This is a genomic window from Legionella sp. PC1000 (assembly GCF_014109805.1).
Lineage (GTDB): Bacteria > Pseudomonadota > Gammaproteobacteria > Legionellales > Legionellaceae > Legionella > Legionella resiliens.
Genome location: NZ_CP059400.1, coordinates 1606444 through 1664114 on the forward strand (window position 1 = coordinate 1606444; position 57671 = coordinate 1664114).

Consider the following 57671-nt stretch of genomic DNA (forward strand, 5'->3'; position numbering starts at 1 on the left):
TGGCAATTATCCCTTATGTTTCTGTTAACCATTCCCTTTGTTGGTCTTATTGTGAACTACACCAATAAACGTGTGCGACGAATCAGTCATAAAGTACAAAAAACAATGGTCGAGGTGACTGAGATTGCGAGTGAAGCAATAGAAAGTTATAAAGTAGTGCGCATTTTTGGAGGTGCTTCTTATGAATCTGAAAAATTTACTAAAGCCATAGAGTATTCACGTCAGAACGACATGAAAGTTGCAGCAAGTAAGGCACTTAATGTCTCTGGAGTGCAAATTGTTATCGGTATAGGGATTGCAGCAATCATTGCGGCAGCCATTAAATTGTCTACGGTAGTGATTATTTCTGCAGGATCTTTTTTAGCAATTATCGCGGCAATGATTCAGTTAATTAAACCGATGAAAACCCTCACTACTTTAAATGCGGTAATTCAAAAAGGGTTGGCTGGAGCAGAAAGTGTCTTTCATCTGTTGGATCTCCCTGTAGAACAAGACCAAGGAATTGTTCTATCGCAAAGATCAAAGGGCTCTCTAGAGTTTAAGCATGTATCTTATGCTTACAGACAAGGGGAAAAGGTATTACATGATGTAAATTTTACTGTTGAATCGGGTAAAACAGTTGCATTGGTAGGACATTCTGGAAGCGGTAAAACGACTATAGCCAGTTTATTACCTCGTTTTTATGAAGTAACTCAAGGTATGATTACTCTGGATAATATACCCATCAATCAAATAAGTTTAGCCAGTTTACGTGAGCAAATGGCTTTGGTAAGCCAAAATGTGACGCTTTTTAATGATACTTTGGCTAATAATATAGCGTATGGTCGCCCAGATGTAAGCCGACAACAAATTATACGCGCCGCTAAAATGGCGTTTGCCGATGAATTTATTAGTCGTTTACCCGAAGGGTATGATACACGTGTTGGCGAAAATGGGGTGTTGCTTTCTGGCGGTCAGCGGCAAAGAATAGCAATTGCGCGTGCCATTTTGAAGAATGCACCCATTTTAATTCTCGATGAAGCAACATCTGCCTTGGATAGTGAATCAGAACGATTCATACAAATTGCTTTAGAAGAAGTAATGAAAAATCGAACGACTATAGTCATTGCACACCGTTTATCAACGATTAAGCATGCAGATAAAATTATTGTGATGCAGAACGGATGCATTGTAGAGCAAGGCACCCACCAAGAATTACTTGATGCACAAGGATATTACGCCCAGCTTCAAGGCATACAAAACTCAGATACAATTCATGAGGATGCACTAGCCTGATGTCTTCGTTCCTGGAACAGCTATGGTATGGCCATCATCACCCTCTACAATGGATATTGCGTCCATTATCTTGGGGTTATTCCGTGATTGTTTCGGCTAGACGCTATTTTTTGCAACGTTTTAGTCAAATAAGTTGCCCAGTTCCTCTCATTGTTGTTGGTAATATAACAGTTGGGGGGGTGGGTAAAACCCCTTTGGTTATTGAATTGGCCAAGAGAATACAACAAAAAGGATTAAGGGTTGGCATTGTGAGTCGTGGTTATGGAGCAACAATAAAGCAATTCCCCTATGAGGTTCAAGTCAATGATTCCGCTCTAAAAGTTGGAGATGAGCCCTTGCTGTTAGCACAAAAAACCAAATGTCCGGTAGTAATTTCTCCCAAACGAACCCAGGCTGTACGCTATCTTTTAGAAAAACATCAAAGCCAAATCATTATCAGCGATGATGGATTACAGCATTACCGTATGGGAAGAGCTATTGAAATTGCTGTTATTGATGGGACTCGGGGATTAGGGAATGGTTTGTGTTTACCGGCAGGCCCCCTAAGAGAATCTGCTCTGCGCCTGGAACAAGTTGATTTTATTGTGGTAAATGAAGGTCAATGGAACAATGCATATCCCATGAAATTAAAACCCGGAAAAATTAAAAAATTAAGTACGGATGAGGACATTGATGTACATACATATGGAAAATGGGAAGCGATTGCTGCAATTGGTAATCCTCAACGTTTTTATTCCACTTTATTGCAATTAGGGATAGAATTCGACAGTTGTTCTTATCCTGATCATTATCAGTTTAAGCCAGATGATTTGAATTATTCCAAATCACCTATTATTATGACGGAAAAAGATGCAGTGAAATGCCGAGCATTCAGTTCGGACACCATGCATTATTTACCTGTGGACGCTGTATTGGATGATGCATTTTGGGACGCATTGTGGTTACATCAACAGTTAAAGGGTTATTGCTGATTATGTTTGCTTGGATTCGCTGTTTTTTATTTTTAATAATATTCCACATATGTACAGGGGTGTTTGCATCTGAAGTGGAGCCCATGCCGCAACCGGTACAATCCGTCGAACCAACCATTGGAAGTTGGACTTTTTCGGGTATGGTGAAAAATGAGAGCGGGGATAAATACGGCTATTTTTTTGAAATGCAGCGTCAAGGCTCAGATTTCCATACTAAAGCTGCGTTAATTGATGGACAAACAAACCAATTGGTATTTTTTTACGAAGGCAAAGAAAAAAAAGAACAATCGACAACGCTTGATTGGCATGTCGGTAATTCGTTTATTCGTTTCAATCCAATTAATGACAGCTGGATTTTTGGTGTTAAAGCAGCAGACAAAAAAGGTTTTAATTTCAAGGTGGACATGTTAAAGCAAGAAAATAAGAACAATGAAACCTTAGTCTTGCGTCCTGGTGTACAATTTTCCGTATTACAGACAAGCCAGCTTAATGGACATTTACGGATTGATGATAAAGAACAATTTGTTACCGGGAACAAAGCCTGGTTTGGTAAATTAGTGTTAAACAACGATCAAAAAGATGCTCATGAGATTAATACCACTTTTTGTCGTTTAAATGATGAGAATGGATTTTATTTTGCAAATCTTAAAGAAAAGGATGCAACCAGCGCAGCTGTTGCAGGTTGGCTTGATCCTTTGGGTAATAAAGTAAAAATGTCTCAATTTGTTTCATTAAAGCCTTTAAAAGATGATCAGTGCATGCTGAGTATTGGATTGCCCAAACTGCATTTAACATTGGTGAATACTCTGAAGGCAAATGATCCCACAACACATACTGTTGCAGGCTTTTCTAAAGACAGTCGAGAGGGTTTTTGTTTTGTGACGCAACAATCATTTTTAAAAAATACTGAACTCGATATGAAGAATGTCAAGTTAACGGCTTGATTTTTATTCGTTTCGCAGCCTGGGTGCAGCGCACTGAGGGATCGAAGAGCCTCCAATAATTTTTTCGCCTACGTACCGCGCTTTATGCGCGGTACGTAGAGAAATTTTAAATAAAAACTGACGATACCTCAGGTGCCGCAGCCTGGGATTAAGACTAGGTACTCAGGCATGAGAATATCTTAGGTAAGTATCATGGTTGAATCTTCTCTTTCAACAGTTGTACCTTCCGGTTGCACTATTTCTTCTTGCTTCTTGTCCTTGCGGCTTGTAGCTTGAGTGCTGCTCATTGCATTTAATTTTTTCACTACTTCAGGAGGCAAAGCAAGCTCTGGAGGAACTGTTTTTTTAGTAGATTCCCCCCCTACATTTAATGCCTTCGTCATCTTTTTATGCGAAGTAGACTGTGGTTGTTCCAGATGAGGGTCTAATTTTGCTTCTAATTGTAGTGCTAATTTAGGATTTAAAATCCACATGGCATCGGCTAGAGCTGGGATACACATATTAGGCTCATCATTTACCCACCAACCTAAATCCGCCATCGCATCACGTACCAAGTTTGCCTGTTTGTTATGTTTATCGAGTGCATAGCGCAATATGGTGACAAGTGCTTTCTGTGGTTCATCATAGTCAATAGGAAGTTCTTTATTCCAACTCAAAAATTTAAACCAAGTGTTTTCCAATTTTTCATCATATTTTTTTTGAAATATATCGCATAAATGTTCTGTGCTTTGCTCTTTTGGCGCTGATATCTTGTATTGACCCAGGACTTCTTTACTTTTGTAAAATTCAGACATTAACAAGGCATGCATGGTGGCGGTTGGATGAACATCATCCCAAAACATATGCCTCATACCAGGAGATGTTCCATCAGGATTTATCTTATAATCTGATGAGTCTTTGTACGCTTCTTTTAGTTTTTTGACGTCAAAGTATTGAGCGTATTTTGATTGTTTACCGTGTATACGAACATCATCATAAATCTTACTAAAGACAGTGTTGATATCGAATAGATCAATAGAGCAATCAGAATAATCTTTTTTTAGTTTTTCATATTCAGCTTTTAATTTCTCATTATAATATTTTGCTATTTTTGCAGCGTTATCTCGTTCTGATTTAGGCTTATTCTGAAAACGCGGCGTTAATGATAAATCGGGCAAATTACATAGAACAATATTTTTATAACCTTTATCCATTAATTTCTTAATATTCTCAAGGTTACTTTTTATAGCCAGATCAGCTGCTTCTTTTGTTGGTTCTGAATTAGCTGTAATTAAATCATTGGCTCCAGAAAATACAGTAATCAAAGTCTTTTCTTTTTCGTCGGAAATTTCTTGTTTCTCAACGTCTTCTAAGAATTGATTCACTTGCTTAGTCAAGTTGGATACTATTAAGCGAGTGAAAAAAAGCTTTATCGAGGTAAATGGAGAAAGAATGGAAAGAAAAAGACCACTCCAGCTGTAGTTATAGGATGTTGCACCGCCTTGGGCGTAGTTTGCAAAGAAATTTTGTCCGTTATATTGAGCAGTACGGCCATTATCGAGTGAATAATATTCTTCAATATCTTTTCTATAACGCGGATCTGTTATTACCTGATCCGATATATCATCAGAAGATTCTCGCAGAGCAGGAGCTTTTAAAAGTCCCCTTTTTCTCTGAATAAACTCACGTTGAACATTCGTTTTATGTCGATGTGCGATTGCAACATCAGCTATATCCGTGTTATCTATTATATGCCTAGGATTTATTGGACCTTCTGGCGCAAATAGATGTGCTTCTTCTCTGGCTTCTATTCGCTTTTTGCGTCGTACCTCTCTTATTTCTGATCGTATTTCATCTTCAGTATAATTTTTTTCGGGTGAATAGAGAACATCATCACCTATATCTGTATTATCCAGGTTATATTTTCCAAAACGACGTGCAGAATCTTTTTTTATTTTATCGTCATTAAGGAATTTACTGATGAGAGTGGCTCGAAGCACATCTGCCCAAGTATAACCATTGGTGAAGCGTTCTTTAGGAGACTTATCTAATCCTAATGTTTTTTTCCATAATCCGTTGATCCAGGAGCCTAGGAAAGAAAACTTTTCACCCATATTTTTACCGTCGGAAAGGCTATCACCCAATACGACATAGTGGGTAATTTCTTTTTTAGGTTTGGAGGGTTTGGGCTCTCTTTTGGCTTCTGCCATATAAAATAACTACATGCTGATCAATAATTGTATATTTTATAGGTTAATTATTAAGGTTTTATTAATCAAATTAAGCATGGCGAGAAAGAAACGTAAAAAAGGAGAAAAGATAAATAGTTAGCGTAACTATATCTCTTTCTCCGGGAGAAATTGGGATAAAACGCTGGCAATTACTAATGCAGCTGGAATGATTAAAAGAGTAAGTTGATAATCCCCTAAGGTATAGCTATTAGTATTGCTTTTGGCGTAGTCAAGTAAATAACCTACAAGCGGCTGTAGGAGTGGGGCAGTGGCCATGGCTAACGTATTGGTGAATCCAGTACAAGCAGAGAGTGATTCGGGCGGTGCCAGTTCATTGGCAATGGTAAACGCAAGCATATAGGCCCCACAACACAGTCCAATTGCAAACAACATAATTCCAACAAGCAGCAGGTTATGTATCGGTAAATAAAGAACAAGGATGAATAAAATGGCAGTTGATAAACAGGAAATATGGATTAACGGTTTGCGCCGAGACAGTTGTATGGAGAGCCAACCATAAATGGGACAGCTCAACCCCGCCCCCAACAAGATCATTGAGGTAAGAATACTGGCGCATTCTAGAGAGCACTTCAATTTTAACTGGAGAAAAGGAACTGCCCACATTGCAGCAAAAACAGTAATAACCGAAAACTCTAATCCAACAAATAATCCATTAAACCATACCAATTTATTTTTTAACATGAGCACCAAATGCTTTTTATACTGCTGATAATTATTGATTACAGGTTTGTTACTGGGAATAAACGCCGCACATAAAACAGCAATTAAAAGACCAACTACTCCGGCTCCTGCAAGAAAATAATGCCAGCTAATGTGATTTATCTGCGATCCCATTCCAATCATGCTCAATACAGTAATTGTAAATCCTAGTGTTTCGGTAAGCCCAATCATAAAAGCATAATGTTTTAGAGGATAATGTTGGCGTAGTATTCGCGTCATACCCACAAATGCAAAAGCGGAGCCGCCTCCGATAATCAGTCGGCCAAGGAATAACACAAATAAGTTATTTCCTATAGAAAATAATAAACAGCCCAAAGCACACAAGAGTGCGTTTAAGGACATTAAGGTTCGTGTATTAAATCGATCAAAAAGAAGCCCTACAGGAATTTGCATTGTGGTATAGACATAATAAAAGGCACTGCTTAGTAGGCCGGCAGTGAATGCAGTGAGTTGTTTCTCATGCATTATGGCGCCAATAACAATTCCAGAAGATAATTGTAAGAAAAATTGAAATAATAGAAAAAATACGCCGACTAACCATATGGTGGTTCTTTTGGATTTGCATGAATGTGTTGAGGCTAATAAATTCATTAATTCTGTTTCGACAAAAAGGCGAAATATATAGCATCCTGGAGAAAGTGTAAATTTATTTTAAAAAATGTGAGCACTTATTGTAGCTTGTCTGCTGGGTGCGGCGCATTGACCTGGGGTTAGGGGTATGAAGGAATTCTTTGATCTCGGGTTTCGCTGCACCCAGGCTACAAAGCTATAGTGCTTCCAAGTACTATAAATATAACCAAGTATTTATCGTATCTAAGGAAAATGAGTGGTAGGCACACCAGCGCTTAATAATACTATTATCTAATGTTGCTGATATCCCATGTACCCCCGGCGTCAGTTTTTCTTTCAGGAACGTTAATGCGGCAAGGTTATGGATATAAAATTCCGGATCGATATATTTCATTGGTGTGGGATCATTGAGTATAAAATTAACTGGCATTTTATGATTTAAGACTTCTTCATCACTAAAATGAGGGCCAAACTCATCATAGACACCTAAATTTGCCAGAATTTTTCCACTAAACCAGGAGTGAGGATAATCACTCATAATTGCTTTTTTTCCGGTTGCGGTAACAACCACATTCGCCTCGATTAATGCACGTTCCAGCGCGCTGAAATCCTGGGGATCGATCGCTTTGATACCCAAGTTTTGTGCTAAACTTCTTTGCTTTTCATTAGGGTCAACTACAAGGACAGGTACTTTATTTTGGCTGCAAAAATAGGCGAGCCCGCGCCCAATCTTCCCAAATCCAAATATAATCCATGATGTTTCTGCTGGATTGATTCGTGTTAATTGAGCCAGAGCCATATGACTGCTTTCAGCACATCCAAAAACTGTTTCGAGTTGTTTGGTCAATGTGCGATCCACACTAATTACAGGAAAGTTAAGCGCTTGTTGTCGATAAAATTGATCCCCTGAACCTGTTAGTTCGATTGCGCCAATTTTTGGCTTTCCCAAAAATTGATAAAGCTGAGCACCACAATCAAAATAAAGATCAAAAATTTCCCCGACAAGTGAATGAGGATCTTCTACATACCGAATCTTTGCTTCCTTTAAAGAGGATACCGCATGGGGATGGGCACGACAAAAGTCTGTAGGATTAGTGACTGTAACCTCAGCACCAGCTTCAATTAAGCATGCTATTTTTAATAAAGTATTCGTTACTACAGGAACATGATGGATTATACGTAATCCGGTCAAAGGGCGTGTGATGCTCCATTCAGCGATTTGTTCATACATAAAAGGAGCTTCTGTCTGCGGGTATTTTTGGAAAAATGTTTTTAGTGCGTCCTGCATCATGTCGTACAAACAGTAAAGAATGCCTCATCCTAGCATAATTTATTCATGCAGAATATTTTCTAAAAAAATAAAATTAGCCTGAGTACAGTACAACCTGAGGTAACGTTCAGTTTTTGATGAGAAACCTCCACAAATTTTTTCGCCTACGTACTGCGCTTTATGCGCGGTATCCAGGGGATCTTGCTATAGAAATGATCAGCAGCATCTTAAAATATCGTTCTGGAGATCGCGCATAAAGCGCGATACGTAGTAAAATTTAAGCAGTACGTAGAGAAATTTAAAATAAAAAACTGACGATCCCTCAGTACAGTACAACCCAGGCTACAATAATTTCTCTATTTATATTATGGTCTTAAAGACAATCTGTTCTCCTCAGTAGAAGAACTGCTAAAACCAAGCCAGTTTGCAATCCACTGCCAAAAACCAGGGTCTGGATCATGCTTTTTAACTTGAAAAAATGAATAATGCCTCAAATTCTCTTTTGGATTATTTATTTGTTTTAAATAGGTTAATTCATCACGGAACAGGGTACGAGTAGCTGTAGTATCATCGTCATTAATTTTTTGATTGATTGACTCAATCAATTCATCGAGATGAAGTAACTCTTCCTCAGTATAAGAATTTAGAATTGCTCTTTTGAGACGTTTTTTAGCCGTATCTTCATCGTTAAATTTCAGTTGGGACACTAAATCTTTTTTTAATTGAGTTCCATCATCATTAACCAGGATCGCATATTCTAGAAGATAGACTTCTTGTTCTGTCTGTGCCGATTTAATTAAATTTTTGTAGTGTTGAGCACGAGTTTGACCCCGATAATAATCAAAAAAATAAGAAAACCAGCTTAAAGTTTGATCCCGATGTTGCAGATAATAATCCAATGCTTGCATGCATCTTTTTTGCAAGGCAGCTAGATTAGGTTGGGGCGTAACTGATTTAGAAGGTAATCGTTCTTCATTTTTTTGTCGTGTTGGCGAACTCACGGAAGGAGGCGGTGGGAAATAGCTCTGAATCTCAGGTAAAACAAAACGCGCAGGTAAGTTTGTTTGTTCTAAGGTTTCACGAAGTAATGTTATTGTGGTATTAAATTCTTTTTGAGTTTCTTCATTTTGTCCTGAAAGCGGTTTGTTAAATTGCCTGAGTAAACAATAAAGCTTAAATTCCAATTGACACACTTGTTTAAAGCGAGGGTTTTCTATCAACCTTTCCAAAAGCGCAACATGTTCTTCATTCAGGTAATCCGGAGAAATATTTTGCCCTGCCATAACTCTTTTTATTTGCGCCAGATGATTTACTATCTCTGAATTTTCGATGGCCTTATCGAGATCAATGTTCTGCTCTCTAATAATCTTCTGGCATTCCTCGAATATTTTACCAAGCTCCTCAAGTGCTTGTTTTAATGGCAAACTGTTAAAGGTGTAGCGATAAATTTGATTGTTTAAATCAAGTTGTTTTTCTAGCATATTAAACTCAATACGTTCCAGAGTTTTTTGAATTACTTCTCGATATGGAACTGCGAGTTGAGTAAGGATATATGAGTTTGTGTTAGTTAGAAGTCGAAACAGCCGCGGGCGGACGTCAATTTTATCAAAGTGTGCTTCAAGATTTTCCAAGTATGCTTTAATGATGTCTCCATCATGCTCTTGAACCCATTGTTGCGAATCTGCATCCAAATCAGCCAATTCTTTATTCTCAATAAGATTGGCTAATGTTGCCCATTTTTTTTGCTTAAAAGCTGCATCTAATAATTTTTTTACACCGTATTTTTTTTCGAATAAAGGGATAACTTTTGCAAAAAGAACCGGATCTTTTAAAAAGTTTAAAATATTTTCATCGGGTTCACCTGGTAGATCACTTTGTTCAAACAAGGTATTAAATATCTTCTCATTCTTTTCTTTAATTGCACGTTTTAAAGGATTTAAATAGAGTGCAGTATTTTGGAATAAAGGATCGTGTTCTGGATTCTTAATCGAATTGAGTAATGAGGTTCTGGGGTTTTGTACATTAGCTTTTAATACTAATTGATAAAGTCTGCCATAACCTTGAGCATAGACTGTATCAAACAGAGTAGAAGTGGATTGATCGCCAAATAATTGATGAATAGCACTTTGCTGTTCAGTGGGACTCAGAGTAAATTCTTTGGTAAGCAGCAGGTTGGCTATTTTTGTTTGCTTTTGGGAACAGCTAAAAAGAAACAATTCTTTGAAATCTAATCCGAAATTAAGAGTAGATTCAATAAATGGTTCTAAAGCAGAATCATTACCTTTTTCTATTGCTTGTTTAAGTGATTCTACAAGAGGCTGTTTTAATTTAGTTTCTGGAGCTATGCTTCCCTGAGTCAAAAACTGAACAACTAATCTTTTATAGTTGCTGGCTAAAGCAGAAATAAAGATTTGTTCGGTTAATTCTTGTTCGAGTATTACTCTCTCTTTAGTCAGTAAAAAATCTATAGGTTTTAATAAATTATTGTGTTCTAGCAGAGATACAAGTTTTGGTTTTTGTTTTAAAGCTGGGAAGCTTTGTAGCAGCAATATGATCCCATTTTCATTTTTGTCTTGGATTAACTCATTAAGGAGTTCATCGAGTTCTTCCTCTTCCCAGGCTACTTTGCTGCATAATATTTTTCCTAGCCCCAGAAGCTTTCTTTTAAAGCAATCTTTGACCACCTTTTTTTGAGTGGACTCATCATGTTTCAATGAAAGTGTATCGGGCGGAAGCATGTTAACTACTCGATTGAGTTTAGTCAGTTTCCCAGGATCTGTAGTTGCATCATTGAGGTATTCATTAAAAAGCTGTGGTTCCTTTTGTACACAGAGCGTTATTGCCGGGGCAATATTCCAGTTTAAACTGTATTCTAAAAAGAGTTGCTTTATCTTAGGACTTGCTTTTGCAAAACACCTTTCGATGATTGAATAGTCATCATAGTCAAAACATAACATGAATAGTGCGCGTACGTCTTGGATATTGTGCAAGACATTAAAATTTAATTGGGCGAGTGTGGACAAAATCGATAAGTCTTCTTCTGCTAATCCTTTTTTATAGAGAAACTCCAAGGTTTCTTGTTCAAGATGACTTTTTTTAGATTCCAGTTTGCCCTGGAGAAATATGCTCATTTCTTTATTGCCGTTCAATATGGCAATAGTAAGCGCACCTTTGATTACTTCTTCAGGAAGATTATTTTGCCAGGCATTTTTGACATGCTCATTACGTCGCAGGAAAATCAATATATTGAGCAAGTTAGTTGAACCTATGGAAGTGTTTAAATCAATTAACTGATACTGATGTTCATCAATATTTTTCCAAACTGTAGACTGTTTTGTTTGTTCCGCCCAGGCGCGTGCATAAGTTTCGAAAATAGTTTTATCATTGCGTTCCATACACTGGGTGAGCAAATCTGGGGCTTGAATATCGATAGTAAACCCATTTTCGAGAAGTCTTTTCAGAGTAATCGCATTAATTTCTTCGATGACTTCTTTATTGAAAATGGAAGGGAATGACGTGGGATCAATTTTGGAAGTCGTTAATTGATTGATTAACAGATTTAAAACATGATGTTGGTTAGCAATGGCAGCACATTGAATTTGTTTGATTATTTGTTCTGGGGATAACTTACTTAAAAACTGATTTATTGTTACAGTATCTACTTCTTTTTTAACAAAAGTTAAAAGTTGCAAATGGTAATAAGTTGTTTGATTTTTAGGTTCTTGAGAGAGGCTTAATTGTTCAAATAACTTTAATATTTTACTGTAATCTGCCTCTCTTTTCATTAATAACAAGCGTGCTTTTACTGGTTCATTAAGAAACTTCTGCAGTTCATTTTTTAATTCATCGTGTTCTCTTGTAGGGTATGTTTGGAGATAATGGGCAATTAGCTTTTCTGCTTCTTTAAGGTTTCCAAATAGGGTGAGTAAAATTCCTCGCAAGATGGCATTTTTTAAAATCGGTGATTTAGGTTGTTGCAATAAAAGATCATTAAACTCGGGACGAAAATATTCCTTCCCTAAGTTATCATAGTTGATTTTCTTTTGTTGAAATAAGTATTTGAGAGTTTCGATATCACGTGCCATGGCCGCAAAGAAACTCGAATTCGCATCCGCCTGACTCACAAAGGCAATTTGATGTAATTCATCATGAGAAGGGTAGTGTTCAGGAGTTGCATTGGGATGTGCAAATGCACGAATTACTAGACCGAAAGAATCATCGTTATATTCAAAGCAGTCTTTAATTTCCTTGATTAATTCATCAACTGTTTCAAATTCTTTTGTTTTTCTATTGTAATTCGGATCGTAAACAGTATAAGTATATTTTCCATTTGCGACAGATAAAGCGATTGCATGGTTTTTACTGAAAATTAAATAGGATCGATTATTGCGGGCAATTTTTTTGAAGATTTCTCTCCAGTGTTCTTCATCTGTTATGAATCCTAAATTAAATTCATTTCTTAACGGTTTATTCCCAATATACAAGAGTTTTTCAATATCACTTTGCAGGATTTCATAATGACTGAACTCCTCAGTTCGGAATGCTTTTTCAACTTGGATTATGAACTGATCAATGGCATTATTGGTACCAAAACTATATGTACTGGGCAGGGTGGCTAACTTATCAAGCAAATAAAAAAATTGTGAGGTTTTATTTTCTAAAGCATATTTGATATATAAAGCAGCCAGTCCAGCACAAATTCCTTTTTTATTCAATTCAAAATCGATGTTGTTTTTTTGCTTTAGACAAAGATTTACTGCGCTAATAATTTTGCCTTGATTGGGCATAGTTCATCTCATTTATTTTAATTGTTGCGATTATAAGTGACATGTTAATTTAACTCAATTCATAATGATTTAAAATTATTCAATTTGAAACAAGCTAAGATTTCAGATTAGGAAAAATATAAAAATTTATAATTACGCTGTTAGAATAATTTCATGCGCAGGTGATCTTAAATTGTAATAAGAACTCATACAGTGTCCATAGGCTCCAGTATTCGCAATTAGAATGATGTCTCCTTCATGTGTGGCAGGCAATAAACGGTCGTATCCCAGTGTATCTCCTGATTCGCAAATTGGACCTACTACATGCGAGAAACCAGATTTTTCCGAGTATAACCGACTTAAATTGACAATTTCGTGATAAGCACCATATAAAGAGGGTCTGATTAATGAATTCATCCCCGTTTCGATTCCGATAAATTTTACTTCGCCTTTTTCTTTGCATTGAGTGACCTTGGCTAGGATGACACCACTTTCGGCAACAAAAAAACGGCCGGGCTCCATCCAGAATTTTAAATGAGGGTAATGCGATTTTACTGCCAATAAGCGTGCATCGAGTTTCTTGAGATCCAGGGGTTTTTGTCCTGGTTTTTCAACAATCCCTAAGCCGCCGCCTAAGTTAATGAATTGCACATTGGTAAATTGCTGAATAAGCGACGTGAGTATTAAAGCAGTTTGTTCCCAAAGTTCTGGGGTAAGAATTCCACTTCCTGAGTGCGAGTGTAAACCAATGATACGGATATTATTTTCCTGAGTCAGCGTTTTAAGTTGTCTTATATCCTTTTGATTAATGCCAAACTTTGATTCATTCCCCCCTGTCACGACGTGTTTGTGATGACCTGCGCCCGCACCTGGGTCAATACGCAGGATGATGTCGCGGTTTTGAAACAGCTCAGTCCAATATTCTAAAGGGTACAAATTATCTATTGTCACATAACAACCTAAGTTCATTGCAAATTCATATTCCGTTTTTGGTGCAAAATTGGGAGTAAATAAAATTCTTTTTTTGTCTATCTCTGGAAATAGGGCTGATATTCTCTTTAACTCCTGAATCGAAACGCATTCGAAACCAATACCTTCTTTTTCCAATATTTTTAAAATCGAAGGATGTGAGTTGGCTTTAATTGCATAAAATAAAGTGTCGATTGATTTTAGGTTCAGTAATTGTTTCGCCTGGGCTATTTGTGTTGCGCAGTGATAGACATAACAAGGTGAACGCGTTTCTGCAATTGCAAGCAAGGATTCTCGTTCAATTTGCCACCATGGGGTAGGGCGAGTTATTTTTTTTTCCGGTTTTTGGGGATGAAAAACTTTTCCCAATTGAATGATAAAATTATCCAAAATTGGATTATCTCCAAGTAGATAATCATCCGGTATCCTGCATAATTGTTCAAATGCTTCAAAAAATTGCTCCGTTTTATTCTCTAAAGCATAGTGTTCATATAAATCGGTCAGTCCAGTATAAGCCGCTGATTTATTTAATTTAAAATCCTTATTGGACTTTTGCCTGAGGCATAAGGTGAGCGCATCAATAATTCGGCTTTTTTGAGACATTATGGGCTCATAAGTTGACTCCGTCATATGAAATTATAATTTACAAAGAGAGCAAATTCAATTCACATTGTATTTGGTTTAATATTGCTCATGATGATGTATTAAATTTATGCTTGCAATTTTATTGATGCTCACATAGTCTGATTATTCAAACTAATGATCATAAGGAATTGATATGGCTCAAGATAAAATCAATATTGATGATGCAGGTAAAACAGGTGCATTACTGGCGCTTGGGAATACAATTTTAGCTCCTCTGTATTGGGTTGATGCTAAATTAGGTTTGACTACAGCAATTGTTGCGACCAGTGCATTTTTATATGGTGCCCATGAGATAGGTAAAAAAAGAAGAGCTGTTGGAAACGGAATAAATGGCATGAATTCCTTTTTTGGAGGAATCACTGGTGATAAAAGTACAGAAGTGCAAAATACTGTGAATAATATCGTAGTTGGAGGTGCGGCGATATTTGACGAAATTATGCCAAGTGAAACCAAGCGTCCATAATACGTATTTTTTTAATAAATTATCAAGGAAGAAGTAGTATGCCTAGAGATCAAATAAATCCTGATAAAGCATTAAAGACTGGTGCATTAATCAGTTTTGGAAATTTATTTATGTCGCCTTTTTATGGAAGATTAGGTCCATTTGCCTCACTGACTCTTACTGCTGCAGCATTATTTGGATTGCATGAAGTAGGCAGAAGCAAACAATCAGGAAATGGTTTTTGGGGCTTTTTTTCAAATAAGACTAATCCTGGTATCTCCGATGTAAATACTACAACGAACCATGTTGTCGAAGGGGGAGCCACTGTATTTGATCGGATTTTCCCCCCTGGGAAATGAAAATTGATAGAAGAGTACACAGCGGAACTAGCGATTCCATGAAAACCTGGCCCGTTGCGATACCCTGAATCTTATAAGTATCTCTGAAAAATCATTCCAACTCTACCTACATCCCGCGGCTTGTCCGCGGGATCCAGAAGATCTACCCTAAAACAATGGCCCCCGGGGACAAGCCGCGGGGCATAGGCAGAGATGTGATCAAGAGATAGCTGGTACACCCAGATAAAAATATTTATCCCAATTTATGAATTTTAACGAGCATACCAATCTGAGCATTATCGAGATAATAAACGATATCATCTTTTAGGCGTTGTTTTTGTGACACAGTGAATGAGGATTGTGGATTGTTGGGCGGTGATATCTGTAATTCTGCATCAAAAGAATAATAATTACTTTGCTTCACATTTAATGTGCCCTGTATTTGCCACCCATTATGGTCCACTACAGGGAGAGCGACACTGCTTTGATTATTGGCCGGTTGTCTCCATGAGTAATGACCCAAAACTTGATAATGCGATTTTCGACTTAGCAGGTAATATTCATCGCGCAGGCTGGATGAGGATGAAGATAACAAACGATAAGGTTTTCCTGATTTTTCTGTATCCACTTTCAAGGGGATAGCATTTGCACCCATTGGAATAAGAGGTGCATCAACGGCCATTTGCGGGTTTTGATTTGGATGGGCAAATATAATTAAATCAACTTGATAGGAAGACTTGGCTATAGTCAGGCAGGAGTATAGGATACTTAGTGTTATTATTATTAATCGTTCCATGGCTCAATTTATTTATTGTTATTATTTTAATGGACTTTACCCTGAATCTTATTGTAGCGGAATAAGGGATGGCCTTACTCGATTATACCTGCCTCCAAAGAGTTCACTCAACAACAATTTTGGGGAATTTGTCTGCATAATTAATTGGTTTTTTGGACAACTCAATAGCGCTCTTCATCGCTGTTTCAAGCAATGTATTTGTTAACTTATCGCGCGCTTGAGTCGCTGTAGGAGAACCCTCATCACAGTTTTGTCGTATGCGTCCATCTAAGGGAAGTTGTCCGAGTAATGTGGTTTGGTGTGCAGCACAAAGCGCTTCTGCTCCACCTGCACCAAAAATTGCTTCTTGATGTCCACATTGACTGCAAATATGAGTGGCCATATTTTCTATAATACCCAGCACATCAACTCCTGTTTTAGAAAACATGGTTAACGCTTTTTGTGCATCAAGAGTTGCCACGTTTTGTGGGGTAGTCACTACTATAGCGGCGGTGAGGGGAATTTTTTGTACTAAAGTCAATTGAATATCACCGGTACCAGGTGGTAAATCGATAAATAAATAATCCAGATCATGCCAAAGGGTAATATCCAACATTTGGATTAGTGATTTAGCAAGCATAGGACCTCGCCAGATTAGTGCTTGTTCACCATGTGTTAGATAGCCAATAGACATCGTTTGTACTCCATGCGCTTTTGCAGGAAGGTAATGTTCACCACTGATTTGCACGGGTTCCGTTTTGCCAAGCATTAAAGGCATACTTGGGCCGTAAATGTCAGCATCTAGAATACCTACTTGTGCACCTAAGCGAGCTAGTGCAGTCGCTAAGTTGACGGTTACAGTAGATTTTCCCACGCCTCCTTTTCCTGAAGCTACAGCAATAGTGTTTTTAACTCCACGCAAGCCTTTGCCAACGAGTTGCGTTCTGTGTGGTTTGATCCGTTGATTGATGTGAATTACTATGTGCTGATTTGGGAATGCTGATTGTAAGGCAGAAAGTAATAAGGGTTTATAATTTTCTTCAAGTAAGTGACAGGGAAATCCAGCAGTTAGGTTGATGAGCAGTTGATTATTTGTCATTTCAAGACTGCACTGTAAATTCATTTCTTTGCCTGTAAGAGCAAGAAACGGATCTTTTAGAGTACTCATCAAGTGGATTACAGTATTTTCAGTGGTCATGGATTGTCCCTTAAACACAAAAGAGGAATGATAACGCAGAGCAGTGTTATTTCATAGAATTTGTTTGCACAGATCAAACCGTAAGTTCTGAACGTTCATATTGCCAACTAACCCAATGATTGCTGGGAAGATAATAAATACCACAATAGACAGGAAGGGAGGTATGCTCTGATAGATAAGAACCGTATTCATCTAATTGTTGTCGGTGTTTCACCAATAAATCTCCATCTTCTTTTCCAGTTTTGAAATCAATAATCCAGCGTTTGCCTTGATCCTCAAAAGTACGATCAATAATGCGAGTAATGGGTCTATTTTGCTGTTCCACCAATAATTCGTATTCGTTTTGTTCTTGGTCATGTTTGCTAATAATCCAAAAGCCTATTTGATCCTTAAACATTCGGGAAATATGTTCCCGCATGCTAAATAGTGCCTCATGTAGGGTTTTGTCATCAAAACCTAACTTTATCAATTCGTAACGAGCGAGGTTCCAGGGAATTTCCGTTATAGCTCTTGGATGATTATCACAGATCCATTGCAATAATCGGTGAGTTACTATACCAATTAGCCTAGGAATACTTGTTGATAAAGGAGAAGACGTTGTTTTTATATTAAAATAAAGATTAGAAATTTCAGATTCTTTATTTTGGTAATAATCAAGGGGCAAGCCTAAGAGTTTAGGAAGAGACAAGTTTCTTTCTTCAACAAGGAGCGTGGGTTCATTTTCGGTAAATTCTAGATGCTTAAGAAGTGTTTTAAATGAAGCCTTAGAGGATCTGTCTGAATGATCCATTAAATACAAACGCGACTTGGCTCGAGTCACGGCAACATACAGTAATCGTTGTGTTTCATAATGGCTTTTTACTTCATCTAGTTGGCTTAAGTAATCATATAAAGCACAATGTTCCTGATGTGCAGCTTGTATAGGCGACATCAGTAATAAATTGCCCTGTTTTTGAGTCGGCAAATTCAGCCAGCGTAACATGGGATTATCGCCACGATTAGGTTGTGCGCCTATACCGGGTAAAAATACAGTATCAAATTCAAGTCCCTTGGACTTATGAATGGTCATCACGTGCAAACGAGAAGGATTTGCTTGCTGTGAATAGAGTTTATTGAATTCTGAGAGAAATTCTTTCATATCCGGTAAACGACCGTCTTGTTCATAGCGGTCAAGTAAGGTCCAGAATTGTTCGAGATCATTGAGTTGGTTGGTGTTTAGAATATTGTTAATGTGTAATTCTTTTAAAGTTTGAATTACCCAGACTGAGAGCCTGCTTTCATATCTTTGGGTCAGTGCTTTGTGCATGACGTGTATAAAGAAATTAGCGCGAACTCTTCCTTCCTCGCTTAGTCCATGGATTTCGTTTAAATGCAATAAGGCAAAGTAAATCGATTTTTTTTTGTTAAAGTGAGCTATGGCATGGATATCATTTAAAGCCAAACCACAATAAGGACTATGAAGTACAGCGAGCCAAGAGAGACGATTTGCTGGAGCGAGTAAAGCCTGGGTTAATGACCAAACATCACGCAGATGGCGTAGATTGGCTAATAAAGTGATATCAGTACCCCGATAGGGAATTTGATGTTGGCGCAAGAGGCGAATGATTTCACCAAGTTGGGTTCTTGAGCGGACCAGAATAGCCATAGTTTGCTCAGGATTGGTTTGCAATTCATCTTGAATGATTTCTATGAGTTTTTTTGCTTCCTGTTCTCGATTTTTAAATTGAATGGCGTGAATGGCGCTGTATTTTTCATCCTGAATAACATGTTTACTGGGATGAAATGAAACTGCGCCAGACTCTATATCAACTTGTTTGGGGAAGATATCGGAGAATTGATTGTTTACCCAGTTTACAATCGTTTGTGTTGAACGGAAATTGCAGCACAACTGCAGTGATTGGAGTTTGACGGAACCTATGCCTTGTTCTTTAGCGCGAAAGAATAATCCTACTTCTGCTTGCCTAAAACGGTAAATGGATTGCATGGGATCACCGACGATAAAAAGAGTTTTCCCATCTCCTTCCTCCCATCCACTGACAAGCCTGGTTAACAATTCAAACTGGGTAATCGAAGTATCCTGAAATTCATCAACAAGAATGTGATGAAGCGCATGATCTAAATATAAAGCCAGGTCGGTAGGATTTTCTACATCACCTAATGCACTTAATGCTTGCTGAGATATTGCAGTGAAATCAACTTCATTTTGTTCGCTAAATAAAACGTGTAAATGACCTACAAGAAGTGGAAGTAACAAAAAGAGTGCTTGCAGAACCTCCCATTGCTCAGGATCATATTCTGGCTCAGGTAAATTGCTGACTTGAATTAATGCTGCAAGGAAATCAGGATATTCATTGAGTTCGTTGAGCAATTCTTTGCTGGCATTTTTGAGTTTTTTATATTCATCCGGAGCACAGGAGGTACTGAGCAAACCCACGTGATGATCAAAACTTTTGCGAAAATGCGCATCTCCTGTAAGCAAGAGTTTACTTAAAGCGGCCGCAATCTCTTGATTGGTTTGTTGAAAATCATACCAATCTTTTAGCTGATAGCGCGGTGACTGGGGATTGTTTTCTATGATTGCCAATTCGCGAGCACATTGAGTCAACTCAAGAGCCAAATGTGAGGGCAAACTTTGTGTGAACCGTTTTAATTCATGCTGCTCTATAAGTCGCAGTGCGCGTTCAAAAGTTGATTTTTCTTGAGCGCGTGCTTGAAAGAGGGGAACTAACCATTGATCCCTTTGGGAAAGCAGTACGGTAAATAATTCAAGTAATCGATCCTGACGATTATCGACATGCAACAAGAGTGTTTTTATCGCTTTTTGATATTCAGGTGTTGTTAGAGCAAACTGAATACAGCGTCGACCAGCGTTTAAATAATGAGTGTTCGCTTTTTCGGTAATTTGTGAGTAAGCAATTTGTTTCTCCAAGAGAGGAATTGCCTGATTGATACTTTGGCATAAAGCGTCAATTGTAATGATTTTTAATCGATTCGGCTGATGTAATAAATTCCATTGAAAGTGGCTATCATGCTGAAGGGCTGCATGAGCAAAATCGAGTGTCATTTGTTGATGGGGTGTATTGGCTTTTATATTATTTGCTGCGTGTTGCAATGCAAGCACAATACGTTCGCGCATTTCACTTGCGGCTTTGCGGGTGAATGTTAATGCGACAATTTGTTCTGGGGCGGTTACAGTACTTAGCAATCGCAAATAACGCTGCGTAAGAATTTCAGTTTTACCTGAACCTGCTGGTGCTTGTACGATAAATGATATGGAAGGATTTGTGGCTTGGCTTCGTTGATCACTGTCGTCTAGCATTATTCTTTTTATCCGTGTATGTGTTTTTATTAAATGTTTTTGCCTGCATCCCGCGGGGAAGCCTCAGTGTGCAGGCAAAACTAGGTTCCTTAACCTGAATGGCGGCCTTTTCTTCTCCACGAAGAAGGAAACGCTAGTCTATAATGATTTCTTGGGCGGGTGGACGTAAATTGTAATGGGAACTCATACAACGACCATAGGCTCCTGCATTGGCAATTAATAACACATCACCTTCTTCGGTCACAGGTAATAATCGGTCATAACCTAAGGTGTCTCCTGATTCACAAATTGGACCTACTATATGAGAAAAACCAGCTTTTTCCTCATGCAATCGACTCAAATTGACAATTTCATGGTAGGCACCATATAAGGAAGGTCGGATTAGTGAGTTCATACCTGTTTCAATGCCCACAAATTTTACCTTTCCTTTTTCTTTACATTGAGTGACTTTGGCAAGAATAACACCGCTTTCTGCTACAAAAAAACGACCAGGCTCAAGCCAGATTTCAATATGTGGATAACGCGATTTTACTGCCATTAATAAAGCATCCATATTTGCAAAATCTAATGGTTGTTGCCCGGGTTTTTCTACGATACCCAAGCCGCCACCCAAATTAATGGATTGGGCATGTGGGAATTGTTCTGTTAGAGAGGCAAGCATTAATGCGGTTTGCTGCCATAACTCTGGAGTAAGAATGCCGCTACCTGAATGTGCATGTAAACCAACAACCTGGATTTTATGCTTCTTGGTTAGTGCCACAACCTGGTCAAGGTCATTTTGCGTAATGCCAAATTTTGACTCATTTCCCCCGGTTGAAACATGTTTGTGGTGGCCAGCACCAGTCCCTGGATCAATACGAATAATGACTTCGCGATTTTTAAATAAGTTAGGCCAATGTTCCAGAGGGTATAAGCTATCTATGGTAACATAACAACCAAGATTTAACGCATATTCGTACTCTGTTTTGGGTGCAAAATTAGGGGTAAACAAAATTCGTTTTCGGTCTATGCTGGGAAAGAGTTCCAATACTCTGTCTAATTCTTGAATGGAAACACATTCAAAACCGATGCCTTCATGTTCCATGGTTTTTAAAATCGATGGATGAGGATTGGCTTTAATCGCATAAAACAAAGTATCAATCGATTTTAAAGCCAACAATTGTCTTGCTCGAGCAGCTTGAGTTGGACTATGGTAGACATAACAAGGCGAATTAAGCGAGGCAATAGTTAATAAACGATCGCGCTCTTTTTCCCACCAAGGAATATCTCGAACAGCAGGCTTGCCAAATTCTTCATGCCAGCTTTTTGAATAATAGAAAATTTGGGGATTATTTTCTATGAGTAAATGATGCAGCTTCTGGCATAATTGATTCGCCTGCGATTCATCAACGACAAAAGTTAGGTTTAAGTCATTGGATGCGAGTGACATTAAATAGACTTGTTTTGCTTCAAACACTTCTAAGGCTGGGCCGAGTTGAGGCAATACAGTTCTGATGTGATGACCTACGAGGCTTACAGCGCTACAAGGCTCAATAAGCTTGGCGCGACCAAATTGATTCAATTCAGCGAGTAAGGCATTAATTGCTGGGCGGTCATGTATTTTACTATTGATATCCAGAGACAGTGTTACGTTAAACTCAGAGGAAGAGAGTAAGTCTACTGAAAAACCATGATGTTTGAAGGCAGTAAATACATCAGATAAAAATCCAACTTGTTGCCACATGTGCAAGGTATCTATAGAAATCAGTAAAATACTGTTTTTGATTTGAATGGATTTTATTAATGGTGCTGTTTCATCAATATCCTTAGTGATGAGTGTTCCCGAATGTTCTGGCATTTGTGTAAATTTGACTGACATTGGAATATTGGCACGCCGAACAGGAGGAATACAATTGGGATGCAATACTTTCGCTCCCATTGTCGCAATTTCCTGAGCTTCATCATAATTTAATTTTTTCAATAAGCGTGCCTGTGGCAATTGATGAGGGTTTGCAGTATAGATTCCTGGGACATCAGTCCAGATTTCACAAGATGAAGCTTGGAGTTTTCCAGCAAGCAAAGCTGCGGAAGTATCCGAGCCTCCACGCCCTAACAAAACAGTCTCGCCTTGAGGATTTGCAGCAAAAAAACCTTGGGTAATAATGGCTTGGGCACCGCTCGAGATAAATTGTTCAACTAATTCAGGATCATGTTCACTCTCACAACGAGCAGACAGATAATTTGCGGCCACCCCATCAGGGAATGGTGTACTGGTTAAAAGTTCACGTGCATCATACCACTTACAACAAATTTCTTGTTTTTCGAGAAATGCATGACCTAGGCGAGTCATCATCAGTTCACCCATGCTTAAAATTTCTGCATGCGTTTTTGCAGGGGCTTGTTTTAGTAAGGCAATGCCAGTGAGCCACTGCTCTAATTGCAACAAATCCTTGGAAATTAATTCAGAATCTACTTCCAGCTGTTCAGCAAGATGAATATGTCCATGACGAATATCAGCAAGAATGCTCTGATGTTCATTGATTAAAGCAGCCTCAATGGCTTTTTCAAGTTTGTTAGAAATTTGCGTTAGTGCGGAGCATACGATAACGGGCTGTACCCCAGAACTCATATGTTTTTTAGTTATGGAAGCAATATTATTCCAAGTGTTACGAGTTGAAACGCTAGTGCCGCCGAATTTAGTTACTATTTGTCGCATGATTCATTTCCGCACAAAATTAAAACACATTAGCATGGACGGGAGTAGGTGTACAAGTAGTCTAAATGTTTTGAATTAGAGATTTACCGATTATTTTCTTATTAATTAACCATGATGAACTTAATTAAATCACTATGGACCAATATTCATTACTTATTGAATACAAATAAGAAAAAAGTGTTTTTAGGGTGTTTTTAATGATTTGAAAACAGGGTACACTCGCTATTTAGTGGACGTATTTTATCAATTTTTTGAAGTATGATACTTGAGGAGTAAGGAGTGAAAAATATGCACAAACCTTTAAGGACACTAGTTAGCGCGGCTGTTATTAGTGTTCTGGCTGCAGGTGGAGTTCATGCAGCAGGATTCTCTTTATACGGAGAGGGCGCTGGGTATGCAGTCGGTAACTATGCTGCTGGTTCTGCAGCTGAAGCAGCTGACGCATCAACAGGTTGGTATAACCCTGCTGGCTTAGCCTTAATTCGTGAGCAGCAAGTAGTGTTTAGTGGTGTTGGCATATTTCCTACTATGAAATTGGATGGCACGAGTACGTTTACTACTCGTACTGGTCCTGCTTCTGTTCAATACATACAAGATTTCAACGGGGTAGATGGAAGCTACAATGGATTTGTTCCTTCATTCCATTATGCTCGTCCTTTAGGCGAACGTACTACCTTTGCTCTAAGTGTCACTTCTCCATTTGGGTTATCTACTGATTGGGCTCCTGATTCTCCTGTACGCTATTCAGCGACCTATACCGAAATTTTAACCATGAATGTTTCGCCAGAATTAGGTACTCGACTCACGGAACATTTTGCATTGGGAGCGGGCCTCGATATTCAATGGTCCCGTGCTAAATTTAATCAAATAATTGGCGCACCCACTTTGTTCCAAATTCTTGGAGATGATCCTGCGCTTGTTGACACTTTAAGTTACAACAAAGCAAAATCTTATGGGGTTGGTTTCCATGTCGGGGTGATGGGAATATTTAATGATAATCACACCCGCATAGGTATTAATTATCAATCCAGAATAAGACATGTTTTCTACGGGCATAGCCGCTTGACTGGAATATTGGCTAATAATGATTTTAATCTGATTTTCCCGGTATTACCCCCTTCAACAACCCGTATAAACAATGAATTATTTAGTGATCCACAAGAATTCCCAGATGTACTTACATTAAGTGCTTATCAGGATATCAATGAAAAGTTAGCTTTATTAGGATCTGTTGTTTATACCGGTTGGGGTGTTTTTAAACAAATTCAATTAAATAATGTTGCGGTACCCAATATTGGCCCTCCATTACTTTTTAATGTGACCCAAGCAAATATTAACAGCCTTGTACCACAAAACTACCATGATTCTTGGCGTGTTGCTCTTGGTGCAAATTATCATGTGAATCCAAAACTTATGCTGCGCGTAGGTGGTGGTTATGATCAGACTCCAACAAATGATATAGATAGAAATATTCGTTTGCCTGATATTGATCGTTGGGCAATTGCTGTTGGTGCCCATTATCAATGGCGACCCACTATTGGTGTCGATCTAGGATATACTCACCTGTTTGCTGGAGGTAAGCCAGATGTGAATTCTGTTCAGGCTCTTTCACAAACCTCTACATACAATGTGAGTGTTAATGACGGTCACTTCGCTGCGGATCTTGTGGGTGCTCAATTGACATGGGTTATGGATAAAGTTCCCGAAGTGCCTACTAAATAATTATTTTATAAATGATCACGATGAATAAAAAGCCACTTCAAGTGGCTTTTTTATTTACTCCTCTGGTAAATAATTAAGTATCCCGTGCTCAACGTGGTACAACCAACCCTTCGAACGCAGCTTCCTAAGCTCAGCACACCAGCCGTAAACTGTTACTTCTATTTTATTAATATTTAGCTTAGAAGTTAGCCTGTGAAGCCTGGTTGTTTGCAGCCAGGATCTAATAGAGTACTTTCTGTGAAAGTTGTGGTTGCAAGCAACTAGGCTACTCTGCTGATCTTATGGGTACTCAAATAGATGGAGGCGAAATTCGCCTCCTTACTGATATACATGAAGATAATTAATTTTTGATAATGGTTGCCTCACCTAGGCCATTCACAAAAAGGGTGTATCCGTTCTTTGATAAATATTTTGGATTGATATCACCGGTATCTAGATCCATACGAACTTCTCCAACTTCTATGGGATTAGCTGTATTAGTAGCCATTTTAATTATTGCAGAACACTGTTTACCCGTTGTATGTCCGTAGCAGGCCAATTTTACGAGATTCCAATAAACTTTTTGTGTTGAATTGGGGGCAGTAGGGTAGGGAGAAGGGACGCCCGCAATGTATGCATTTGATTCTACAGGAGTATTGTTATGGGTGATTAAATAAACGGGACTTGCGAAAGCTGTTACAGCGCTTAAACCTAAAACTACTGCTGAAAAACCTTTAAATATTAAATTCATTATATCTTTTTCTCCATTTAATTATAAGTGATTCGTTAGAAGTTAATATGTTCGCTAAGGTAGTGAAAAAATAACTGTTCTTAACCAATCGGATTTTTTACATCTTTAAAACGCATCAAAGAGTATATCGCAAAATAACTTAGTGTCTATTACCATTAGTTGTAAGCACTATTGGAATGGCAAAGTGTTAAGCTAGGGCGATTATGCTTATGATTTATTCTCACTCAATAAACGTGCGATATCTTTGGCAAAGTAAGAAATAATAAAATCTGCTCCAGCACGCTTTATCGCAACCAAACTCTCTATTATGGCTTGCTTTTCATTGATGAGCTTGTTTTGAGCCGCGATTTTAATCATCGAATATTCACCGCTTACTTGATAGGCACAAAGAGGTACCTCAGGGAAATGTTGTTTTAGCCTCGCTATAATATCCAGGTAAAATCCAGCAGGTTTTACCATGATCATATCGGCGCCTTCCTCAATGTCCAAAGCTGTTTCTCTTAAAGCTTCAGAACTATTCGCAGGATCCATTTGATAGGCCTTACGATCCCCAAATTTTGGTGCGCCCTGAGCTGCCTCTCTAAAAGGTCCATATAAGCAGGAACAGTATTTGGCACTGTAACTTAAGATAGGGATATGCTGATATCCTTGTGCATCCAAAGCCTCACGAATGACGCGAACCATCCCATCAGTCATTCCACTCGGTGCAACCCAATCTGCGCCAGCTTGTGCATGACTTACAGCTTGTTTTGCAAGAAAAGCCAAGGTCTTGTGGTTATCAATGCATTCTCCTGTGAGTACACCACAATGACCATGATCCGTGTATTCACAAAAACAAAGATCAGTAATAATTAGGATGTCCTTATTTACAGCACGAATTGCTTTTATCGCTTTTTGAATAATTCCTTCATGATTAAACGATTCACTACCATAAGCATCCTTATATTTGGGTATGCCAAATAAAAGCACTGCGGGAATACCTAAGGAGGTAAGTAATTCAATTTCATTTGGAATACAATCGAGGCTTAATTGAAATTGACCAGGCATTGCATTTATTTCTTGTGGCTCATTCAGTAGTTCACTGATAAATAAAGGAGCTATGAATTGTTGCGGATGTAAGCGTGTTTCTTTAACTAAAGCACGAGACATTGCACTATTTCTTAAACGAGTTAACCTTAACGGTATATTATAATCGGTCATGAAATTAATCCTGTTATGTAGTTCACTTCGATACGGCCACGAGAATAAAGATGTATTTTAACACAACTCCCGTAGTCTGGGTGAAGCATCTGTCTCTTGATCCCATCTCTGTCTACTCCCCGCAGTGTGCCTGCGGGCTCCAGTGTTTTAGTGCAGAACATCTAGAGCTCGAGGACACGCTGTGGTAGGTCGGAGTGGTGCTGGACTGGTTTCTCAACGATGTGTAGACGATGCAGCTGAGGATACCCGAACCCAGGTTGTGGCTTGCGCCTTCACCCAGACTACAAAGTATTCCAAATTAGCTGGAGGGTTTTCCTTTTTTAATTTTATTAGTTTTTTTATTTGAGGTATACAAAAAATCAATAGCACTACTCGTATCGCTATTACTTACTTGAATACTAAAAAACTTGTTGAGTAAGTACCTTAGGGTCAACATGTTTGTATCTGTTTGAGATAATCCAATGCTATAGCTTAAATAAAGACGCTTTGAAAGTGATTTTCCAACCATAAAAGAAGTAGTATCACTCGTAGTATTGGTTAATTGGTTGTAGTTCGTATTCGTTTGCACATTAAAATCAATACCTGCAGTTTGTTTGAGTTGCTCTAAAAGTTGGAGACTCTTTGTGTCGCTTCCTAGATTCATAGAAGATATAGCCGCGAGAAGCAACTGCCCCCCTGCCTTGTCTGCTTGGTTTGCCGGACGCCCTAGGACAAGCAGGGAAAGGATATCTGCTTGAGAAAGAGATGCAGGCTCGGAAAATAATTGAATTTTAGGGCGAGACAATCGACCTGTAGCTTCTACGCCTAAAATCATCGTTTCTCCGTAATTAATATTTTGATTTGTACTATTAAAGTCCAAAAGTTGGCTTGAGGTGGCAAAAGTTGTTGGCGTAGTTCTAATTTTTTTTGCTGCACGGAGATTAATTCCTGGATTATTCATAGGCCCGCCAAAGGTTAATTGGCCCTGTTGAATTGCTAAATTCTGTCCATAGGCTTTATAAGTACCATCTCTAACTGATAATTCGCCATAAGCATTGATTGAACTTTGTTGTTGTTTGATATTCAATGTTCCATCTAAATGCCCTCTTAATCCTTTTGCATTGACTAAAACTTCTTTCCCCATTTCGAGCTCAATATCCATATTGTTAATCAAGGTAAATGAAGGAGATGTTTTTTCCTTATGCTTATAGACCACATCATCGGGTAAAGAAACGCTGTTGTTAAATGAGCGGGGTTTAATTTCAGCATAAGGAACCAAAATAGTACCAGAAAGGGATTGTAGACTTGGGGTTAAATGTAGCTTGAGTTTGGGTGAAATATTGATTTTGTATTCACTGGTTTGAACCAATGGAAAATCATTGCCTTCAAGAGTGAAATTCCCTGTAAATTGAGATCTTAAACTTCCTTTTCCGGCAATTAATAAATAATGACCGGCTGATGCTGCTGAACCTGTTGCTTCCCAAGAACGTTCATTGCCGCGTACATTCATTTCGAGGGTATCGATATTAAGACCCAGTTTAGGTAAGGAAAGACGTGTTTTACTAAGGATTAAATGACTTTCTATTTTTCTTTTACTCAAAGTACCATTAACTTTTAATGAAGCAATCAATTGCCCTTTGAGTTCGTCAATTTCAGGGCTAATTTTTTCCAAAAAATTAAGAGAATTTAATTCCAATGATAATTCGCTATTTATAGCTTGGTCGTCCTGTAAGCCAGCATCAAGGGTAAACTTAGGCAGATTAAATTGCAGTTTTAAATTTTTATTTTCATCAATTGCCAAAATACCGGATCCTTTAAGCTGTTCTGGTGAAAGGATGATCTTTAAAGACCCGCCCTTAAATTGAACAACAGGAAGGGCATCATTATTGGGGTCATGATAAAAACCAGGATGTATTGTTAGCAATAAATTACCTTGATTTTTGGCGGTGATTTCGCCATGAGTCGATAAATTAGTATACAAACGAGCGTGTTGAGCAGAACTACTTTGAGGTTGGGTTAGGTTGGCATTAAAAGTCCACTGCCAGGGCAAGGTTCCGCGAATCGTTGCATCCATTAGCCACTGATCTTTGGGTACAGTAGTTATTTGTGAGTGCATATTGATTCGCATATTTGGTAAAACACCGGTTGCAGTGATTGTTCCTTTTTCACTGTCTATGATTTTATCTTTTGCTCTATTCCAGTGCAGACCTTTCCATCGAGCGGTCACTAATTGACTTTCTCGCAAAGAATGCGGCTGCCATTGTACTTCAAATTGTTCTATTGTTACTTTAAATGATTTATCTTTGTATTCAATTTCGTTCAGAGTAAAGTGGTTTAGTATGCTGCCTTCAAGTTGCTGAATTTTTAGAGTACCAGGAAGGTATAGGCGACTAAATTGAATAAGAGTATGCAGCCCTGGTTTTGTATCCAATAAAAATAAGACTATTCCGGCAAGTAAAATAAGGAATAAAGAGCTTATATAAAGTGTTTTAACGCACACTCGAAGAAATTTTATCAGAATTCGTTTCATAAATCGGGTCCCATGCTGATTACCAAACGAGGGTTGTTTCCGTCACGGTGCCATCGATTATTAATTGTCTGAGCCAACCCAACTTTAATTGGACCTATAGGTGAAACCCACATTAAACCACCACCTGCATCATAATAAGCTGTTAAAGGGGCTGGATTGTAAACAGCTCCTGCATCATAAAATCCGATCAGATACCAATTTTTTTTGGTTTCCTTTTGAATTTCAAAACCAGCATAACTAAGTATTCTGCCTGGACCTATTGAATTAAAGCCAAATGCTTTTAAATTATCCATTCCTCCCAAAAGTAATGCAAGTGATATAGGTTGCTGATTAATATTATTGATTGCAGTAAATCCTTGAATTGCATGCCCGTAAAGACGTAAACGCAGAGGTTCTATTCGCATCGCAGCTTTCATATCCAATGAAATCTGAGCAAAATTAATAGTAGAAAGAAGGGATTTACTTGCTGCAAGACCATTAACCGAAATATTATATCCTGACGGTGAAAAAAGTAGATCTTGGGTTTTGCTAAACGTCAAACTTGCTTTGGGATAAAGTAGAAATTGCTTTGTATTTTCCTCAAACGAATAATGAAATCCTTCATAAAGTGTATTTATAGAGAGTATTCGTTGATAATTGGTTACCCGATGTTGTTGGGCGAGGGAGATAAGATATGAATTACTGTATCCTGCGGTGTAATTTAAATTCGAAAAATTTCCCGTCAGTGTGTATTGATCATTGACAGGATTTTTACCAGGAACAATATATTGGGCTTGTAATGCATTTTGAACAAAAGATCCTTGAGCCATGAGATTGAATTTATGTCCTTGGCGATTAACGGGTGCTACATGCCATGCAGCTCGGCCACGAACTCCTGTATCTGTTCCATATCCTGCACCCAGAGTGTAAGAATATTTGGATGCAGGTTCAGTATCGATTTGCACCGGAACTATTGAGCTTTCAGTAATTTGTGGTTTAACAAGTACAGAACTAAAGTACCCGCTACTTGATAAGTCATTATTTAGCTGAAGTATTTTATCCCCGGAATAGATTTGTCCCGGATGAAATGGAACAAAACGATGCAGTAACTTAGGATCAATGTATGTGGGATTGAACTGTATTTGTCCAAAATAATAAAGAGGTCCAGTATCAAGAATCAGTGTAATTTCTGCCGTATAATTCTCTTCATCGATTAAAATTTCACTTTTCTTAAATCCAGCACGCATGTAACCTTGATTTTCTGCTGTATCGAGAAGTTTTAATTTGGTTCGCTCGTATTGCTCTGTGAAGAGAGGATCTCCTTGTATTAACGGCACATTTTTTATTGCATCACGCAGGATAGGATTGCGGAAGCCTTCACCAGAGAGTTCTATTTTAAGCCGTGAAATTTTGATTTGTGGACCTGGATGGATTATGACGGTCAATTGGTGCGCATTAGGCTTTCGTACAGTAGCCTCTGCTTTAAAATAGCCAAAAGGCTGGATTGCCTGAATGACTTGTTCTTGCAATTCTTCTTGACTGAATTGTGCAAGAGGTTTTAATTTCTGGAGTTCATTCAAACGTTTTTCAACGTTTGCTTCGACTTTTCCGGAAACTCCGAAAATTGTAATGGATACTGGAGCATTGTTTTGAGCGAATAACGCAAAACAGGTAATGAGAAGTATCAGATAGAGTAGTTTTTTCACGATAGTCTCAGTACTTTTTTCACCAAAAATGTTCCTACCTGCATTAGAAAACATTTTGAGAATATACACTTAATCGAGTAGAAGGGCTAGGGTGATATAAAAGGGTATATAATCATCAGTATTTTCACATTTGATTTAATGTGTATAATAAATTCCCATATCGGGATCAAAAATGAGTTTTTAGAATTCTGTGCTCTTTTATTGAAGATAAGTGCAGTTAATGGATGGGAATTAATTTATGGGTTTTCCTATTACACAAAGTGAATTTGAAAATATTTTAGATGAATTTTTACAATACAAAAAGGAACTGCCTCCAAAATCTAAAATTCACCTGGCTTCTTATTTAAGAGACAAAGGCTATTCATCCGTATTACAGAGTCTCAATTTTGCAGTTCCGGGTAAAACAGTCAATATGATACAGATGCAACGGGCGGATGGATCGTTGGCGAGCGCCACTAAGTTGCCTCGCAGAATGGATCTATTGAATAATATTGATTTCACCGGCTGTGAAATAAAAAACTGTCAGTTTGATGCGTGCGATTTATCAGGAACAGTTTGGTATGACCTGGACGTCCATGATTCTTCTTTTAATAATACTGTTATTAATCATGCATCATTCCATAAAGTTCGCTTTATCAATTGCCATTTTACACAAGCCACCCTCGATTACAGCAAATTGGATGATCTGCTTTTTGTAGAAAATACCTTTCTTCGTACGAGTTTTAATTATTTAAAGCAATTCCATAAGGTAATGTTTAAGGATTGTCTTTTGCAGCAAGTTCCCATGCTAGGAGGTGCTTGTGCTGTTGAAGTGATTATTAATAACTCACCTGAAAAGAAATTATCTCAAGTAAGCGAGTTGTTAATTGATAAACAGATTGCTATGAAGCAGTTTAAAAAAACAAATACTAAACCTGCTGTATTGGTCGCTTGGAATAATGGGGCTCCTTTGATGTCAGCAGTATTGGCTGAGAAAATGATATTGGCGAAAGGAATGTATCCTGTGCGCATGGATATAATGGCTGAAGTAGATGCTGCATTATTAGATAAAGAAATAAATGACTTAAGTAGGCTAACCCAAAAAAGGATGCAACAATTAAACAGCGAGGAGACCAAGGTCAAAAAGTTTGGGACCAAGCTTCCCCAAGAAAAAACAGATTTAAATCATGAACATCATGCAGAGCAAAGTGAAGATGCTCTTGCACCTGAGCAACACTCCGGTCCAAATGAAAATACATTCCCTGTTGTTTCAACAGAATGGAAAAAACAAGGGATGTGTTTCCCTCTAATGATGATTCAAATCATGCGTGAAGAAAACGCTAAAAACACATCTTCATTTCCACAAATGGCGGCTCTTTATCGACATGCAAAATCGATATTTGATCAGGTGGATGCTGTCCTTTTAACTGGAGGCCAGGATATGGATCCTCGTTTTTATGGAGCAGAGCGCCATCCTAAAACGGGTTTACCAACTTATACTGATTATCCAGAATTCAGTGATCCGCGCCGAGATATTCTTGAATTTAGTTTGGTTTATATGCAACAACGTGCTTCAGCCCCCAAACCGTTATGCGGTATTTGTCGTGGTTCACAAGTGATTGCAGCGTCCTACGGCGCAACGATTTTTCAAGAGCTTGATTCGCCAGAAAGACGTCAATATTTAGTTGAAGCAATACAGCTTAAAAGCATAAAGGCGGCAGCTCCTCTTTATTCAACCAGTAGAACCTTAGCGTCTGTAGCAGATAAGGAAGTGCCTAATGTGATATTCATGCATCACCAAGGGTATGATTTAGGGCCAGCTGAGGGTATTGAGGCTACTGCTTCAAAGAAAACCTCAGGAGGTAAGGTAATTGATATAGTGGGAGAAAATTTGCCGCAAAATATCACTTTGGTGCAGGCGCATATTGAGTATTATATGGACAGGGAAGAAGAAGGGGCGCATGGCTTTTCATCTCATGTGAGTGCGAATGCAGCAGAGAGTATCTTTAAGCAATTTCAAACTAGAGTTTTGGCTTATTACCAGAATCAACGATTTCGCTATCTAACTCCTGGTCTGTTTTTCACAAAAAGTGAAGCTGTGCCAAGCGAACAATCAGAGTGCACTGTTCCAACTCCCATAGCTAAGAGTTTTATTTGAATCATGACATTAATTTTTTACCATGCTTTTGAACCGATAAATTAAATCAAGTGCTTCTCGAGCAGTCAATCGATCCGGATCAAGCTGTGCCAGTTCATCTAAAATAGGTGATAGGGTAGGCACTTGAACTTCTGAGCGTTTTTGCGAAACTGGGGGCGTGGTTTGTATGTGATTTAAATGAGTATGAGCAATTTTTAAAACCTCAGGGGGGATGCCCGCAAGCTCTGCTACTTCCAATCCATAACTTCGATTTGCATGTCCTGGTTCTACCCGATATAAAAAGATGATGCGCCCCGTATCTAATGATGCTTGTAAATGAACATTCCGAATACACGCCCATTGTTGAGGAAGCTGAGTTAATTCAAAATAGTGCGTAGAAAATAAAGTATATGCCTTAATGGTCGTTGCCAGATAAGTACAGCTCGCATAGGCCAGAGCCATGCCATCATAAGTACTTGTACCACGTCCGATTTCATCAATTAAAACCAAACTTTCACGGGTTGCCTGTCTTAGAATTTGTGCTGTTTCGGTCATTTCTACCATAAAGGTTGAACGTCCAGAGGCCAGATCGTCACTCGCACCTATACGAGTAAAAATTCTATCAATAGGTCCTAAAGTTACCGACTTGGCAGGGACAAAGCTGCCAATATGGGCTAAAAGGACAATTAAAGCAGTTTGACGCATGTAAGTCGATTTACCGCCCATATTGGGCCCAGTAATGAGTAATATATTTTGCGACGGTTTGAGCTGTAAGTCATTGGCGATAAAACGTTCTTGCAGCAAATGTTCAATTACTGGATGGCGGCCTGCCTCAATGGAAATTTGTGATTCAGAGATTAGATTAGGGCAACACCAATTGAAGCTTTGAGCTCGCTCTGCAAGAGTCATTAATACATCCAATTTTGCTAATGCTTGGGCTAATTGTGTCAATTCATATATATTTTGCTGAATCTCTATCAATAAATTTTCATAGAGCCACTTTTCGCGTGCCAAGGCTTTTACTTGTGCTGATAGTACTTTCTCTTCAAATTGTTTCAATTCTGGTGTGATATAACGTTCCACATTTTTTAAAGTTTGCTTTCTGTGGTAATACGGAGGCGCTTTTTCTGCCTGAGTTTTAGAAAGTTCAATATAATAACCTTGTACGTTATTAAAGCCGAATTTCAGAGTAGACAGTCCAGTCTTTTGTTTTTCTTCTTGTTCTAAGTGCATGAGTTTATCATTGGCTCGCGTACTAAGCAGTCTTAATTCATCAAGCTCTTCATCAAAACCAGGAGCTATGACGCCACCATCACGAATCAATACAGGGGGATTTTCTATAATTGCCGATGCAAGCAACTGCTGCAATACAGGTAAAGGCCTAGTGTGATTTTTTAGCTTCACCAGGAGTTCGCTTTTGTTATGAGTAAGTACCTCGTTCAACTCAGGAAGTAAAGCCAACGTATGGCTTAAAGCAACTAAATCACGTGGGCGCGCTGATTTTAGAGCAATGCGCGACACAATTCGTTCTACATCACATATTTGTCTCAGTAGTTCATAGATGGATACATTCTGTTGCAGATGGATAATTTCCTTTATGGCATGTTGGCGCGCCATGATCTGGCCATGTTGTTTGAGTGGTCTTCCTAACCAACGTTTAAGCAAACGACTGCCCATGGAGCAAGCGGTTTTATCGAGCAGAGATAATAAGCTGTTTTCATGATTGCCACTCATATTTTCAAATATTTCTAAGTGCTTTTGTGTCGCCGCATCCAGTTGCAAGTAATCATGAGCATGCTCAAGAGTCATTGTGGTTAAATGAGGAAGGGCTTGTTTTTGTGTCGTCTGTAAGTAGCTCAATAGAGCTCCTGCTGCGACCAGAGCAGTAGGGTGATCTTGCTCCCCAAAAGCAGAAAGATTATTGACTGAAAATTGCTCACACAAGAGTTTTTTTGCGTTGTCAAAACAAAATTCCCAGCCAGGTCTTAGTTTGATTGGAAAATTCATGCAGTATTCTTCCAAAGAAGATTCTTCTTGTAAGAGCAATTCAGCGGGCTGCAACCGCATAAGCTCTGCACTTAACTGATGTGCTTCTGTTAATTCCAATAAATGAAAGCGCCCGCTGCTTAGCTCAACCCATGCAAGACCAATTTTTTGTTTTTGGCGGTGAATAGCCAGTAATAAATTATCTTTTTTTGCATCCAAAAGTGCCTCATCAGTCACTGTTCCTGGAGTGATAATACGAGTAACCTGACGCTCTACAGGTCCTTTGCTCGTTGCAGGGTCTCCTATTTGTTCACAAATAGCTACCGATTCGCCTTTTTTGATTAATCGAGCCAGATAATTTTCTACAGCATGATAAGGCACACCAGCCATGGGAATGGGTTTGTCGGCAGATTGGCCACGGTGGGTCAAGGTAAGATCCAATAATTGGGCTGCACGTTTTGCATCATCAAAAAATAATTCATAAAAATCCCCCATACGATAGAGCAGAAGTAGGTCAGGGTATTCTGATTTAATACGTAAATACTGTTGCATCATCGGTGTATGGGAAGAGGTCATGAATGTATTTTGCTTGAGTTGAAATTGCGGCAATTTTAGCAAAATCACGTGAGGGAGAGTAGATACTTTTTATATTCAACAAAAATGAGCTTAGATATGTCGGTAAAATGGATGAGTTTAATTACATATGAAAAACCTTAACCTTTAGACAATTAGTTATGCAATTAATTTTGAAGGATTTGCCTCTTCGACTTCAATAAATAACCCTGGATTCAAGAATAGAATCTGGATATTATCTAATGACTCATAACGAATAGGCAAAGGAAATGCTATGTTAACTCCAAAGGATGTTAAGACTGTTGAGGCAGCAAAGCAAATTATTGAGGAGCGTAATCTGACCCATATCAAGGTTGGTATTTTTGATGTGGATGGGGTGATGCTTGGAAAATATATGAGCCGTAATAAATTCTTCTCGGCTTTAGAGAGTGGTTTTTCTTTTTGTGATGTAATCTTAGGATGGGACTCCAAAGATAAACTGTATGATAATGGTAAATATACAGGTTGGCATACAGGTTACCCTGATGCCTTAGTGCGCGTTCTTCCGGAAACGTGCCGCGAACTTGTTTTCGAAGAGAATCAATTGTTGTTTATGGCTGAATTTGCTGGAGAGGCCGAAGCGTTATGTCCTAGAGCATTACTTCGTCGAATTGTTCAAAAAGCCGATTCAATGGGATTTGATGTGTATGCTGCATTGGAATATGAGTTCTTTATGTTTGATGAGACTCCTGACAGTGTACGCTCTAAAGGTTTTCGTGATTTAAAACCCATGACACCTGATTTTTTTGGTTATTCAATGATTCGCAATACGGTTCATGCAGATTTATATCATCAGATCCTTAATATGAGCGAGATTATGGACTTTCCTATAGAAGGGTTGCATGCAGAAACTGGCCCAGGGGTGCTTGAAGCGGCAATTGCTGTAGATAAAGCTATAGAAGCGGGAGATAAGGCTGCGTTATTTAAAACATTCATGAAAGTCTTAGCACAACGCAACAATATGATGGCAACTTTTATGGCTAAATGGTCGCCGCATTTTCCTGGCCAAAGTGGACATATTCATCTTTCCTTACGTTATAAAAATGATATGAGGAGCGCTTTTTATGATCCCTCGATGCAACATAATATGAGCGCGCTTCAGCGACATTTCGTGGCAGGTCAACAAAAGCTCATGCCGGAGTTTTTGGCGATGGTTTCACCCACAGTGAACAGTTTCTCTCGCTTGATTCCGGGATTCTGGGCTCCAACTGATGCGACGTGGGGGGTAGAAAATCGTACGACGGCGCTACGTGTTATACCGGGAAGTGATAAATCGCAGCGCGTTGAGTATCGCTTAGGTTCCGCCGATTCGAATCCTTACTTGGCTTTGGCCGCGGCTTTAGGTTCTGGCCTTTATGGAATTGAACAGAAACTGGAACCATACCCGGAAATCAAAGGCAATTCCTATGCACAACCTCATGAAGAAGAACTTGCATTGCCACGTACACTGTGGGAAGCAGCTACTCGTTTTAGGGAGTCAAAGGTTGCTCGTTCTTTATTTGGTGATCCATTTGTTGATCATTTTGCTGCCTCTCGGGAATGGGAAGAACGAGAATTTCGTCGTCATATAACAGATTGGGAATTGGACCGTTACTTTGAAATTATCTAACCTGGATTTCCTGGATTATGAAAGATACATTGAAGACTTATTCACCTATAGATAATTCGCTTTATGTGGAGCGTGCTTTTGCCAATGACCATGAGATTCAAGTTGCATTGGATAGAGCAGTAGGCGCAAAAAAACAATGGGCTGCGACTACTCTAATTGAACGGGCGAACTATTGTACTGCTGCGGTAGATGCTCTGGTTGCTAATAAGGATGAGATTGCCAGTGAAATTTGCTGGCAAATGGGAAGACCGATTTGTTATGCCGCCGGAGAAATTAACGGCCTTGAGGAAAGGGCTCGTTATATGATCGCTGCTGCAAATGCTGCACTTGCTCCGATCAGATTACCTGAAAAGCCAGGCTTTCTTCGTTACATCACACGTGAGCCATTAGGATTAACCTTAGTGATTGCTCCCTGGAATTATCCTTATCTTACTGCAGTCAATGCAATTATCCCTGCCATTATGGCGGGAAATGTTGTGTTGCTGAAACATTCAGCACAAACACCACTTGTAGCAGAACGCTTCGCTCAGGCATTTAGGGAAGCAGACCTTCCACAAGGGGTTTTCCAGTATTTGCATCTGACGCATACAGATACGGAAAACATCTTGCATCACCCAGCGATAAATCATGTTGCTTTTACAGGTTCTGTTGCTGGTGGAGAGATGGTTGAGCGAATAACGGCCGGACGTTTTTTGAATGTAGGATTAGAGCTTGGAGGAAAAGATCCTGCGTATGTTCGTTTTGATGCAGATATTGATAAAGCTGTAGATACGCTAATGGATGGGGCGTTTTTTAACTCAGGCCAATCCTGCTGCGGGATAGAGCGTATTTATGTACATAAGAAGGTTTATGATCATTTTCTCAACAAAGCAGTCGCATTGGTTAAACAATATAAACTTGGGCGTCCTGATGAACCGGAAACAACTTTAGGACCACTTGTTCGCCCATCTTCTGCTGAATTTGTTCGTGCACAGATTCAAGAAGCTTTAACTCAGGGTGCTGTAGCACATATCGACAGTCGAGATTTTGTCATGGATCAACCAGGGTCTGCCTATATGGCTCCGCAGATTTTAACCGAAGTAAACCATAAAATGCGGGTGATGACGGAAGAAACCTTTGGACCAGTGGTCGGCATCATGTCCGTTGACAGCGATGACGAAGCGATTGCATTAATGAATGACAGTAACTATGGATTAACTGCAGCTGTTTTTACCCAAAATATAGACCAAGGAATCGTTATTGGTGAGCAACTTCACACAGGAACATTCTTTATTAATCGTTGTGATTATCTAGATCCTGCCTTGGCTTGGACTGGCATTAAAAACTCTGGGCGTGGATGTACGCTCTCTTCTATAGGATATGCTGTACTGACCCGTCCCAAATCTTTTCATGTAAAAATGATCGATTAGAAAGGAATTTATAGATGAGCACATTATCATTAACGGCTAACTGGAACTATCCCACTTCGATAAAGGTGGGGGCAGGGCGTATACGTGAACTGGTTGATGCCTGTCATAGTCTGGGAATGAAATCACCATTGTTAGTTACAGACAGTAACCTTGCAAAATTGCCAATGATTGAATCCGTATTGAAGAATTGCCATGATGCTGGTTTGCCTATTACTTTATTCGCAGCTGTAAAAGCGAATCCTTCAGGTGAAAATGTGATGGCAGGTGTAGATATTTACCGAAAAGGACAACATGATGGGGTCATTGCTATGGGAGGTGGATCTGCTCTTGATGCAGGCAAAGCCATCGCATTGATGGTTGGACAAAATTGTTCGTTATGGGATTTTGAAGATATAGGAGATAATTGGCGACGGGTGAATGTTGCTGGTATAGCCCCTGTTATCGCGTTACCAAGTACTGCGGGTACTGGTTCAGAGGTCGGGCGTGCTTCGGTTATTACTGATGCGCAACAACAGCGTAAAAAGATCATTTTTCACCCAAAAATGTTGCCCGCCATGGTTATTTTAGATCCTGAATTGACGGTTGCTTTACCTCCGAATATCACAGCAGCAACAGGTATGGATGCATTATCTCATTGCTTGGAAGCTTATTCTGCTCCCGGCTATCATCCATTAGCGGAGGGAATTGCTCTCGAGGGGATACGTCTAATAAAGGAACATTTACCTCGAGTAATGCAAAATGGTAATGATATCGACTCGAGAACACAAATGCTTGTCGCTTCGTTAATGGGAGCAACAGCTTTCCAGCGTGGTTTGGGTGCTATGCATGCACTTGCTCATCCCTTAGGAGCAATTTACGATGCCCATCATGGTCGATTAAATGCCATTTTAATGCCCTATGTATTGCAAGCCAATCGACCTGAGATCGAACATAAAATAATGCGATTGGCGGCTTATTTGGAGATTGATAATGGATTTGATGGATTTCTCAATTGGATACTGCAATTGCGTCGTGAATCAGGGATCGAACATTGTTTGACTCAAATTGGCATTGATGAGCAACATGTTGCACGTATTGCAATAATGGCAACAGAAGATCCTTCGGCACAAAGCAATCCTATCCTTTTCGACCAGCAGCAATATAGGAGCATTCTTATGGCCGCAATCCATGGGGATGATTTGCATCATTCCAAGACTTTGGTAATGAGATTGGCGGAAGCACCTTAAGAAATTCCATAGGGACACTATGAAAATCGGAATATTGCAATGTGACCAAGTAGTACCTGAATTAATTCCTGTACATGGCACTTATTCAGAAATGTATGTCAAGTTGCTGCATCAGGCAGAACCCAATTTGATATTTACAGTCTATGATGTGTGTCATGGTGAACTACCAGCCCATATTGACGCCGAAGATGCTTATGTTATTACTGGGAGTCGCTATGGTGTCAATGACGGTTTTTCATGGATTACTGCACTTGAAGAATTGGTCCGATCTCTTCATGCAAGAAGGAAAAAAGTCGTGGGGATTTGTTTTGGTCATCAGCTTATTGCGAAGGCATTAGGAGGTAAGGTGATTCAATCTCCCAAGGGTTGGGGGATAGGATTGTCGGTAAATAAAATCACTCAGCATAAATCTTGGATGGATCCATCTCTCGGAGCGCTCAACCTACTCGTTAGCCACCAGGATCAAGTTGTACTTCTACCTCCAGAGGCAGAAGTGCTCGCTGGAAGTGATTTCTGTCCGTTTTACATGCTGCAAATTCGCAACAACCTGTTTACTGTACAAGGCCATCCTGAGTATAGTAAAAATTATATCCAGGCACTGATTGAAATCCGCAAAAATAAGCTGAGTAAGGAATTGGTCGATCAGTGTCTAAAATCATTACAGAAACATTGTGATGATAGAGTATTTTCTAGTTGGATTGTTAATTTTTTGAGTTTTTAAAATAAGAAAGTACTGTATGCTTCAACTTTTTTGTTGAAATATCAATAGGTCATGGTTGAATTTAAATTTATTTGCTAGAATCTAAAGGGATTTAAAAAATATTAAACTTATAGGGAGAATAAAATGAAACGTTTCGCTTTTGTTGCTGCAACTGGTTTATTGGCATTAGCGTTAACTGCATGTGGTGAGCAAAGTAACAAGCAACCCGCTGCAGGAACCACTACGGATACGACTACGACCACACCTCAACCAGCACAAACTCAACCAGCTGGTGGAACTCAAAACCAAACTCCAAACCAGTAAATTTTTTGACCTGGGTGAAGGCTTAGGCCATAACCCAGGTCAATTTCAGTATATTCATGAGTCCATTTGATAAACTAATCAAAGAAATTTCAACAATTCTAAAAAAAAAGAATTGGCAACTCGTCACGGCTGAATCATGTACTGGAGGCCTCATCGCAAGTTATCTCACTGAAATTTCTGGAAGTTCAGTCTGGTTTGAACGTGGATTTGTTACGTACAGTAATCTAGCCAAAGAAGAACTCTTGTCAGTGCCTAAACAATTAATTGAGGAATATGGTGCAGTCAGTGAACCTGTTGCACAGGCTATGGCGATTGGTGCTTTACAACATAGTGCAGGACATGTCGCTGTATCAGTTACTGGTATTGCAGGCCCGGACGGAGGCAGTCTTGAGAAGCCAGTGGGTACTGTGTGTTTTGGTTGGGCAGCTCGAGGGATGAATCCTAGAATATTAAGAAAACAGTTCACTGGAAACCGGCAAGACATACGCTTGGCTGCATGCCAAGAAGCTTTATCAGGCATTCTTTCTTACATCAAGTAGTATAGATATATTTGAAATTTATGTTTTTGACAGTAGAGCCAAGCCTGGGCATGTAACCTACCTACTTTTGTGGAAGTATGCTGGTTAAATCATTAGCCAATGACAGCCCCTTCCTTTTAAATTCAATTTGAGCACGATCTGTAAAACTTATTCTTGATTCCTCTGGTGTGGGAAAAAAAAGATGCTTAGCGGCATTAGATATATTAATTACTACACGTTCTGCATATAATGAAGTAGCTATGACGTCAGAAATTGGTGATGGTTTTTCATTTTTACTTTGCATGCAATTTTCCATATTAAAAAATTATTTGTTAAAATTTTAACATATAGTAATAAATTTAATCAACACCTGACCAAGAAAGGATATTATTGGGTTTTCTCTTTATTCTTAAAACATGGATTTTCGACCCCGTAGTTCACTTTCCTTTTCTGGGTCATTGATTCTATTTTTGCATTACTTAGGCTTGAGCAAAAAAAACTCTTTTAATCCAGTGAATCAATTTGCTGCTTGTTCCTATCTGTGTGATAATTTTACCCTTGCATAACTCTAACTACCTGGAAAATATTATGGAAGAAAACAAACAAAAAGCATTATCAGCTGCCCTCTCTCAAATTGAACGTCAATTTGGTAAAGGATCAGTGATGCGTATGGGAGACAGCACCGTATCCCGAGATATAGAAGCCATTTCAACAGGATCTTTAGGATTGGATATCGCATTGGGGATTGGTGGTCTGCCCAAAGGGCGTGTTGTTGAAATTTATGGTCCCGAATCTTCTGGTAAAACTACTTTGACCTTACAAGTAATTGCAGAATGTCAAAAAATGGGAGGCACTGCCGCATTTATTGACGCAGAACATGCTTTAGATCCTAGTTATGCACAAAAACTAGGTGTTAATGTGGATGAATTATTGGTTTCTCAACCGGATACAGGGGAGCAAGCTCTGGAGATTACTGATATGCTGGTTCGTTCAGCCGCTGTAGATGTAATTATCGTCGACTCTGTTGCGGCATTGACTCCCAAAGCAGAAATTGAAGGGGAAATGGGGGATTCACATGTTGGTTTACAAGCTCGACTTATGTCGCAAGCGTTACGTAAATTGACCGCTAATATTAAACGGTCCAATACCCTAGTTATTTTCATTAACCAAATCCGTATGAAAATTGGTGTGATGTTTGGCAGCCCTGAAACAACCACTGGTGGCAATGCATTGAAGTTCTATGCTTCTGTCCGCTTGGATATCCGTCGCATTGGGTCAATTAAAAAAGGCGAAGAAGTTTTAGGTAGTGAAACCCGCGTTAAAGTAGTTAAAAATAAAGTTGCCCCACCATTCAAAATGACTGAATTTGATATTCTTTATAATGAAGGTATTTCTCGTGAAAGTGAAATTATCAACTTGGGTGTCCAACTCAATCTGATTGAAAAATCGGGTGCTTGGTACAGTTATAAAGGAGAGAAAATTGGCCAAGGTAAGGATAATGTTCGCTTGTACCTTAAGGAGAATTCTCAAGTTGCAGCAGTTCTTGAGCAGCAAATCCGTACTGAGCTCCTAGAGAAAAAACTACCTATGCTTGCATCAGCTAGTGCCGATGAATTTGAGACAATTGATGACTAAAGCATTTGATAGTGCTATGCGCCTGTTATCCAGGCGCGAGCACAGTAGGGTAGAGCTTTATGATAAATTAAAACAAAAAGGATATAATCCAATAGAAATAAAAAATGCACTGGAGGAATGCCAACGCTTGGATTTACAAAATGATTATCGTTTTGTAGAAATATACAGCCGGTCACGCATTCGTCAGGGTTATGGACCTTTAAAAATAAGTCAGGAATTAAGTAGTAAAGGAATTAACAAGGAATTAATTCATCAATTCTTACAGCAAGAGGAAGATAATTGGTTGACTTATGCCTTAGATGTCTGGCGAAAAAAAAGTAAAGGTCAATGTGATTTATCTTTTGAGGAACTCCAAAAGCAGCAGCGGTTTTTGCTTTATCGCGGATTTGGTATGGATATCATTGCTCGAGTAAAAAAAGAATTGGAAAAATAAAAATGAAATCGTATCCTAGGTACTTTGTAGCCTGGGTGAAGGCGGAACCGTACTGACATTGAGTTAAGAGATAAATGTTTTGACTACGTCCCGCGGCTTGTCCGCGGGATCCAAAGTATCTCTCACCATCACTGGATCCTGCGGACAAGCCGCAGGACGTAGAAGTAAAGTCAAATGTCGTAACTCAATGTCAGTGCAGCTCCGCTTCACCCAGGCTAAAGATTAAATTAACTCAAATTGGTGTTGATTATAAATGAAAAGTTCTGAAATTAGACAAGCATTCTTTGATTATTTCACACAACGTGGTCATCAATTAGTGGAATCCAGTTCCTTAGTTCCTGCGAATGATCCTACTTTATTATTTACTAATGCAGGTATGGTGCAATTTAAGGATTTATTTTTAGGACTTGAAACACGCGCTTATCAACGAGCGGTCACTGCACAACGTTGTGTGCGTGCAGGAGGTAAACACAATGACTTGGAGAATGTGGGTTATACAGCAAGACACCATACATTTTTTGAAATGTTGGGTAACTTTAGTTTCGGAGATTATTTTAAGCGAGAAGCAATAAAATTTGCTTGGGAATTTTTAACTCAAGTTCTGCATTTACCCGAAGAGCGTTTGTGGGTAACTGTTTATAAAGAAGATCAGGAAGCAGAAGATATCTGGCTTAAAGAAATGAAAGTTTCGGCTGCACGATTTTCGCGTTGCGGGGAAAAGGATAATTTTTGGTCCATGGGGGATACTGGCCCTTGTGGTCCTTGCACTGAAATCTTTTATGATCATGGCCCTGAAATTCCAGGGGGTCCTCCAGGGACTCCTGATGAAGATGGGGACCGATATATAGAAATTTGGAACCTGGTATTCATGCAGTTTAACCGGGATAAGGAAGGGAATTTGCATCCTTTACCTAAACCTTCTGTAGATACAGGGATGGGCCTTGAGCGCCTCGCTGCAGTAGTCCAGGGCGTGCACAGTAACTATGAAACGGATATTTTCCAGCATTTAATTCAATCTGCTGCAAAACTTTCAAAGACTTATGTCGCTATAGAAGATGGAAAGATCACATCTAACCTGCCTCTCGATTTAAACCATACCTCTTTAAAAGTAATTGCAGATCATATTCGTTCTTGTGCATTTTTAATTGCCGATGGAGTGATTCCAGGTAATGAAGGACGAGGATATGTGCTCAGAAGAATCATAAGAAGAGCAGTACGACATGGTAATAAGTTGGGCTTGCCAACACCATTTTTTTCACGCTTGGTAGAGCCCTTAATTCAAGTAATGGGGGATGCATATCCTGAATTGATAAAATTTAAAGCGCATATAGAAAAAATCCTTAATCAAGAAGAAAATCAATTTGCACGTACGCTGGATCAGGGTTTACGTCTCTTGCAAGAACAAATGCATTCTCTAGGAGGCCACGAAATATCTGGAGAGATCGCATTTAAACTGTATGACACTTATGGTTTTCCGGTTGATTTAACTGCTGATATAGCGAGAGAACAAGGGCTTTATGTGGATATGGATGGTTTTAATCAATTGATGCAACAGCAAAGAGAGCAATCTCAAGCTGCTAGCCAATTCAGCATGGATTATAGCACCAGTGCCCAATTGGACTACCAATCTGATTTTCATGGCTATGAGAAAAAGGAAACAGAAGCAAAAATTATTGCCTTATTGCACGAAGGAAGCGAAGTGCAAATCTTAAGTCAAGGGATGCAAGGAGCTTTAGTTTTGGATCACACGCCTTTTTACGCAGAAAGTGGTGGCCAAGTAGGGGATAAAGGGCTATTAACCAGTGCGGGCTTACGTTTTCGAGTCGATGATACACAAAAAACAGGTCAAGCCATAGTGCATTATGGCGAAGTAGTGGAAGGTACTGCAACTTTAGATCAATTAGTTAAGGCACAAATAGACAATGAGCGTCGAGAAGCAATTCGTTTAAATCATACAGCCACTCATTTATTGCATGCTGCTTTAAAAACAGTAGTTGGATCCCAAGTCCAGCAAAAAGGTTCATTGGTTGATGCGGAGCGTGCGCGTTTTGACTTTTCTCATTTTGAACCATTAACCGCAGAACAAATTAAAGAAATTGAATCGTTGGTTAATGATCAAATTCGGGCCAATCATGAAGTGGTAACTCGAATTATGGATATTGATTCTGCTAAAAAAAGTGGTGCAGTAGCTCTTTTTGGAGAGAAATATACTGATAAAGTGCGCGTATTATCCATGGGTGAATTCTCTAAAGAACTTTGTGGTGGAACGCATGCGCAACGGACAGGTGATATTGGTCTATTTAAAATTGTTGCTGAATACGGGATTGCCAGTGGCGTGAGGCGTATCGAGATGGTGACAGGGCGTTATGCTCTAGCATGGGTTAATGAACAACAGTTCATGCTGAATGAGTTAGCTTCTTTGTTAAAAACCACAGCAAATAGTTTACCGGATAAAGTGGGACAGCTACTTACTGAAAATAAAGGTTTGGAAAAGGAAATCGCCAAATTACAAAGTGAGAAAGCACAAAAATCAGGTGCTGATCTGGCAAATGAAGTGGAAAAAATTAACGGAATTAGTTTGCTTGTAAAACGATTGGAAGGTGTAGATAGCCAAACCATGCGTACTACCTTGGATCAACTGAAATCCAGACTCGATTCAGCTGTCATTGTTTTATTTACCGTAGACCAAAATAAAATGAATGTGATTGCAGGAGTGAGTAAAAATATTTTAGGTAAAGCACCTGCTGCAGCCGCTTTAGTAAGGCATCTCTGTGGAAAAGGCGGTGGCCGTGATGATATGGCCCAAGGCGGCGGGGAGGTCCCACCTGATTTAGAGAAAAAGATAGAAGAAATTAGAGAAATGGTGCTCCGTTCGTAAAAATGATATTAAGTAGCCTATCTTCTCAGGCTACTTATCTTGAAAACAACCATACATAAGGACATGACATGAGTTTTCTGCAAGAGTTTAAGCAATTTGCTATCAAAGGAAATGTGATGGATCTTGCGGTTGCTGTGGTTATAGGCGCTGCATTTGGCAAAATTATTAGCTCACTTGTCAGTGGTATTATCATGCCTATAATTGGTTTATTATTGGGTGGAATCAATGTCGCCAATAGGACGTTTACTGTGGGTGATGCGGTTGTAAAGTGGGGCGAGTTTCTCCAGGCAGTGATTGATTTTACTATCATTTCGTTTTCAATTTTTGTAGCAATTAAAGTGATTTCTTTGTTAAGAAAAGAGGAGGAAAAGAAAGAAACCCCAACAAAGGAAGAAGCTTTATTAACTGAAATTCGCGACTTACTGAAGGAAAAGACAGGAACACCAAGACAATAGTTTTTTGATCCATAGACTTTTTCATCTTTAGACTCCTAAGTATTTGTAAATCTGCTATAATTTTAAACAGAAACCCTCATTAATAAGGATAATTATGGCCGGGCTATTGAACTTAATCGCTGTAATTGTGGTTTTCGGGGTGGCTTTGTGGTTAATCAATACTTTTATTCCAATGCCGCCATCAATTAAAAGTCTATTAAATGTATTGGTACTTATCATTCTTGTTATCTACATTTTACAATTTTTTGACTTGATAAAAACAATCTTACCTATGATTAAGATCTTAAAATAAAGCAATTGAATACTCAGTAGGTTGGGTCATTTTGCCCTGAGGGATCGTCAGTTTTTTGATGAGAACCCCACACTAATTTTTTCGCCTACGTACCTGCTTTAAGCGCATATCCAGAACGATATTTTAAGATGCCACTGAGCATTTCTATAGCAGGATCCCCTGGATACCGCGCATAAAGCGCGGTACGTAGAAAAATTTAAAATGAAAAACTGAGATCTCACAGGTCAAAACAATCCAACAATTTAGGGACAAAATTGCAGCAAAAGTCTGTTGTGATTAATAATAGAGGATTTGATTGAAATCCTGATTGCGAGCAACAAGGCGTACACCGATATTACAAAGAGTCTGTTTTGAGAATAACTTAACTTTGTGGACCAACGCCCAACCTACTATTCGCTATGAAGTAACCAATAGAATCTCAAATCTTGCCCATTTTCTTATAAAGAAAAAATGGCAATCGGGTAATTATCGCCATAATTATTCGCCAGAAATAAGGATAATAGAATATTCTTTTTCTACGCGTCAATGCGTTCCAGCAGGCTTGTGCACAGGAGTCCGGTGGGGCCGCATAAAAAATACCAGGTAAACCATAAGTTTGTTTCGTATCAATAAAACCCAAGCGGGCAATGGTAATGTGTTGGCTTGGACTGGCAGCCTGTTGTAGGCCCTGGAGGTAAATTTCAATACTTGCTTTACTGGCTCCATAAAGGCTGTTTTTAGAGCGTCCTCGGCATGCAGCAACCGAACTTAGGAACAGCAAATTATGTTCTTTTTGTTGACGATTTAAGTACGTATGGATCAATAAAGCAGTTGTCAAAACATTCAGTTTGATAAGATGAGCGATTGTTTCATCATTCAAGTGATCGTTATCAGTGAAGTCACTGTGTGCAATAAACAAATCAAGTTCGCCATCTTTTGCTTTAAGTATTGAAACGAGAGCATCAATTTGATCAACTAAATCCAAAATAAGTACATCACAACTGATTTGATACCTAAGTTTGATATCATTTGCGATGAGATTGAGTTGTGTTTCCTGGCGTCCTACTAAAAGTAATTGATGGCCTGACTGGGCAACAATATGTGCAAATTTTTCTGCAATGATGGAGGTTGCTCCGATTATGACCCATGTTCTCTGTGTCATTTTTTTAGCCCTAAACGTTGTGCCAGATCAGAATGCATGTTACATCCATAATGCTCAAGGGTTTGAGAAAATTGTTCATGTTTCTCATACATCTGGTGAAATTGTTCTTCATTCAAAAGTAAATCCTTCGCCAAATACACTCGCCCATTGAGTTCTGTGATTAATTGATTCATGGCTGATATTGCCTGTTTCGCATGTAAATTATTAATAAAATCAACTGCTAGGGTGAATCCTGGTTTACAGAATGAGAGTAAACCTTCACCTGATTGAGTGAATAGCTTGAGAACAGCAAGAGTAGGTGTTGCTTTATGAGCTCTAATCAATTGTACTAACTGCTCAAAAGTGTCTAAGGCCCGGTCTTCACTGAATACTGCTTGGAATTGAATTAATCCTTTAGGGCCATAAAGTCTATTCCAATGCATGAGTTTATCAAGAGGATTATTGAACTGTTCCAGTGTGAGTTTTTCGTGTCCTTTTTTACTACTTAAGAAATACTGATTAAATAATTTTATATTCCATGATTTGATTAAAGAAAAGGGAATATTAGGGATTGTACGGATTTTTATTCTTTTATTGTCGAAAGGCTCACAGTGATCCGCTACTGAAAGAACAGCGCGTAAAGCAGGATTGAGTAGATCAAGCCAAGCAACTTGATAATCATGGTGAATACCCGTAGTTCTCATATATTCAGTGAGTGTTTGAAATGATTCAAATTGCTGATGTTTCGCTTGCACAAAACGTGGAGCCTTTTTAAGGCGGAGCGCGACACGAGTGATAACACCTGTAAGGCCTAAGCCTGCAATTGTGGCATAAAATAAATCGCTGTTATCATTAGGACTGCAATGAAATTTTTTACCTCCAATCAGTAAATCAAATCCAATGAGGTGGTGGCCAAAACTACCTGCTTGATGATTGTTTTTTCCATGCACATCGTGAGCAATTCCGCCGGCAACTGTAATGTGGATAGTACCTGGAATGACAGGAGGAATGTAATCAGGATGCACTAAAAATAAATCTTTAAGTGATACTCCTCCCTGACAGAGCACAATACCGGTTTCGTGATCAAAACTGATAAAGTGATTCAAACGCTCGCTGTTGATAATAAAACCATCAGTATTAAAACAACTGTCGTTGTAGCACAATCCTGAACCACGCATGAGTATGTTTTGCTGAGGATTATGGGCAAGATAATCAGTAAGTTGCTCTTCATTCTCTGGACGTAGACAGAAAGATTGGCTGGATAGTGCACGGCTAAAATTAGTGAGCGTTCTTATTTTGCTGCGCATTTTGGCATCATTTAATTATTTTTAATATTAAGACTATAATTCATTTAAGAGCATAATTAAAAGGAATTATGATGAAAACTTTTTTAATCTTTTGGGGTTTCTTTTTTTCATTTGCAGTGTTTGCAGCAGATATTCCTGAGGATGCCTTGGGCGCCCAAAAGTACGATAGAACACAGTGTCTTCATAATACGACTCAAGATTGTATTAATTCACAATGTCTGACCTCAGAGGAAACTGATTGTCAGGAAAATTGTCGAAACATGGCGAAAGCAAAATGTCAGCAAGAAATTAATGAATAAATTGAGTAGCATTTTTTTCATTAATTTGGATGTATTGTCAAATGATTGGCATATGATTTTTTGACTGTCAAACCAGCACGTCTTTTTTCCAATTTATAACCAGAGGTACATTGGAATTATGTGATGAGCGACCATTTTTATAAATGGCATATAGTTTGCATAACCAATTCAATAGAAAAATCAGATAATTACTTGCACGTAATGAGTGAATTCAAGTTTAAAAATTAGTATGGATTGCTTATATGGCTGATAAAAATGTTTTATCACAAGAAGAAATAGATGCGCTGCTGAAAACGGTTGGTGAGTCTCCTGAAGAAGAACGCCATGCAACAGAGCGTCAAACAGCTACTAGAGAAAAATCGGGCCATAAAAAAGCAAAAGGCAGTAAAAAGGAAGTATCTAATGCTGTATTTGAACCTGTTGAACTACAGCAAGAGGGTGATGTAAAAATACTTAACTTTACTGCTCAGGAACGTATTGTCAAAGGAAAGTTACCTGTATTAGACAGAATTTACGATCGTGCAGTGCGTTTATTCGCCTCGGATATCTATAATGTAACTGCCAAAGATTTTGAAATTAAACAAGATCCATTGCTTATTATAAAGCATCGCGATTTTATGGAGAGCTTACCTAATCCAAGTTTAATGAGTATCTTTAAATTCAAACCTTTACGAGGCAAAGGCATTATTCTTTTTGATAGTACTTTTGTCTATGATCTCGTTGACTATTATTTTGGCGGCAGCTCTCAATTCTTTGCCCAAAAAGATAGAACTGATTTTACTGCTACCGAACTGCGTGTTATGGATGTTATCACGAAAAAGCTTATTGCCAATCTTACCCAAGCCTGGAAGCCAATTATTCAGCTTGATATCAGCAAATTTAATGATGAAACGAACCCACAATTAGTCAATATAGCAGAACCTGGAGAAATGCTTTTAGTCGCACGTTTTTCAATGGATTTCGGTAAAGAAGTCGGTATTTTCTATTTTATCTTGCCCTACTCCATGGTTGAACCCATCAAAGAACAACTGGAACTTGGCGCTTCTCGTCCTGATGATGAAATTGATCCGAACTGGGTTAAATCATTGAAGGAAGAGTTGATGGAAGTTGAATTAACTGTAAGTTCTGCAATGGCTGAAACAAAAAGTACTTTGGGTGCAGTAATGTCATGGCAAGTAGGTGATTTTATACCTATGGAAATGAAAGAAATAGTTACTTTAGATATTGAAGGAACGCCAGGTTTTACAGCAACTCAAGGAACTGCAAATGACAAGCGCGCTGTAAAAATAATTAAAAATATTAGTTACTAGGAGATGAGGAATGTCTCAAGAAGCAATAGAACAGCCTAAACCATCAAATAATCTTCCTCAGGAAGCGGACAGTGAAAAAATGGATTTAATTTTGGATATCCCTGTTTCGGTGACTGTAGAAATTGGGCGCACCAAAATGACAATCCGTAATTTACTTCAGTTAAACCAAGGAGGAATTGTTGCTCTCGATTGTTTGGCAGGCGATCCGCTTGATGTTTTAGTTAATGGGACTTTAGTTGCACATGGGGAAGTGGTTGTAGTTAATGATAAGTTTGGTGTGCGATTGACTGATATCGTCAGTAAAGCAGAACGAATTAAGCGATTAAGATAATGCATAGTGTACTCAATCATGGAGAGCTTATGCGTATTGTCATGGGCTTATTGTTAGTTTTATTGCTCATCATTGCATTATCTTGGGTAATAAAACGCTTACATGGAATGCAAGTGGGTTCGGCAAAAGGATTTCAATCCATAGCGAATATGATTTTAGGACCCAAGGAAAAAATTACCTTGTTAAAAGTGGGAACGCGTTATTTATTAGTCGGCTCAGGCTCTGGACAGGTCACCCTGATCTATGATTTTGGTGAACAATTGCCGACTGGTTTTGACCCTATAAATAAAACTTCGTTTGCAGATCTGTTTAAATCAGTTGTGAAATCATAAGATGAAGATAGTGAATTTAAATGTACGAAAATGGTTATCATCCGTATGGAAGTTGTCATCCCAGCGGCGAGAATCCAACTTTAGTCGAATATCGATGTCAATTCAGAAATGGATTTCCGCCTGCGCGGGAATGAAAAATTCCCATAACTTAATGGCAGTGGGAGAGGGGAGCTCTAAATCCTGGGTTATGCTTCGTTTCACCCAGGCTACTTTATTCCTGATTTTATTTTGTTTCATACCCCTGGCGTTACAGGCAGCACCTTTATCATTACCTGCATTAACAGTACAGCCTGGCGCGAATGGTGAACAAACTTATAGTGTTAATTTGCAAATTTTGATTTTTATGACCTTATTAACTGTTTTGCCAGGAATGTTGATGGCAATGACAGCTTTTACGCGAATAATTATTGTGCTTTCCATATTACGTCAAGCCATAGGAATGGCGCAAACTCCTACGAATCAAATCTTAATTGGTATTGCTTTGTTTATGACTTATTTTGTGATGTCTCCTGTTTTTAACAAAATCAATGAAACTGCAGTACAGCCCTATCTCGCAGAGACTCTAAAATTTCCGCAAGCATTGGCGAATGCACAAGTACCTTTACGCCAATTTATGTTAAATCAAACACGCAAAAATGATTTATCCTTGTTTGAAAAATTTGCTCAAACCAATCCAGCAACGCTTAATGATGTGCCAATGAGTGTGGTAATTCCTGCATTTATTACCAGTGAATTAAAAACAGCTTTCCAGATAGGCTTTATTTTATTTTTACCTTTTTTAATTATTGATATGGTGGTATCGAGTGTTCTGATGGCTATGGGTATGATGATGCTATCACCTTTAATTATTTCATTACCTTTTAAGATCATGCTCTTTGTGATGGTTGATGGCTGGACACTCATTTTGGGATCCCTTGCATCAAGTTTTGCAATGAACTAAATATCGCATGCATCTAAGCTACGAATTATAAGGACAAAAGACTTCCTTGAAACTTACTCCATCGAGTAAGGAAGTCTAATAAAATTATAGGGAAATAATATATGACCCCAGAGTCAGTAGTTTCTATGTTCAGTGAAGGAGTGTATTTGATGCTGCTACTTATCAGTGTACTCATTCTTCCTGGTTTGATTATTGGTGTGATTGTTTCCATGTTTCAAGCGGCCACACAAATTAATGAAACGAGCTTAAGTTTTATACCCAAATTATTTGTTACTTTTTTGATGCTCGTATTTGCAGGTCCCTGGTTACTCAAGATCATTGTGAATTACACAGACTCTTTAATTACCAATATCCCTTATTTAATAGGTTAGCTCAAGATGAAACTGGACTATCCAACAATACTAGGCATGATAAGCCAGGTTATTTGGCCAATGGGACGCATTGGCGGATTATTGCTTTCACTACCTGTTTTTTCTTCTGTTTTATTACCCCCTCGTATTAAAATTATTTTGCTTTTTGTTTTAAGTTGCGTCTGTGCCTTTATGGTTCCTAAAGAGCTTTCATTTCTGAATTTCAACGGGATTTTTTTGGCATATATCATCCAAGAATTGCTTTTTGGATTATTAATGGGTTTTGTCTTGCAGCTGGTTTTTCAAGTTTTTGTTTTGGGAGGACAAATTATTGCGATGCAGGCTGGTCTTAGTTTTGCAGTGATGGTGGATCCTGCAAGCCGTGCCAGTGTTCCATTAGTCAGCCAACTTTATTCAATGATGATGATGCTCATCTTTTTGGCACTCAATGGACATTTAACGGTATTTCAAACGTTATTGGATAGTTTCAGAATAATGCCTGTAGGACAGCTTTCTGTTACTCAAGCTATGGTATGGAATGTCATTTTATTTTCGGGATGGATGTTCAAACAAGCGGTATTGATTTCAATCCCCGCTTTATTGTCTTTGCTTATTGTGAGTCTTGCATTCGGAATTATGTCTCGGGCAGCGCCTCAATTAAATATTTTTTCTTTGGGCTTTCCTATTACGTTAATTATGGGAATGGTTGTAATTAAGGTGGGTTTGCCTAGTGTTGCGATACAAATGGCAGATCTTATCAAAGAGGGAATGCGTTTTATGACAGGGATGTTGCACTGATGGCCGAGCAAGAACACGCACAAGAAAAAACTGAACAGCCCTCGGCCAAACGACTTAGAGAGGCTCGTAAAAAAGGCCAGGTTGCGCGCTCAAGGGATTTCAATACCACAGTAACGCTACTTTTTACTGCATTGGGATTTTTTATTTTTGGCAAGCAATTAGCTAACCAGCTGGCAGCCATGATGCAGCATGCATTTGAATTTGATACGCGCGTTATCGTTACTCCTATGATAAGTGTTGAGCGTTTATTTTATTTAGTGAAAATGGGGTTTTGGTCCTTAATGCCTTTATTAGTGGTTATTTTTCTCGTTACTTTGGCAGCTCCTTTGCTCATGGGCGGGTGGGTTTTTAGTAGCCAAGTCTTACAGCCTAAATTTTCGCGACTCAATTTGGCTCAAGGATTTAAACGAATGATTTCGTTGAAAGGTTTTGTCGAAATGTTCAAATCGTTTTTTAAATTTCTTATCGTAGCAGTTGTCGCTATAGTGGTACTTAAATCACAAATTCCTGTGTTACTTAGTTTAGCCCATGCTCCTATTGAAACGGCAATTAGTAGCGGTAGTTTGGTTGTGGTGAAATCTTTTGTGTTGATTTCTGCCAGTTTGATTTTTATTGCTGTTTTTGATGTTCCTTTCCAATTGTATGAGCATCAAAAAAGCATGAAAATGACGATGCAAGAATTAAGGGATGAATACAAGGAAATAGAAGGTAAACCCGAAATAAAAAGCGCTATTCGTCGAGCTCAGCAAGAGATTTCGAGACGGCGTATGATGAATGAATTATCTAAAGCAAACGTGGTTTTAACCAATCCGACTCATTATGCTGTAGCAATCAGTTATAAAGAGAAGAGTCATAAAGCACCCATAGTAGTTGCAAAGGGTAAAGATTTGATTGCTTTCCAAATTAGTAACATTGCAACATCACATCAAATTCCCATTATTTCTGTACCCCCTCTGGCGCGTGCTCTTTATTTTTCCACTAAATTAAATGCAGAAATACCAAGAGGCCTTTATATTGCTGTAGCCCAGGTTTTAGCGTATGTGTTTCAACTGCGCGATAGAGAACGATATGATTACAAACCCGCTGTATTACAGAATGTCCCTATTCCAGAAGAGTTAGCACGCGAAGCAGAGGAGGATGCTAATGAATAAAGCATTGCACTATGTACAATATTGGATGCGTCAAGGTTTAGGAACACCTCTGGCGCTGATCATCATGCTCGGTATGATGATGTTGCCTCTGCCTCCATTTTTATTGGATGTTTTCTTTACTTTTAATATTGCTTTATCACTTGTAGTTTTGTTAGCAGTGATCTACAGCGAAAGGCCTTTGGATTTTGCTGTATTCCCAACAGTGATATTGCTGGCAACTTTATTACGTTTGACATTAAACGTTGCCTCAACCCGTGTTGTTTTATTAAATGGCTATAAAGGAACTGATGCTGCCGGACATGTGATCCAAGCATTTGGCGAAGTAGTCATTGGTGGAAACTATGCAGTGGGTTTGGTTGTTTTTATTATTTTAGTAGTCATAAATTTTGTTGTAGTAACTAAGGGGGCTGGGCGTGTATCTGAGGTAAGCGCACGGTTCACATTGGATTCTTTACCCGGAAAGCAAATGGCGATCGATGCCGATCTGAATGCCGGTTTAATTAATCAGGAGCAAGCCATAAAGCGTCGATTAGAAGTAGCACAGGAAGCAGATTTTTATGGCTCCATGGATGGTGCGAGTAAATTTGTTCGAGGCGATGCAGTTGCTGGGATTTTGATTTTGGCAGTTAACATTATTGGGGGATTGATTATTGGGGTTTTTCAGCATGGAATGAATTTTTCTGATGCGCTACATAACTATATCTTGTTAACTATTGGTGATGGTTTGGTTGCGCAAGTACCTTCTTTAGTTTTATCAACTGCTGCTGCTATCATTGTTACTCGAGTTTCCAGTGCGCAAAACATGGGGCATGAAGTTATTTCCCAATTATTTGCTAATCCACGTTCATTAATTATTGCATCAGCTATTATGGGATTGATTGGCATTATTCCTGGAATGCCCCATATTGCATTTATTTTACTTTCTGTAGGTTTGGGAGGAATTGCTTATTTGTTTCTTCAACAAGATAAAGAAAAAAGCAAGGAACAACTTAGTGAAGAAAATGATTCTCTTGCGATTCAAAATCCAAATATTTCTACAGAATTGTCATGGGATGATGTGAATCCAGTTGATGTGATTAGTCTTGAGGTAGGATATCGTTTAATTCCTTTAGTGGATCAAGCGCAAGGTGGTGTTTTACTTTCTCGTATTAAAGGAGTTCGAAAGAAAATATCACAAGAGCTGGGCTTTTTAATTCCATCTGTACATGTACGGGATAATTTGGATTTAAAACCTAACCATTATCGTATCAGTTTGGCAGGCGTCGTGATGGGGGAGGCAGCAATTCATCTTGATCGCTGCTTAGCGATAAATCCTGGGCAGATTTTTGGTGAAATTGAAGGAATTAAAACTCGTGATCCGGCATTTGGTATGGAGGCGGTTTGGATTAATGAAAGTCAACGAGAACAAGCGCATACTTTGGGTTACACTGTAGTCGATACCTCTACGGTTGTTGCTACGCATTTAAGCCAGATATTAGAACAAAACAGCCAACAATTGTTGGGTTATGAAGAAACCCAACAGCTTTTAGACAAACTTGCATTAAGTTCTCCTAAATTAGTGAAAGAACTAGTACCAGAAGGCCTTTCATTAGGAATGGTTAGCAAAGTGTTACAAGGGTTATTGGCGGAGCATATTCCTTTAACGGATATTCGCACTATAGTCGAAACTTTGGCGGAGCTGGCGCCAAAATCTAAGGATACAGAATATTTAATCAGTCAGGTTCGTATTGCTTTATCTCGATTAATTACTCAAAAAATCAGTGGTGTTCATGAGGAACTGCCGATTATTACGCTAAAACCTGAGTTGGAACAATTATTGCAAAACATTATTCAGAGTAGTGGCTCTGGAGGGGTAAATTTTGAGCCAGGAATGGCAGATAAAATACAACATTCTTTGACACAGTTAGCAATGCAACAGCAGGCGAAACAGGAGAGCTCCGTCTTGGTAGTACAGCCGGGAATACGCGCAGTGTTGGCACGATTTGTGCGTAATATATCTCATGACTTTCATGTTTTGTCTTATCAGGAGATTCCTGATAATAAGCAAATAAGAATAGTAGGTACTGTGGGATAGGAGTAACTGAGGTGTATCACATTGGAATGAGTAGCCTAGGTGTTGAATGTAAACTCCTAGAGTAAAACTTCTCAGTTTTCCTGCAAGCAAGCTACAATTTCTAAAGAGGCATTGCGTGAATAGTGACAAATTTCTTCATAAGCAGGAGGCTTTATGAAATTAAAACGTTTTGTTGCGACCGATACACGCAGCGCTATGAAACAAATTAAAGAGATACTTGGTGCCGATGCTGTTATTTTGTCCAGTCATCATATAGATGGTGGAGTGGAGGTCGTTGCTGCGATTGATTTTGATGAAACAATTCTGTCACCTTCAGCAGCAGCAGCTTGTGCTGAGCCAACGAGCCAAGCAAATAAACTCCAAATGCAAACACCCCTTGATGACATGCGCCAGGAGATTCAAACACTAAGAGGTATGCTTGAAGCTCAGTTAAGGGGAAATGTTGGCGTCCATGAGCCTCTGCATACTATTTTACTGCAAAAACTTCTCTAT

44 protein-coding genes and 1 pseudogene (2 of these 45 only partly in view) are annotated in these 57671 nt (G+C 38.8%); 28 read left to right on the forward strand and 17 right to left on the reverse strand.

The window, feature by feature from the left end; all coding sequences use genetic code 11:
* The 3 genes in view from msbA to FOLKNPGA_RS07045 are tightly spaced (at most 2 nt apart) and all read left to right on the forward strand, a layout consistent with a single transcriptional unit that may run on beyond the window.
* Positions 1–1275: the 3' portion of a lipid A export permease/ATP-binding protein MsbA gene (msbA, locus tag FOLKNPGA_RS07035; protein ID WP_182352364.1), read on the forward strand. 492 nt of this gene lie to the left of the window's left edge; 1275 of the gene's 1767 nt are visible here — the last part of the coding sequence; the start codon falls outside the window, past its left edge; it ends in the stop codon at positions 1273–1275.
* The gene (gene lpxK, locus FOLKNPGA_RS07040; RefSeq protein ID WP_182352365.1) at positions 1275–2246 is read left to right on the forward strand and encodes a tetraacyldisaccharide 4'-kinase; all 972 of its coding nucleotides are present in this window, start codon (positions 1275–1277) and stop codon (positions 2244–2246) included. The genes msbA and lpxK overlap by 1 nt, the downstream gene beginning before the upstream one ends.
* Before the next feature lie 2 nt (positions 2247–2248).
* Positions 2249–3190 carry a hypothetical protein gene (locus FOLKNPGA_RS07045; protein ID WP_182352791.1) on the forward strand — a complete coding sequence of 314 codons (942 nt, stop codon included), beginning with the start codon at positions 2249–2251 and terminating at the stop codon, positions 3188–3190.
* 179 nt (positions 3191–3369) lie between these two features.
* Here FOLKNPGA_RS07045 and FOLKNPGA_RS07050 read toward each other — a convergent pair whose 3' ends face one another.
* The 5 genes and pseudogenes from FOLKNPGA_RS07050 to lysA all read right to left on the reverse strand — a co-directional run.
* The gene (locus tag FOLKNPGA_RS07050; protein WP_182352366.1) at positions 3370–5379 is read right to left on the reverse strand and encodes an SGNH/GDSL hydrolase family protein; all 2010 of its coding nucleotides are present in this window, start codon (positions 5377–5379) and stop codon (positions 3370–3372) included.
* Between the two features lie 126 nt (positions 5380–5505).
* Positions 5506–6732, reverse strand: a complete 1227-nt coding sequence (locus FOLKNPGA_RS07055; protein ID WP_182352367.1) for an MFS transporter — start codon at positions 6730–6732, stop codon at positions 5506–5508.
* A gap of 193 nt (positions 6733–6925) precedes the next feature.
* A complete protein-coding gene (locus FOLKNPGA_RS07060) occupies positions 6926–8002 on the reverse strand; it encodes a saccharopine dehydrogenase NADP-binding domain-containing protein (RefSeq protein ID WP_370529193.1) in 1077 nt (358 codons plus the stop codon).
* Positions 8003–8346: 344 nt separating this feature from the next.
* The gene (locus FOLKNPGA_RS07065) at positions 8347–12768 is read right to left on the reverse strand and encodes a hypothetical protein (protein WP_182352368.1); all 4422 of its coding nucleotides are present in this window, start codon (positions 12766–12768) and stop codon (positions 8347–8349) included.
* 132 nt (positions 12769–12900) lie between these two features.
* Positions 12901–14040, reverse strand: a pseudogene (gene lysA / locus FOLKNPGA_RS07070) (diaminopimelate decarboxylase); the annotation flags it as partial.
* 454 nt (positions 14041–14494) lie between these two features.
* Here lysA and FOLKNPGA_RS07075 point away from each other — a divergent pair.
* On the forward strand, positions 14495–14824 hold the full coding sequence (locus tag FOLKNPGA_RS07075; RefSeq protein ID WP_182352370.1) for a hypothetical protein: 330 nt from the start codon (positions 14495–14497) through the stop codon (positions 14822–14824).
* A gap of 38 nt (positions 14825–14862) precedes the next feature.
* Positions 14863–15162: a hypothetical protein gene (locus tag FOLKNPGA_RS07080; RefSeq protein ID WP_182352371.1), complete on the forward strand. Its 300-nt coding sequence runs from the start codon at positions 14863–14865 to the stop codon at positions 15160–15162.
* A 232-nt stretch (positions 15163–15394) separates the two neighbouring features.
* Here the strand turns inward: FOLKNPGA_RS07080 and FOLKNPGA_RS07085 are convergent, their stop codons facing one another.
* From FOLKNPGA_RS07085 to FOLKNPGA_RS07100, 4 genes are all read right to left on the reverse strand, one after another.
* Entirely contained in the window at positions 15395–15937 is a 543-nt protein-coding gene (locus FOLKNPGA_RS07085) for a CsiV family protein (RefSeq protein WP_182352372.1), read from the reverse strand.
* A 103-nt stretch (positions 15938–16040) separates the two neighbouring features.
* Positions 16041–17114: an iron-sulfur cluster carrier protein ApbC gene (gene apbC / locus FOLKNPGA_RS07090; protein ID WP_182352373.1), complete on the reverse strand. Its 1074-nt coding sequence runs from the start codon at positions 17112–17114 to the stop codon at positions 16041–16043.
* A gap of 73 nt (positions 17115–17187) precedes the next feature.
* Entirely contained in the window at positions 17188–20433 is a 3246-nt protein-coding gene (locus tag FOLKNPGA_RS07095; protein WP_182352374.1) for an exodeoxyribonuclease V subunit beta, read from the reverse strand.
* A 133-nt stretch (positions 20434–20566) separates the two neighbouring features.
* Positions 20567–23128: a bifunctional aspartate kinase/diaminopimelate decarboxylase gene (locus tag FOLKNPGA_RS07100; RefSeq protein ID WP_182352375.1), complete on the reverse strand. Its 2562-nt coding sequence runs from the start codon at positions 23126–23128 to the stop codon at positions 20567–20569.
* 279 nt (positions 23129–23407) lie between these two features.
* Here FOLKNPGA_RS07100 and FOLKNPGA_RS07105 point away from each other — a divergent pair, with 279 nt between their 5' ends.
* On the forward strand, positions 23408–24850 hold the full coding sequence (locus FOLKNPGA_RS07105; protein ID WP_182352376.1) for an OmpP1/FadL family transporter: 1443 nt from the start codon (positions 23408–23410) through the stop codon (positions 24848–24850).
* A 340-nt stretch (positions 24851–25190) separates the two neighbouring features.
* Here FOLKNPGA_RS07105 and FOLKNPGA_RS07110 read toward each other — a convergent pair whose 3' ends face one another.
* From FOLKNPGA_RS07110 to FOLKNPGA_RS07125, 4 genes are all read right to left on the reverse strand, one after another.
* The gene (locus FOLKNPGA_RS07110; protein WP_182352377.1) at positions 25191–25580 is read right to left on the reverse strand and encodes a hypothetical protein; all 390 of its coding nucleotides are present in this window, start codon (positions 25578–25580) and stop codon (positions 25191–25193) included.
* Between the two features lie 207 nt (positions 25581–25787).
* Complete coding sequence (gene hemB, locus FOLKNPGA_RS07115) at positions 25788–26780, reverse strand: porphobilinogen synthase (RefSeq protein ID WP_182352378.1); 993 nt, start codon at positions 26778–26780, stop codon at positions 25788–25790.
* Between the two features lie 298 nt (positions 26781–27078).
* A complete protein-coding gene (locus FOLKNPGA_RS07120) occupies positions 27079–29289 on the reverse strand; it encodes a translocation/assembly module TamB domain-containing protein (protein ID WP_182352379.1) in 2211 nt (736 codons plus the stop codon).
* Entirely contained in the window at positions 29286–30974 is a 1689-nt protein-coding gene (locus FOLKNPGA_RS07125; RefSeq protein WP_182352380.1) for an autotransporter assembly complex family protein, read from the reverse strand. Before FOLKNPGA_RS07125 ends, FOLKNPGA_RS07120 begins: the two co-directional genes overlap by 4 nt.
* Before the next feature lie 238 nt (positions 30975–31212).
* Between FOLKNPGA_RS07125 and FOLKNPGA_RS07130 the strand changes: the two genes are divergently transcribed.
* Positions 31213–33111 carry a gamma-glutamyl-gamma-aminobutyrate hydrolase family protein gene (locus tag FOLKNPGA_RS07130; protein WP_182352381.1) on the forward strand — a complete coding sequence of 633 codons (1899 nt, stop codon included), beginning with the start codon at positions 31213–31215 and terminating at the stop codon, positions 33109–33111.
* A gap of 9 nt (positions 33112–33120) precedes the next feature.
* Here FOLKNPGA_RS07130 and mutS read toward each other — a convergent pair whose 3' ends face one another.
* Positions 33121–35652 (reverse strand): DNA mismatch repair protein MutS, encoded by a 2532-nt coding sequence (gene mutS / locus FOLKNPGA_RS07135; protein ID WP_182352382.1) that lies wholly within the window; start codon positions 35650–35652, stop codon positions 33121–33123.
* A 271-nt stretch (positions 35653–35923) separates the two neighbouring features.
* On the opposite strand from mutS, the gene FOLKNPGA_RS07140 reads away from it, so the two are divergent.
* The 6 genes from FOLKNPGA_RS07140 to FOLKNPGA_RS07165 all read left to right on the forward strand — a co-directional run bounded on the left by FOLKNPGA_RS07140 (position 35924) and on the right by FOLKNPGA_RS07165 (position 41495).
* On the forward strand, positions 35924–37297 hold the full coding sequence (locus tag FOLKNPGA_RS07140) for a glutamine synthetase family protein (RefSeq protein ID WP_182352383.1): 1374 nt from the start codon (positions 35924–35926) through the stop codon (positions 37295–37297).
* A gap of 17 nt (positions 37298–37314) precedes the next feature.
* A complete protein-coding gene (locus FOLKNPGA_RS07145; protein ID WP_182352384.1) occupies positions 37315–38706 on the forward strand; it encodes an aldehyde dehydrogenase family protein in 1392 nt (463 codons plus the stop codon).
* A 14-nt stretch (positions 38707–38720) separates the two neighbouring features.
* Positions 38721–39932 (forward strand): iron-containing alcohol dehydrogenase, encoded by a 1212-nt coding sequence (locus FOLKNPGA_RS07150; protein ID WP_182352385.1) that lies wholly within the window; start codon positions 38721–38723, stop codon positions 39930–39932.
* A gap of 19 nt (positions 39933–39951) precedes the next feature.
* Entirely contained in the window at positions 39952–40653 is a 702-nt protein-coding gene (locus FOLKNPGA_RS07155) for a GMP synthase (protein ID WP_182352386.1), read from the forward strand.
* Positions 40654–40776: 123 nt separating this feature from the next.
* Positions 40777–40956: a hypothetical protein gene (locus tag FOLKNPGA_RS07160; RefSeq protein ID WP_182352387.1), complete on the forward strand. Its 180-nt coding sequence runs from the start codon at positions 40777–40779 to the stop codon at positions 40954–40956.
* A gap of 56 nt (positions 40957–41012) precedes the next feature.
* Positions 41013–41495, forward strand: coding sequence for a CinA family protein (locus FOLKNPGA_RS07165; RefSeq protein WP_182352388.1), 483 nt, complete (start codon positions 41013–41015; stop codon positions 41493–41495).
* Between the two features lie 61 nt (positions 41496–41556).
* Here the strand turns inward: FOLKNPGA_RS07165 and FOLKNPGA_RS07170 are convergent, their stop codons facing one another.
* Entirely contained in the window at positions 41557–41778 is a 222-nt protein-coding gene (locus tag FOLKNPGA_RS07170) for a hypothetical protein (RefSeq protein WP_182352389.1), read from the reverse strand.
* 284 nt (positions 41779–42062) lie between these two features.
* Between FOLKNPGA_RS07170 and recA the strand changes: the two genes are divergently transcribed.
* From recA to FOLKNPGA_RS18890, 5 genes are all read left to right on the forward strand, one after another.
* Positions 42063–43109, forward strand: coding sequence for a recombinase RecA (gene recA, locus FOLKNPGA_RS07175; protein WP_182352390.1), 1047 nt, complete (start codon positions 42063–42065; stop codon positions 43107–43109).
* Positions 43102–43542 (forward strand): recombination regulator RecX, encoded by a 441-nt coding sequence (recX, locus tag FOLKNPGA_RS07180; RefSeq protein WP_182352391.1) that lies wholly within the window; start codon positions 43102–43104, stop codon positions 43540–43542. Before recA ends, recX begins: the two co-directional genes overlap by 8 nt.
* Before the next feature lie 253 nt (positions 43543–43795).
* A complete protein-coding gene (alaS, locus tag FOLKNPGA_RS07185) occupies positions 43796–46420 on the forward strand; it encodes an alanine--tRNA ligase (RefSeq protein WP_182352392.1) in 2625 nt (874 codons plus the stop codon).
* A 68-nt stretch (positions 46421–46488) separates the two neighbouring features.
* Positions 46489–46875 carry a large-conductance mechanosensitive channel protein MscL gene (gene mscL, locus FOLKNPGA_RS07190; protein WP_182352393.1) on the forward strand — a complete coding sequence of 129 codons (387 nt, stop codon included), beginning with the start codon at positions 46489–46491 and terminating at the stop codon, positions 46873–46875.
* A gap of 94 nt (positions 46876–46969) precedes the next feature.
* Positions 46970–47167 (forward strand): Thivi_2564 family membrane protein, encoded by a 198-nt coding sequence (locus FOLKNPGA_RS18890; RefSeq protein WP_232890844.1) that lies wholly within the window; start codon positions 46970–46972, stop codon positions 47165–47167.
* Between the two features lie 418 nt (positions 47168–47585).
* Here FOLKNPGA_RS18890 and FOLKNPGA_RS07195 read toward each other — a convergent pair whose 3' ends face one another.
* Both FOLKNPGA_RS07195 and FOLKNPGA_RS07200 read right to left on the reverse strand, forming a co-directional pair.
* A complete protein-coding gene (locus tag FOLKNPGA_RS07195; RefSeq protein WP_182352394.1) occupies positions 47586–48308 on the reverse strand; it encodes an SDR family NAD(P)-dependent oxidoreductase in 723 nt (240 codons plus the stop codon).
* Positions 48305–49594 (reverse strand): FAD-binding oxidoreductase, encoded by a 1290-nt coding sequence (locus FOLKNPGA_RS07200; RefSeq protein ID WP_182352395.1) that lies wholly within the window; start codon positions 49592–49594, stop codon positions 48305–48307. The genes FOLKNPGA_RS07195 and FOLKNPGA_RS07200 overlap by 4 nt, the downstream gene beginning before the upstream one ends.
* Before the next feature lie 68 nt (positions 49595–49662).
* On the opposite strand from FOLKNPGA_RS07200, the gene FOLKNPGA_RS07205 reads away from it, so the two are divergent.
* The 10 genes from FOLKNPGA_RS07205 to flhF form a co-directional block, all read left to right on the forward strand.
* Positions 49663–49893, forward strand: a complete 231-nt coding sequence (locus FOLKNPGA_RS07205) for a hypothetical protein (RefSeq protein WP_232890845.1) — start codon at positions 49663–49665, stop codon at positions 49891–49893.
* Positions 49894–50135: 242 nt separating this feature from the next.
* Positions 50136–51203, forward strand: a complete 1068-nt coding sequence (fliM, locus tag FOLKNPGA_RS07210) for a flagellar motor switch protein FliM (protein ID WP_182352396.1) — start codon at positions 50136–50138, stop codon at positions 51201–51203.
* A 10-nt stretch (positions 51204–51213) separates the two neighbouring features.
* Positions 51214–51534, forward strand: a complete 321-nt coding sequence (fliN, locus tag FOLKNPGA_RS07215) for a flagellar motor switch protein FliN (protein WP_182352397.1) — start codon at positions 51214–51216, stop codon at positions 51532–51534.
* 29 nt (positions 51535–51563) lie between these two features.
* Positions 51564–51866: a flagellar biosynthetic protein FliO gene (gene fliO / locus FOLKNPGA_RS07220; protein WP_232890846.1), complete on the forward strand. Its 303-nt coding sequence runs from the start codon at positions 51564–51566 to the stop codon at positions 51864–51866.
* 187 nt (positions 51867–52053) lie between these two features.
* Positions 52054–52806, forward strand: coding sequence for a flagellar type III secretion system pore protein FliP (fliP, locus tag FOLKNPGA_RS07225; RefSeq protein ID WP_182352794.1), 753 nt, complete (start codon positions 52054–52056; stop codon positions 52804–52806).
* Positions 52807–52907: 101 nt separating this feature from the next.
* Positions 52908–53177: a flagellar biosynthesis protein FliQ gene (gene fliQ, locus FOLKNPGA_RS07230; protein WP_182352399.1), complete on the forward strand. Its 270-nt coding sequence runs from the start codon at positions 52908–52910 to the stop codon at positions 53175–53177.
* Positions 53178–53183: 6 nt separating this feature from the next.
* The gene (gene fliR / locus FOLKNPGA_RS07235; protein WP_182352400.1) at positions 53184–53954 is read left to right on the forward strand and encodes a flagellar biosynthetic protein FliR; all 771 of its coding nucleotides are present in this window, start codon (positions 53184–53186) and stop codon (positions 53952–53954) included.
* The gene (flhB, locus tag FOLKNPGA_RS07240) at positions 53954–55105 is read left to right on the forward strand and encodes a flagellar biosynthesis protein FlhB (protein ID WP_182352401.1); all 1152 of its coding nucleotides are present in this window, start codon (positions 53954–53956) and stop codon (positions 55103–55105) included. Before fliR ends, flhB begins: the two co-directional genes overlap by 1 nt.
* Positions 55098–57179 carry a flagellar biosynthesis protein FlhA gene (gene flhA, locus FOLKNPGA_RS07245; RefSeq protein ID WP_182352402.1) on the forward strand — a complete coding sequence of 694 codons (2082 nt, stop codon included), beginning with the start codon at positions 55098–55100 and terminating at the stop codon, positions 57177–57179. Before flhB ends, flhA begins: the two co-directional genes overlap by 8 nt.
* A 153-nt stretch (positions 57180–57332) precedes the next feature.
* Positions 57333–57671 carry the beginning of a flagellar biosynthesis protein FlhF gene (flhF, locus tag FOLKNPGA_RS07250; protein WP_182352403.1) on the forward strand. Its footprint extends 792 nt past the window's final position, so the window shows 339 of its 1131 coding nt (coding positions 1–339); it begins with the start codon at positions 57333–57335; its stop codon lies beyond the right edge, outside the window.

Bases quoted from the DNA above. Each gene is read 5' to 3' on its own strand.
- lpxK (WP_182352365.1), top strand. From the start codon at position 1,275: ATGTCTTCGTTCCTGGAACAGCTATGGTATGGCCATCATCACCCTCTA.
- FOLKNPGA_RS07045 (WP_182352791.1), top strand. From the start codon at position 2,249: ATGTTTGCTTGGATTCGCTGTTTTTTATTTTTAATAATATTCCACATA.
- FOLKNPGA_RS07050 (WP_182352366.1), bottom strand. From the start codon at position 5,379: ATGGCAGAAGCCAAAAGAGAGCCCAAACCCTCCAAACCTAAAAAAGAA.
- FOLKNPGA_RS07055 (WP_182352367.1), bottom strand. From the start codon at position 6,732: ATGAATTTATTAGCCTCAACACATTCATGCAAATCCAAAAGAACCACC.
- FOLKNPGA_RS07060 (WP_370529193.1), bottom strand. From the start codon at position 8,002: ATGATGCAGGACGCACTAAAAACATTTTTCCAAAAATACCCGCAGACA.
- FOLKNPGA_RS07065 (WP_182352368.1), bottom strand. From the start codon at position 12,768: ATGCCCAATCAAGGCAAAATTATTAGCGCAGTAAATCTTTGTCTAAAG.
- FOLKNPGA_RS07075 (WP_182352370.1), top strand. From the start codon at position 14,495: ATGGCTCAAGATAAAATCAATATTGATGATGCAGGTAAAACAGGTGCA.
- FOLKNPGA_RS07080 (WP_182352371.1), top strand. From the start codon at position 14,863: ATGCCTAGAGATCAAATAAATCCTGATAAAGCATTAAAGACTGGTGCA.
- FOLKNPGA_RS07085 (WP_182352372.1), bottom strand. From the start codon at position 15,937: ATGGAACGATTAATAATAATAACACTAAGTATCCTATACTCCTGCCTG.
- apbC (WP_182352373.1), bottom strand. From the start codon at position 17,114: ATGACCACTGAAAATACTGTAATCCACTTGATGAGTACTCTAAAAGAT.
- FOLKNPGA_RS07095 (WP_182352374.1), bottom strand. From the start codon at position 20,433: ATGCTAGACGACAGTGATCAACGAAGCCAAGCCACAAATCCTTCCATA.
- FOLKNPGA_RS07100 (WP_182352375.1), bottom strand. From the start codon at position 23,128: ATGCGACAAATAGTAACTAAATTCGGCGGCACTAGCGTTTCAACTCGT.
- FOLKNPGA_RS07110 (WP_182352377.1), bottom strand. From the start codon at position 25,580: ATGAATTTAATATTTAAAGGTTTTTCAGCAGTAGTTTTAGGTTTAAGC.
- hemB (WP_182352378.1), bottom strand. From the start codon at position 26,780: ATGACCGATTATAATATACCGTTAAGGTTAACTCGTTTAAGAAATAGT.
- FOLKNPGA_RS07120 (WP_182352379.1), bottom strand. From the start codon at position 29,289: ATGAAACGAATTCTGATAAAATTTCTTCGAGTGTGCGTTAAAACACTT.
- FOLKNPGA_RS07130 (WP_182352381.1), top strand. From the start codon at position 31,213: ATGGGTTTTCCTATTACACAAAGTGAATTTGAAAATATTTTAGATGAA.
- mutS (WP_182352382.1), bottom strand. From the start codon at position 35,652: ATGACCTCTTCCCATACACCGATGATGCAACAGTATTTACGTATTAAA.
- FOLKNPGA_RS07140 (WP_182352383.1), top strand. From the start codon at position 35,924: ATGTTAACTCCAAAGGATGTTAAGACTGTTGAGGCAGCAAAGCAAATT.
- FOLKNPGA_RS07145 (WP_182352384.1), top strand. From the start codon at position 37,315: ATGAAAGATACATTGAAGACTTATTCACCTATAGATAATTCGCTTTAT.
- FOLKNPGA_RS07150 (WP_182352385.1), top strand. From the start codon at position 38,721: ATGAGCACATTATCATTAACGGCTAACTGGAACTATCCCACTTCGATA.
- FOLKNPGA_RS07155 (WP_182352386.1), top strand. From the start codon at position 39,952: ATGAAAATCGGAATATTGCAATGTGACCAAGTAGTACCTGAATTAATT.
- FOLKNPGA_RS07160 (WP_182352387.1), top strand. From the start codon at position 40,777: ATGAAACGTTTCGCTTTTGTTGCTGCAACTGGTTTATTGGCATTAGCG.
- FOLKNPGA_RS07165 (WP_182352388.1), top strand. From the start codon at position 41,013: ATGAGTCCATTTGATAAACTAATCAAAGAAATTTCAACAATTCTAAAA.
- FOLKNPGA_RS07170 (WP_182352389.1), bottom strand. From the start codon at position 41,778: ATGCAAAGTAAAAATGAAAAACCATCACCAATTTCTGACGTCATAGCT.
- recA (WP_182352390.1), top strand. From the start codon at position 42,063: ATGGAAGAAAACAAACAAAAAGCATTATCAGCTGCCCTCTCTCAAATT.
- recX (WP_182352391.1), top strand. From the start codon at position 43,102: ATGACTAAAGCATTTGATAGTGCTATGCGCCTGTTATCCAGGCGCGAG.
- alaS (WP_182352392.1), top strand. From the start codon at position 43,796: ATGAAAAGTTCTGAAATTAGACAAGCATTCTTTGATTATTTCACACAA.
- mscL (WP_182352393.1), top strand. From the start codon at position 46,489: ATGAGTTTTCTGCAAGAGTTTAAGCAATTTGCTATCAAAGGAAATGTG.
- FOLKNPGA_RS18890 (WP_232890844.1), top strand. From the start codon at position 46,970: ATGGCCGGGCTATTGAACTTAATCGCTGTAATTGTGGTTTTCGGGGTG.
- FOLKNPGA_RS07195 (WP_182352394.1), bottom strand. From the start codon at position 48,308: ATGACACAGAGAACATGGGTCATAATCGGAGCAACCTCCATCATTGCA.
- FOLKNPGA_RS07200 (WP_182352395.1), bottom strand. From the start codon at position 49,594: ATGCGCAGCAAAATAAGAACGCTCACTAATTTTAGCCGTGCACTATCC.
- FOLKNPGA_RS07205 (WP_232890845.1), top strand. From the start codon at position 49,663: ATGATGAAAACTTTTTTAATCTTTTGGGGTTTCTTTTTTTCATTTGCA.
- fliM (WP_182352396.1), top strand. From the start codon at position 50,136: ATGGCTGATAAAAATGTTTTATCACAAGAAGAAATAGATGCGCTGCTG.
- fliN (WP_182352397.1), top strand. From the start codon at position 51,214: ATGTCTCAAGAAGCAATAGAACAGCCTAAACCATCAAATAATCTTCCT.
- fliO (WP_232890846.1), top strand. From the start codon at position 51,564: ATGCGTATTGTCATGGGCTTATTGTTAGTTTTATTGCTCATCATTGCA.
- fliP (WP_182352794.1), top strand. From the start codon at position 52,054: ATGCTTCGTTTCACCCAGGCTACTTTATTCCTGATTTTATTTTGTTTC.
- fliQ (WP_182352399.1), top strand. From the start codon at position 52,908: ATGACCCCAGAGTCAGTAGTTTCTATGTTCAGTGAAGGAGTGTATTTG.
- fliR (WP_182352400.1), top strand. From the start codon at position 53,184: ATGAAACTGGACTATCCAACAATACTAGGCATGATAAGCCAGGTTATT.
- flhB (WP_182352401.1), top strand. From the start codon at position 53,954: ATGGCCGAGCAAGAACACGCACAAGAAAAAACTGAACAGCCCTCGGCC.
- flhA (WP_182352402.1), top strand. From the start codon at position 55,098: ATGAATAAAGCATTGCACTATGTACAATATTGGATGCGTCAAGGTTTA.